Source organism: Brevibacterium permense (assembly GCF_013280495.1).
Classification (GTDB): Bacteria; Actinomycetota; Actinomycetes; order Actinomycetales; family Brevibacteriaceae; genus Brevibacterium; species Brevibacterium permense.
This window is the reverse complement of the sequence record NZ_JABSSX010000017.1, coordinates 1-52666: the sequence shown is the minus strand read 5'-3', so window position 1 is coordinate 52666 and position 52666 is coordinate 1. Positions and strand designations below refer to the sequence as shown.

Sequence of the window (52666 nt, the reverse complement as noted above, 5' to 3'; positions counted from 1 at the left end):
ACGATCCGGTGTATGAAGCGTCACGTGGCTCGTTCTGTGTATCGGATTCTCGAGGCCACGAAACCGATCGGCCAAGCCGCTTGACAGACATAGAAGGATCCTGACGGCGGCTCAGCAACCTCGCGCGAGGTTGCTGAGCCGCCGTCAGGTAGCAATTAGTCGTCGGTGAGGGTGAGGCTGAATCCGCCGGCGATGAGGGAGCCGATGTTGTAGATGAAGGCCGCCAGCGTCGACAGCGCCGTCATCAGCACGATGTTGATGACCGCGATGATGAAGCCGGCCGCAACGACTCGGCCGAAGCCGAAGATGCCGACGATCCGCTCGGCCGACTCTGCACCGGCGAGCTCGCTCATCGTCGATTCGAGGCCGCTCATCACACCGGTCGCCTGCAGCACGACCCACAGGACGATGAAGGCGACGATCGTGGCGATGCCGATCGCCACGGACATGAGGAACGACATCTTCATGACCGACCACGGGTCGACCGCGGAGACGGTGAGGCGGACGGTGCGGGGGCCCTTTTTCTTCTTGCCCTTCCCGCTGTCGACCATGTTCTTCACACCCATCTTCACGCTGCCGGAGCTCGCGCGGACGGTGTTCGCGGCATTTCCCATCACCGAGGTGGCGCCGCGATTGCCGCCGCCCGATCCCTGGGAGCCCGATCCCTGTGAACCGGAAGTCGGTGCGCCGGATCCCTGGGATCCGGTCTGAGCCCCCGATCCCTGAGAGCCGGTGTGTGCCGATGGCGTTGAGCCCGCCGAGGGTGCCCGGTTGGGCTTCGGCGAGGCCTTCGGAGCGGGAGGTGCGACGACGGTGGCGTTCTGGCTGTTCGGTCCCGAAGAGCCGCGACTGGAGCCGGATCCCTGTTTCGCGCCGGTTCCCGACCCGGAATTCGCGCTGGGGTTCGAACCTGAACCGCTTGCTGCAGCCGACTTGTCGTCGGACTTCGACGATCCGGCCGTCAGACGGGTCGAGCCGCTCGACGTGCGTATGATCTTGCCTGAGCCTGGCTGTTTGCTATCGCTCACTCTTCCACATCCTCGTTGCCGGTCTGAGGCTCTGCGACCTCACCTTCCGGGACTTCGGCATCGTCTTCGCTTTCGATCTCGTCTTCGACCTCGGCTTCGGGACCACGGGTCACTGCGATAATACGATCTTTCTTATCCGGTTTCGCGAACACCACACCCATGGTGTTGCGTCCCTTCGCCGGAACTTCATCGATGCTCGACCGAACGATCTTACCTCGCTCCATGACCACGAGGACCTCCTCACCGTCCTCGACGATGAGTCCGCCTACCAAGTCTCCGCGCTGTTCGGTGATCTTCGCAACCCGGATTCCCAGACCGCCGCGCCCCTGCAGGCGGTACTCGTCGACCGGGGTGCGCTTGGCGAACCCGGCTTCAGTGACGACGAAGACGTGGGTGTCCGGCCGAACGACGTCCATCGTGAGCAGCTCGTCGTCGTCCTTGAACTTCATACCGGTGACGCCACCGGTGACTCGGCCCAGGGGACGGATCGACTCGTCATCGGCGGCGAAGCGGATCGACATGCCCTTCCGCGAGATCAGCAGCAGGTGATCCTCGGCACCGACGATGCGGGCCGAGACCAGCTCATCGGGCTGACCCTTGTATTCGCGCAGGTTGATGGCGATGACACCGCCGGTGCGGTTGGAGTCGTACTCGCTCAGGCGGGTCTTCTTCACCACACCGGACCGGGTGGCGAGGATGAGGAAGTCGGCTACCTCGTAGTCCCGAATCGACAGCACCTGTGCGATCGTCTCACCCGGTTGGAGGGCGAGCAGGTTCGCCACGTGCTGGCCCTTGGCGTCCCGTGAGCCCTCGGGCAGCTCATAGGCCTTCGCCCGGTACACGCGACCGGTGTTCGTGAAGAACAGCAGCCAGTTGTGGGTCGAGGTGACGAAGAACTGTTCGACGACGTCGTCGCCGCGCAGTGCCGCGCCCTTGATGCCCTTGCCGCCGCGGTGCTGGGCCCGGTAGAGGTGAGTCTGGGTCCGCTTCGCGTAACCGCCGCGGGTGATCGTGACGACGACCTCTTCCTCGGGGATGAGGTCCTCCATGGACACATCACCGTCGAATCCGGCGAGGATCTTCGTCCGGCGATCGTCACCGTAGCGCTCGACGATCTCGTCGAGTTCCTCGGACACGATCTCACGCTGGCGAGCCGGGGTTGCCAGGATGTGGTTGTACTCGGCGATCTGCTGCTCGATCTTCTCGGCCTCTTCCTGGATCTTCAGTCGCTCCAGTGCGGCCAGTCGGCGCAGCTGCAGGTCGAGGATCGCATTGGCCTGAAGTTCATCGACCTCGAGCAGCTCCATCAGTCCGGTCCGTGCCTCGTCCGAGGACGGGGAGCGGCGGATCAGGGCGATGACCTCGTCGAGGGCGTCGAGGGCCTTGAGGTAGCCGCGCAGGATATGCGCGCGTTCCTCGGCCTTGCGCAGACGGAACTGCGTGCGACGGACGATGACTTCGATCTGGTGCTTGACCCACAGGCGCAGGAACGAGTCGATGCTCAGTGTGCGCGGCACGCTGTCGACGAGAGCCAGCATGTTCGCGGAGAAGTTCTCCTGCAGCGACGTGTGCTTGTACAGGTTGTTGAGCACGACCTTGGCCACGGCATCGCGCTTGAGCACGATGACCAGGCGCTGACCGGTGCGACCCGAGGACTCGTCGCGCAGATCGGCGATGCCGGCGACCTTGCCGTCCTTGACATAGGAGGCGATCTTCGCGGCCAGGGTGTCCGGGTTGACCATGTACGGCAGCTGGGTGACGACGAGGCAGGTGCGGCCCTGGATCTCTTCGACTTCGACGACAGCTCGCTGGGTGATCGATCCGCGACCGGTGCGATAGGTGTCTTCGATGCCCTTGCGGCCGAGGACCGTCGCGCCCATCGGGAAATCGGGTCCCTTGATGAGGCCGAGGAGGGCTTCGAGCGCCTCTTCCTTGCTCGCCTCCGGGTGGGACAGCAGCCACTGTGCGCCCTGGGCGACCTCTCGCAGGTTGTGCGGAGGAATGTTCGTGGCCATACCCACGGCGATGCCGGCCGAGCCGTTGACCAGCAGGTTCGGGAACCTGGAGGGCAGAACCATGGGTTCCTGGTTGCGGCCGTCGTAGTTGTCCTGGAAGTCGACGGTGCCTTCTTCGATGTCCCGGACCATCTCCATGGCCAGGGGCGCCATCTTGCACTCGGTATAACGCGGTGCGGCCGCTCCGTCGTCGCCCGGGGAGCCGAAGTTGCCCTGACCGGCCACGAGTGGGTAGCGCATCGTCCACGGCTGCACGAGGCGGACCATGGCGTCGTAGATCGCCGTGTCACCGTGCGGGTGGTACTGGCCCATCACGTCGCCGACGACGCGCGAGCACTTGGAGAAGTTGCGATCGGGGCGGTAGCCGCCGTCGAACATCGCGTAGAGCACGCGGCGATGGACGGGCTTGAGTCCGTCGCGGACGTCGGGCAGGGCACGGCCGACGATCACGCTCATCGCGTAATCGAGGTACGACCTCTGCATCTCGAGGTTGAGATCAACCTGTTCGATCCGGTTGATTTCTGTTCCGATATCGTTCTCGTCGGCCAATGTGGGCTCTTCCCTTGTGTTCGTACCGTGTCCGGCTGGATCTCAGCCGTGTACGGCGGCGATTTGTGCGTTCAAAGAATGGGTGCGGTGCATCCGGTCTCCCACCCTCACCGAGGCGGCTGCCCGGTGAGGACGGAAGATCAGATATCGAGGAAGCGGACGTCCTTCGCGTTCTCCTGGATGAAGCGGCGACGCGAATCCACGTCGTCGCCCATGAGGACGGTGAAGATCTCGTCGGCGACGATCGCATCGTCGAGCGACACCTGCTTGAGCAGCCGGTGGTCGGGATCCATCGTCGTCTCCCACAGCTCCTCGTAGTTCATCTCGCCCAGACCCTTGTAGCGCTGGATCGCGAGATCCTTGGGCAGACGCTTGCCGGCGGCCCGCCCGGTCTCGAGCAGTCCGTCGCGTTCCTTGTCGGTGTAGGCGAACTGGTGCGGGGCGTTCGACCACTTGATGCGGTAGAGCGGCGGGGTGGCGAGGTAGACGTAGCCGTGTTCGATGAGCGGCTTCATGTACCGGAAGATCAGCGTCAGCAGCAGGGTCGTGATGTGCTGACCGTCGACATCGGCGTCGGCCATGAGGACGATCTTGTGATAGCGGAGCTTCTCGAGATCGAACTCCTCACCGATGCCGGTGCCGAAGGCCGTGATCATCGCCTGGACTTCGTTGTTGCCCAATGCGCGGTCGAGTCGAGCCTTTTCGACGTTGAGGATCTTTCCGCGCAGCGGCAGGATCGCCTGAGTGTTCGGGTTGCGGCCCTGAGTCGCCGAGCCGCCGGCCGAGTCACCCTCGACGATGAAGACTTCAGAGATCGTCGGGTCCTTCGACTGGCAGTCCTTGAGCTTGCCGGGCATACCCGAAGACTCGAGCAGTCCCTTGCGGCGAGTGGCCTCTCGCGCCTTGCGAGCGGCCAAGCGGGCCTGGGAGGCCTGCAGCGCCTTGCGCACGACGTCCTTGGCCTGGGCCGGGTTCGACTCGAACCAGTGTCCGAGTTCGTCGCGGACCACGCGCTGGACGAAGCCCTTGACCTCGGAGTTGCCGAGCTTCGTCTTCGTCTGACCCTCGAACTGAGGATCGCCGAGCTTGACGGAGATGACGGCCGTGAGACCCTCGCGGATGTCATCGCCGGTGAGGTTCGGGTCCTTGTCGCGCAGCAGCTTCTGTTCCTTCGCATACGCATTGACCAGAGAGGTCAGAGCCGTGCGGAAGCCCTCTTCGTGGGTGCCGCCCTCATGGGTGTTGATGACGTTGGCGTAGGTGTGGACCGACTCGTTGTACGACGTCGTCCACTGCATCGCGATCTCGAGTGCGAGAGTCTGTTCGGCCTCTTCGGCTTCGAAGACGATGACATCGGGGTGGACGAGATCGGCCTTCTTCGTCGAGTTGAGGTACTCGACATAGTCGAGCAGACCGTTCGCGTATTCGTAGGTGACGGTGCGCGGCTTCCACTCGGTCGCCTCGTCCTCGTCGATCTGGACATCGTCATCATCGACTTCGTTGTGGCGCTCATCGGTGAGACTGATCTTCAGGCCCTTGTTGAGGAAGGCCATCTGCTGGAAGCGCGCACGGAGGTACTCGTAGGAGAAGTCCGTGGTCTCGAAGATCGAGCCGTCCGGCCAGAAGGTCACGGTCGTTCCGGTCGCATCGGTGGCTTCGCCGCGCTGCAGCTCACCGGTGGGCACACCCCGGACGAAGTCCATCGTCCACACATAGCCGTCGCGCCTGACCTCGACCTCGAGCCGTTCGGACAGTGCGTTGACGACGGTCGAACCCACACCGTGGAGACCGCCTGCCACGGCGTATCCGCCGCCGCCGAACTTACCGCCGGCGTGGAGGATCGTGAGGATCACCTCGACGGTCGGCTTGCCTTCCGTCGGGTGCATGGCCACCGGCATTCCACGGCCGTCATCGGCGACGCGAACGCCTCCGTCGGCGAGGATGGTGACCTCGATATGATCGCAGTAGCCGGCCATCGCCTCGTCGACCGAGTTGTCGACGATCTCCTGAACGAGGTGGTGGAGACCACGTTCCGAGGTCGAACCGATGTACATGCCGGGCCGCTTCCGGACTGCCTCGAGACCCTCGAGCACAGTGATGTCGCCGGCATCATAATGAGGCTGATCCTCGGTCGTCATATGACTCCTTGTTCGGATGGTCGCTATCAGCTCCCCATTCTACCGCGCCGCACGCTGAAATGCCCGTAAGCGGCCTGTGAAGGCGTATTTCCGGAATTTTCGTGCCGCAGATGTACCCCCGGACAGGTGAGGTAGCGGCTATGGCCGTTTAAGGCCCTCTGTGTTCTTCTCAGAAATCCAGTGATACTTCCCCGAATTTCGCCGAGGCGGCTGCCGATTTCACCCGAATGTGTCCCGGGGTCCGCGGCCGGCCACCGATCGTCGACCGCGTTTGAAGCTGCGTGCCTGCGGCCCCTTGATCTCGATCTCGGTGATCGTCGCCGAGCCCAGCCCTTCCTCGAGTCTGCGCAGGATCGTCGGTTTGAGCACCCGCAGCTGGGTCGCCCAGGTCGTCGAGTCAGCGGCGATGACGAGCAGGGGAGGAGAGAAGTCAACGGGAGTCGCGTGCTGGGCCACCTGAGGTCCGACGAGGTCGGGCCACCGGCCGAGCACCTTGCCGATGTCCAGTGAGGACGACCAGCCGCGGTCCGTGATGAGCGACCCGAGCACGGACGACACGGTCTTCGGGTCACGGCCGTCTCGACCCGACCCGGAGTAGACGGCTTCGCCGCGCAGGCGGGAACGGCGACGGCTGCGAACGAACTTCGCTTCGGTGACCTCCATCCGGCGGACTCGGTCGAGGGCTTCGAGTGCGGCGACGGGAGTGGAGTAGTCCCGGTCGATGCCGCTCATGCGGTGCCGCTCTGCAGGAGTCGGGACTGGTCGATCCGGATTCCTTCGAGACCATCGGGCAGATCGGAGTCGACGGCAGCGGTGATGAATACCTGTTCGGCCGATGTCACCCTGGAAGCCAGACGCTGCCGCCGACCGGTGTCGAGTTCGGCGAAGACGTCATCGAGGACGAGGATCGGCTGTTCGGCGGCGCTTCCGGCATCGGCGGAGAGCAGATCCCAACCTGCCAGCTGCATAGCCAGCGCCAGCGACCAGGTCTCTCCGTGAGAGGCGTAGCCCTTCGCCGGATGGGTTCCGATCATCAGGGACAGATCATCGCGACCGGGTCCGTGCAGGGTCAGTCCGCGCTCAATCTCAGTCGTCCGGCGACGATCGAGGGCCGCCAGCAGCAGCTCCTTGCAGTCGGCAGCGGATGCGGCCTGCGAGTAGTCGATGCGCGAATCGTAGGCGATGTGGGCGCCTTGCCGTTCCAGCCGGGCATCGGCTGCGATATAGGCGAAGTTCGTCTGCAGCGGTTCGACGATATCGGCGAGGATTCGCTGTCGCCCGTAGACGAGTTCGGCGGCGGAGTCCGCATAGGCCATGTTCCAGATGTCGAGGGTCGCCTCGAGGCCGGGATCGCGGTCCTCGCGGAGCCGTTTGAGCAGCGCATTGCGCTGTTTGAGTGCCCGTTCGAAGTCCGTGATGATCGAGGCGAAGCGCGGATTGCGCGCCACGACGAGCGTGTCGATCCACGACCGGCGTTCGGCCGGTTCACCGCGGACCAGGCTGAGGTCCTCGGGAGCGAAGACGACACAGGTCACGAGGCCGAGGATGTCCTTGAGTTTCACCGCATTGCGGTTGACCCGGGCCCGGTTGGCGCCTTTGGCCTGGATCGTCACCTCAACGGTGGCATGCCGCTGATCTCTGTTGACCAGTGCGGACACCGTCGCGGCCGGTCGGCCCTCGTGGACGAGCGGAGCGTCGAAGGCCACCCGGTGGGAGCGCTGATGGGCGAGATACCCGATCGCCTCGACGATATTGGTCTTCCCGGTCCCGTTGTCGGCCACGAATGTGGTGACTCCGGGTGAGAACTCGAGGTCGAGCTCCGGATACGACCGATAGTCACGCAGGGAGAGTCGGGATATCCACATTCAGATGCGGGTGGGCATGAGCAGATAGCGATAGGACTCGTCGGCAGGACCGTCGAGTTCCTTCTGCCCGGAGATGATGACCGGCTTCATCGGCTGCGTGAAGGAGAAGTTCACGTACGGGCTCTCGACAGCGGCGAGACCTTCGGCGATGTAGTGCGGGTTGAAGCCGACGGTGATCTCGTCGCCCTGGAGGGTGGCTTCGACGGCTTCGGAGGCCTGAGCGTCGTCACCGGTGCCGGCGTGGAGGGTGAGCATACCGTCGGTGACCTCGAAGCGCAGCGGGGTGTTGCGTTCTGCCACGAGCGAGACACGGCGAACGGCTTCGCGCAGCACGGCGGTTTCGACGATGGCGTGGATCGGAACCGAATCCGGGAACAGCGAGCGGACCTTCGGGTACTCGCCCTCGATGAGCAGCGAGGTGGTGACCCGACCCGCCGAGGTGAAGGAGATCAGGTCCTTGCCGGCATCGGTGCTCAGGCCGATCGTGACATCGCCGCCGAGGGACTTCGAGACATCGGAGAGCGTGCGTCCGCGCAACAGGGCCACAGCCGAGACATCGGGGCGTCCCGGGTTCCAGGTGAACTCGCGAACGGCCAGACGGTAGCGGTCGGTGGCGAGCATCGTGACCTTCTCGCCCTCGATCTCGACTCTCACGCTGGTGAGGATCGGCAATGTGTCGTCCTTCGAGGTCGCGATCGTGACCTGTGAGACGGCGTTCTGGAACTCGCCGGCCGAAACGGTGCCGGAGTCGTCGGGGATCTGCGGCAGCGCGGGGTATTCGGCCACAGGCATCGTCATGAGTGAGAAGCGCGAGGATCCGCAGGTCACGTCGACCTTCGCATCGATCTGTTCGAGGGTGACCTCTTGGTTCGGCAGAGCCTTGGAGATGTCGGCGAGCAGACGTCCAGAGACCAGGACCGTTCCTGCGGAGGCGACGTCGGCGACGATCTCGACGCGGGATGAGACTTCGTAGTCGAAGACGGCCAGACGCACTGTGCCGCCGGCTTCTGCGGTGATGAGAATACCGGTGAGGACCGGAGCGGAAGGACGGTTGGGCAGAGTCTTGGTCGCCCAGGCAACAGCGTCAGCGAGAACGTCGCGATTGACTTTGAACTTCAAGGGGGATGCTTCCGCGTTCACTTTACTCCTTCGGGGTGGCCACCCGACCTGCACTGGGCATCTGGCACGAGATTCCGGGTTGCGAGTCACAGGCTCGACACTGCTCGGAAAACTTTACACAGCCTATCCGATTTGTGCCCACCTCAGGAGTGCCGGCCGAAAAGGGATGCCAGGGGTGCTCAGTGAGTGAATCTCGCATTCGAGAATCAGCCGAGATCCTGTGTTCGAATATTCTGCAGGTCCATGACTCTCTCGACCTCGAGCGCGTGAGCTCGAAGCTCACTCACCGCAGCAGTCGGTGGCGGTCGCCCTCTTAAGAGTTGAATTCACTTGGTAGAAGTATCAGCACATGTGGAGACTGTGGACAAGTGCCGCTTAGCCCAGAGTAATCAAGGGTTCTGAGCCATTATGGGCTTGTGGATGCCATGTGCACCGTGACCGAGGCGTCGGTGGGCGCTTGGGTAAACACAAGCATGTAGTTCACATCTTTCCACCCGTGGAGCAGTTCTGTCCACCGCTCTTTCCCCAGGCTGTGAGCAATTGTCCCCAGGGTTATCCACAGATGTGTATGACGTCTTCTATAGGCGGTGCTGTTGTTTAATGCGGTTTGTGAGTTCGGTGACCTGAGTGTAAACGGCCCGTCGTTCAGCCATCTGAGTTCGAATCTTCTTGTTCGCGTGCATCACGGTGGTGTGATCGCGTCCACCGAACGCCTGTCCGATCTTCGGCAGGGACAGATCGGTGAGCTCGCGGCAGAGATACATGGCGATCTGCCTGGCCGTCGTCAGAGTCCTGGACCGGGAGGTTCCGCACAGGTCATCGAGGGTGAGGCTGAAGTAGGCAGCGGTCTGGCCCATGATGTCCGCGGCCGTGACCGCGGGGGTGTCATCGGGAGTGATGAAGTCCTTGAGGACGGTCTCGGCCAAGGAGACGTCGATCTGCTGATCATTGAGGTTGGCGAATGCCGTGACTCGGATGAGGGCGCCTTCGAGTTCGCGGATGTTCGAGGACACACGGGAGGCGATGTATTCGAGCACATCGTCGGGAACATCGAGCTGCTCGGCTGCGGCCTTGCGGCGCAGAATCGCGAACCGCGTCTCCATGTCCGGAGGCTGCACGTCCGTGAGCAGACCCCATTCGAATCGTGAGCGCAGCCGCTCTTCGAAGCCCTTGAGCATCTTCGGCGGCTGATCGGAGGTGATGACGACCTGTTTGGCCTCATTGTGCAGAGCGTTGAACGTATGGAAGAACTCTTCGACGGTCGCATCCTTGCCCTGCAGGAACTGGATGTCGTCGATCATGAGGATGTCGACCTCGCGGTAGCGGCGCTGGAAGGCGGGACGCAGAGCATTTGAGGTCTTCGACGAGCCGATCGTATTGATGAAGTCGTTGACGAACTCTTCGCTGGAGACGTACTTCACCCGGATCTCTGGGAACAGCTGAGTCGCGTAGTAGCCGATCGCATGGAGCAGGTGCGTCTTGCCCAATCCCGAGTCCCCATAGATGAACAGAGGATTGTAGGCCTTGGCGGGTGCCTCGGCGACAGCGAAGGCCGCTGCATGGGCGAATCTGTTGGAAGCGCCGATGACGAAGGTGTCGAAGGTGTACTTCGGGTTGAGCTGAGCGACGCCGGGAGCATCGACGGGCGGGCCCATCGGGGCGGCGGTCGCCTCGGCGATCTTCATCTCACGGTCAGTCATTCCGGAATCGTTCCGAGCCTGCGACTGCGAGGCGGGCGTCTGCGTTGCCGGAGGTACCGATGCCTGAGCCTGTGGGATCTGGGTATCCGAGGTCTGCTCGGCTGGCTGGCCCTGGTGCGGCTGGGCGAATTCGGGCGTCGAATGATCGGCGGGTGCCGGTCGGACCGGTTCGGTCGCCTCGGTGGGGGTGGGTTCCGGCGATTCCGTCGCCGAGGTGGAGGTGACCGGATCGATGGGAACCTGGGCCCCAGGGGTCGGCTCTCCGATGAGTTCTTCGAAGCGGATCGGCACGTCGAGTTCAGGATCGACGACGAATCCGAACGTCACTTCGAATCCGAGGACTTTTGAGAACTCCCTGGTCAGGGGGCCGAGCAGTCGGGTCTCGATGGTGCGGCGGGTGTGTTCGTCACGCACGGCGAGAAGGATGAGCGCATTGTCGACGAGGGCCTTCGGCAACGCGAGGGAGAGGAATCCCTTCTGATGCGACGTGAGGTCTGGGTCCTGTTCCAGGTTTGAGACCACCGTGTGCCAGCGGCTGATGAGCTCATTCTTGGAATTCGACACCGTCACATTTCCTCAGCTTTCAAAAAAATTCGTTCTGGCGTGATCCACACCTGTGCATGACTTCCACATAGTTTTCCACAGAATGTGGATCAGTGCCGACTCAGCCCAGTGAATCTCCACACTCGTGGATAAGCTTGTGGAAAACTACATGGGTGTGACTTGTGGATGAGCCTTGATGCCCTGAACGCGAACGGCGATGAATTTCGGGCGAGCGTGACGTGAAACATGCAGATCCCGTTTGACCGGTCCGATTGCGCCTCGCTAAGATGGAGTGTCCTGTGTACCGGGCTTCATCCGATTATCCTGATTATCTTTTGGCTCTTATGCACAGGAGTGCTCGGCGGTCGAGACTCGCACCGCCGTTTTTTGTGAGAACGCACCGGCGTTCACCCGCAACCTAGAAATCGGAGACTGAAGTGAGCAAGCGTACATTCCAGCCCAATAACCGTAAGCGCGCCAAGAAGCACGGCTTCCGTCTGCGTATGCGCACCCGCGCGGGCCGCTCGATCCTGGCCGCACGTCGTCGCAAGGGACGTTCCGACATTTCGGCCTGAGCATGCTTGACGCGGCACATCGGATCCGCAGCGGCGAAGACTTCAGACGAATCTTCAGAGCAGGGGTCCGGGTGCGCACAGAGCATCTCATGGCGCACGGCCTGAGAGACACCGATGATACCCACGCTGCACGCGTGGGTTTCATCGTATCCAAGGCCGTCGGGAATGCCGTGGTGCGCAACCGCACCAAACGCCGCCTGCGTGAGATCATGCGTGCGCGGCTCGGTGAGCTGAGGCCAGGAGATCTGTTCGTCATCCGGGCACTGCCGCATGCCGGACAGGCCGACTTCAGCGTTCTGTCCGCCGAGGTCGACGCGCTCCTGGTCAAGGCAGAGAAGAAGCTGGAACGTCGTGGACGCCGAGCATGATCTGAAGCATGTCTCCGAGGTGCCCCGCCGGCCGGCAGGTTTCTGGCCGACACTCGGCTGGATCGTTCTGATTGGACCGAGGATGCCGTTCGTCTGGTTCATCCGCGCCTATCGGATCGTGATCTCACCTCTCTACGGCCAAGTGTGTCGCTACTATCCCAGCTGCTCCATGTACGGCCTCGAGGCGTTCGAGATACACGGAGTTCTCAAGGGCGTGGTGTTGACTGGGTGGCGAATACTGCGTTGCAATCCGTGGTCGCACGGAGGTGTCGACCATGTGCCGGGCTCGGCGCGGGAGGCCAGGTCGAAGACCATCCACCGCGGTCAGGCACACACCTGAATGTATTGAACTTGCAGTCCGCGCACGAGCGTGAAGAAGCGGACTGCCTCGGGGCACACGTCGTGTCGCGCAGACCTGTGAACAATGGCAAAATGAACTTCGCGCAAGAATCGGTGTAACGAGGAGAACTGAATGGACTGGATGGACAAGCTGCTCTACCCGCTGCAGTGGGTAGTTGCTTGGATCCTCGCGATCTTCCACGAGATCTTCACCGCAATCGGTCTCCAAGCCGACAGCGGTTGGACTTGGGTGCTCTCGATCGCCGGACTGACCGTGGTCATCCGTGCTCTTCTTATCCCTCTCTTCGTCTACCAGATCAAGTCGCAGCGCAAGATGCAGCTGCTGCAGCCGGAGATCCAGCGCCTGCAGGCGAAGTACAAAGGCAAGAAGGATCAGTACTCCCGCCAGGCCATGGCCGAAGAGCAGATGGCGCTGTTCCGCGACAACAAGACGAGCCCGTGGGCATCATGTCTTCCGCTGCTCGTGCAGATGCCGATCTTCTTCTCGCTCTTCCGCGTCATCCACAATATGCCGAAGGTGGCTTCCGGTGACGTCGGAGCCATCGGCGGTTTCACACAGCAGCTGGCGATCCAGGCCGAGCAGTCCTCGATCTTCGGCATCAGCCTCTCGGCGGTCTTCACCGACCCGGGCTTTGCGGTCAAGCTCCTGACCGGTGTCCTCATCGTCATCATGGCCGCCACCATGTTCATCACGCAGAAGCAGATGATGGCGAAGAACATGTCGGAGTCGGCAATGGCCAACCCGATGATGCAGTCGCAGAAGATGCTGCTCTACGTGATGCCTCTCGTCTTCGGCATCGGCGGAATCTACTTCCCGCTCGGTGTCCTCATCTACTGGCTGGTCTCGAACACTTGGACGATGGCCCAGCAGCACATGGTCATCCGCAATATGCCCGCTCCCGGCTCGAAGGCCGAGAAGGAGATGCTTGAGCGCAAGGCTCGCAAGGGCAAAACTGTGAAGCAGGACGAGCTCAAGGGATCGACCGTCACCGAGGAGGCCCCGAAGAAGAGCGGCCAGCGGCAGCAGCCCGTGAGCAAGAACCGTAAGAAGAACAAGAAGCGCTGAGGACAGACATGACCGAAGAGAAGATCGACGAGACCTCCGAACAGACACCGGAAGAGACTCCGGAGGAGACCTCGCCGAAGCCGAGCCGTGCCGAACTCCTCGAAGAAGAGGGCGAGATCGCCGCGGACTACCTCGAAGAGCTGATGGATCTGGCCGATGTCGACGGCGATATCGATATCGATGTCGCCGACGGCCGTGCACAGCTGTCCATCGTCTGCGAGGACGACGAGGACTCCAACCTGGGCACCCTGGTCGGCCGTGAGGGCCGCACCCTCGGTGCGCTTCAGGAACTCAGCCGTCTGGCGGTGCAGACTCAGACCGGTCAGCGGTCGTGGCTGATGCTCGATATCGACGGATTCCGCAACAGCCGTCGAGAAGAGCTGATCAAGAAGGCCAAGCGCGCGATCGCCGAAGTCAAGGACGGCGGCGAGGAGTTCGCGTTCAAGCCGATGAACAGCTTCGAGCGCAAGATCATCCACGACCAGGCTGCCCGCGCCGGTCTGGTCTCGGAGTCCGAGGGTGAGGGCGACGGTCGTCATGTCGTCATGCGGCTCGCCGATGACTGATCAGCCCGAGCACGACACCGATCTCTCGAACGAGTCGACGGCAGCGGAGATCGAGACGCCTCCGGCCGGCACCGAAGAGTACTTCGGTGCGGCTTATCCTGCTGCGCAGCGGTATGCCGAACACCTGGCCACCACCGGAATAGAGTGGGGTCTCATCGGACCGCGCGAGGTCGATCGACTGTGGTCCCGGCACATCCTCAACTGCGCTGTGGTTGCCGAATACATCAATGAGAATGATGTCGTCGGTGATGTCGGCAGCGGCGCCGGTCTGCCGGGTATTCCGATCGCACTGATGCGCCCCGAGGCGAAGATCGTTCTCATCGAACCGATGGAGCGCCGCGTCGAATGGCTGAACATGGTCGTCGACGATCTTGGCCTGAAGAATGTGCGGATCGTGCGTGCACGCGTCGAGGAGCTCGTCGACGAGGAGATGTTCACGGTCATCACCGCACGCGCGGTCAAGGCGATGACGACCCTGATCGAATGGACCCGTGAGGTCATCAGCCCTGGGGGCCGGATCCTCGCCCTCAAGGGAGCTTCCGTCGAAGGCGAGTTGGTCAAGGCGAAGAAACTGATCAAGCGGTATCGACTGTCTCAACCTCAGATCCACGTCGTCGATGGCGGCGGCATCCTCGAGGTCCCGAGTCGTGTCGTCGAGATCGTCAAGAAATAGTACGAAGTAGAGTTGGTCTAGGCTGGATCAGAGCCTTGTGAAACCGATGGATGATGGAGTGCGCCCTATGCCGATCATGGATGAGTCGTCTCCCATTGGTGCCGCGATTGCACGGGACAACCGGCGTGCGGATCGACTGTCGCAGACAACCTTTCCACGGCCGGACTCAACCCGTATCTTTACGATCGCGAACCAGAAGGGTGGCGTTGGAAAGACCACGACGGCGGTGAACATCGCAGCTGCCCTGGCCAATCAGGGGCTCAACGTCCTGCTCATCGACATCGATCCGCAGGGAAACGCGAGCACAGCCCTGGGGATCGATCACTATTCCGAGGTCACGAGCATCTACGACGTCCTCATCGATGACGTTCCGATGCGCGAGGCTGTGGCGCAGTGTCCGGACTTCGACACTCTCAAGTGCGTGCCGGCCACCATCGATCTCGCCGGCGCGGAGATCGAACTCGTGTCCCTCGTCGCACGTGAACAGCGACTGCAGCGTGCCTTGGGCATCTACCTCAAGGAGGAGGAAGCAGCGGGAGATCGCGTCGACTACGTCATCATCGACTGCCCGCCCAGCCTTGGTCTGCTGACTGTGAACGCTTTCGTGGCCGCTCGCGAAGTCCTCATCCCGATCCAGTGCGAATACTATGCACTCGAAGGCCTCAGCCAGCTGCTGAAGAACATCCAGCTCATCCAGAAGCACCTCAATCCCGAATTGGCGATCACGACGATTCTGTTGACGATGTATGACGGACGGACGAACCTCAGTGCTCAGGTCGCTGAAGATGTGCGCACTCACTTCCCGGAGCAAGTCCTCGGTACTGCCATTCCGCGTTCGGTGAGGATCTCTGAGGCACCGAGCTACGGGCAGACCGTGATCTCATATGACCCACATTCCAGCGGCGCCCTGTCTTATCGGGAAGCCGCCGAAGAAATTGCGAATCGAGGAGTAAGTCGTGGTTGAACGCAAAAAGAGGGGCCTGGGGCGAGGCCTCGGAGCATTGATCCCCGACGCGAACTCCAATGATCGTCCGGTGGATGTGTTCTTCTCCGGAGGGAACTCGGAAGACGGCAAACGCGAGAGCGAGACGAAGACGTCACGTACTGCGCGCACGGACCCAGCTGCGTCTATGCAGTCGTCCCGACGACGCAAGCCGAAAGCATCGGGGACAGCACGATCGACGTCCACGACTCCCGAGGCAGATTACGAGACTGAGGCAGTTGCCTCGAAGACAGCGTCTTCGAAGACCGGATCGACAAAGGCCGGATCGACAGAATCGGGAACGACCAAGGCTGCCTCGACTACGTCGTCCAAGACCTCTGCGTCCAAGCCCGCGGGTTCGAAGTCGACCGCCTCCAAATCGACCGGGACGAAGACTGGGACCTCCAAGACGACGGGATCGAAGGCCTCGACGGCGAAGTCGAGCGCGTCGAAGGCAAGTGCATCGGAGGCAAGTGCATCGAAGGCAAGTGCATCGAAGGCAACCGGGAGCGGTTCCTCCAGAACTACTCCGGCCGCAAGATCAAAGCAGACTAAGGCTAAGGCAGGGTCTTCTGCTGGTTCATCCTCTGCATCCGCAGTTGAGAGCGCAGAGAAGGCGTCTGCAGCGCCGAAAAATACCGCTCGGAAGACAACGCCCGGCGCTTCGGTTTCTGACCCAGCAACGGGCTCAGGCGAAGTCGAGGCTACAGCGGCGAGCCCGTCTGCTGAGTCCAGTTCGGCTCGGCTGAACGGCAATGAGTCGGTCGACGTGAGCTCTGACCTCATCAATGAATCTCAGTCCTCAGAGTCCGCCGCAGCAGCGTCGGCCGAGGATGATGTTCGCGAAACGCATCCGGGCGTATACACGTCGTCTGGTCGGAGCCATGATGATAACGAGACAGATGAAGAGGTTCAGTCCGAGGGCATCGGAGCTTACGAAGAAACGCATACTACGTACGTAGTACACGAGGAGTCAGAAGACGCCGAAGGCGAGACTCGGCTGGCGGAGATCTCGGATTCAGATGCTTCGACAGCTGCTGAATCCAATGCGGGGAAGAGTGCTTCATCCTCGGCCGAAGAATCGGGAGGATCTGAGACCGTGGAGACCGCCGATGAGGGCGGTCTCGAGGATTATGAAGGCGTCGAATCGATTCCGGATACCGAGTTCGGTGAGATTGACGTCGATCTGATCGATGCGAACCCCAGGCAGCCGCGAACGGTCTTTGACGAAGATCTTCTGGCGGAACTGGTCCACAGCATCCGTGAGATCGGCGTCCTTCAGCCTGTCGTCGTCAGGCAGAAGCCGAGCGACCGCTCGCGCTTCGAGCTCATCATGGGTGAGAGGCGTCTTCGCGCGACGAAGGACGCTGGGCTGTCGACTATTCCGGCGATCATCCGGTATGTCGAAGACACTGACCTGTTGCGTGACGCGCTTCTTGAGAACCTGCATCGTGCAGAGCTCAATCCGCTTGAAGAGGCAGCGGCGTATGGCCAGCTGCTCGAAGACTTCGGGTGCACGCAGGAAGAGCTCTCCGAGCGTATTGGGCGTTCTCGGCCACAGATCTCCAACACTTTGCGTCTGTTGCGTCTGCCTCCTCTCGTGCAGAGGAGGGTTGCTGCCGGCGTAATTTCGGCTGGTCATGCCCGGGCGATTCTCGGCCTGCGTGATCCGGAGCATATGGAGGTGCTTGCGCAGCGGATCGTTGCAGAGGGACTGTCCGTCAGGGCATCGGAGGAAGCTGTCGTATTACTGAACCGAGGCGATTCCATCAATGTTTCACGTGCAACGACGAAGGTGGCCCCGGAGTTCCTCGAGGTCGCGGAACGTTTGGGCGATCGTCTCGACACCAAGGTGAACATCTCCGTTGGCAAACGCAAAGGCAAGCTGAGTGTGGAGTTTGCGAATCAAGAGGATCTCGACCGTATTCTCGGTCTCTTGGGAATCTCGAATGAGGACGCACTCTGAACAGAATGTAATAGGTGGAGATGGGCTTCGGGGTGATCCCCCGAAGCCCATCTTTTTGTCGCGGACTCTGCTTGAGACAGCGTGCTCGTATCCCTGGGCAAATCGCTGTCACGTCAATATCGACGTTCTTCGGTTAGATCTTCGCTGAACGGTGGCGGTCCCATCGTTTCACGTGAAACGGTCTAACTACTAGTTGCCGTTCGACTCCTTACTCGACAGTCGAGTTCGTTGGAACCATGCATCCCTGTCATGGACAACCACCTCGAAATATGAGGAAGATACGTAGTTTGAACGTCCGTACCGCAAGCTCTCCAGCCATTAGTTGTCGGCTGGTGAGATGATAATTTCCACCGTAAGTCTGCAGGCGCTACGCAAGCATCCTCTAGTTGGAGTGTATAGAGAAGCTGGAGGCGTCTTTATGGTGGTCACCTATCCGGGTTGCGTTGCCAAAGGCGCTGTTTCACGTGAAACGCGCGGCAGCTGTTGCTAAGGAATCGGGAGCGTGCGAACCGGAAGTCATATCATACCTCTACAGAATCTGATTAATCGGAAACGGGGCACGTTAGTGCTGATGTGCCTAGGTCATCCTCTGCTGCCATGCAGGAGAAGTTCATGTTTCACGTGAAACCGCAGTTGTCGCGTTGCGTAGACAGCAGTGGCGCCGCCCGCGATGCCTGAACAGGACTCCGAACAGGGCGGATATCCGCACGGTTCAATAGGCTCCCAATTGGTTAGCGACTTCGGACTATGAGTCGTCGACATTCCCTTCTTGAGAATGGGCCACGCTCACTTCAGACGCTTATGAAAGGTTTCTGGAACACCCCGTGGCCTCTGTGGGATCACCTCCTGAGGTTCGAGCTCCGTTAGTCGCCGCGGCACAGAGTGACGAAATCGCGTGTCCGCGCTGTGCCGGATAGCGCACCATGGAGAGGATCACACTGATTCGCGGTCGAATGTGATCCGGTGATTCTGCCGGGCTAGACGAACTTGAACAACGCGTGCGAGAGTGCCGTTTCACGTGAAACCGGTCTGTGTGGGATGGAACTGGTAACTTGGAGCCACATGTTCGGGCGTCATCGCGGACTCGAACCCACTTCTACGGCTCAAGACTGCTGTATGCAATCTAGAGGCGAATCAATGGCTGACTGCAGTTGGTCGCTGCCGTAGAGTCCATTAATAATCGTTAAAGGCATCCTTCCTCGGGGCACGACGTACGCTCCGTCGGATATGCGTATTTGGAATGACGAGCTGAAATCAGCGGGTCGGGACTCGGGCCGCAGTTCCAACGATATCGACGCATTCAGCGCACTTTGTCATGTGATAAATCGGGCCCGTGGCAAATGTTTCACGTGGAACCGTATTTCTACCGAGCGATGCCAGCCGTGTTGTCTGTTGATGGACATCATCTTTAAGAATCGGAACCGCGCCGCTATGACGGCGCTCGGGTGTTCCTTTCTTCACTGTTGCTGGGTCTTCAGTTCTCTTCATTTGTCGGGTCTGCCGTACTCTGTTGTAACGCTTTTGTGGTTGTAACGCCGTCGCGACTTGTCTGTGGGCTTGGGTTTCGATATGCCGCAAGAGAGCAAGGAACGCCTGTTTTGTCGGTTTCCGGTCCATGTTGAGTCCTACTTAGACTTAGCAGTGACCTTCCGTAGGGGTGAGCTGCCTTCGACGGCTTTCATTTAGAGATTCCGTTTCACGTGAAACTTCCCTGGCGAAGTCCGGATCGTCCCGGGCTAGTGCACCCGTTTGCCGGCAGAATGAATTTCGATTGCGAATTGAGCATACCTGCTTGGGCCAGGGAGTCCGGTTGCTTCAGTCGTCTGGTCAGAGCCGAGGACGCTCTGTCACCTTTCACGGAGGCGACAACTACCTACACTGGCGCTATCTCAGTATCGCTGTTCCACGTGAAACGACCCATTTCCCACGAGGGGGTGGCGGCAGTTCTATTGCTGCTTTGTAGTTGATCGAACAGCCAAGGGAGCTCTGCTGGGTTGAGTGTGTAGGAGAGAATTCTCAACCGCGGTTCGGTGTCGGCTAGACGTGCAGAACGCGCACATAATGGGTTGCGGCTTCTAGTCGAGCTGGTGGGTCGCGCATTCGCAAAGACGGCGTTGGCGCCGTGATTGGAGCTGGTGAAACCCTACTTGCCTTAGTAGCGAACGGACGGTACAGCTCAACGCCTTAAGTATGCGTTGGTGCCAGCGAGGAATCGTACGCGGTGTTGCTATGTTTATTGGCCTCGCGATTGCGAAGAATTCGTATGGTTTCACGTGAAACGAAGTGGCAGGACTGGATTTGTTCGTTGTCGGTGGTGGTGCGAGTATAACCTAGGCGGTGCGAATAGTCGGTGCGAAAGCACACGAGGGCGTGGTCGATGATTGTAAACAGAAGGTCGGCCTTAGAGTGCCTCGCTTGTCAGCGGAAGCCCAAATCGGGTGATGTGTCTGGTCGCAGTCCACGGGTGGCGTTTCACGTGAAACATATCGCGGCAGGACCTATGATGCAAGGTAACGAACTCGTGGTGCTAGGTCGCGAACCCGTCGTGCTTGGTCGACTGTGTAGGTCGACTGTACTTGTCTCGTCCGCTGTGCAGCGGCCGGGCTGATCGACCGGCGCTGTGGTAGGCGCCTATTTGGGGTTGTATCAACAAGTCTTCGGTGGTTGTAGGGATCGCCTCTTGTCTGTCGTCAGTCGTCTGGTGGAATGTTCCCAGAGGTTGAAGACCGAGGTGAGAAGAGCCGCGCTCCTATTCAAGGAACACGGCTCTGGAGGCAGCGAGGTTGAAGTTGGCTGACTAGTTCAGCGCTTTGATGGCATCGAGACTGAGACTGCCGGTCTGAGGATCCTTGTCCTCCACAATGTAGAGGCGCTGGAGTGCAGCGGCTATACCGTCGGCAATCGCATCTCGGACGTGCGGATCCTGGAGGTTCTCGAGATCGTCTTGGTTAGTGAGGTAACCGCTGACGACATGCACCTTCGGCGTCTTCAGTCGCTTGAGTGATGACCATGTGCGCGCATGCGTGCGGCAGTCCTGCATTCCGGTCCGTGCGACCAGTTCTCCTTGGATGAGCTCTGCGAGCTTCTGCCCCGTTGGCGAATTGAGGTCCGACTGACGTTCGTGACCGAAGTAGAAGGTTGCCAATCCGTTGGCATCCTTGGATTTGCTCACATCCGCGGTGACGGTGATGACCGCAGACGCGCCGAGGGTATCCGCGCGATTGACTTCGACGGCATCGCCTTCGAGGAGGAGGGCTCCTGCACCGATGGCTTCCAAGCGACCAACAAGGCGACTTGCTATATCCAGAGTGATCTGACGCTCGAGGGCAGACTGCTCATCCGTCATAGGCAATGTCTGGAAATCTACAACTGTAGTTGCGGCCTCGATGACGAAAGTGCGGCCGACGAGGGACGTACCCGAAGCCGCTACGCGTGCACGCTCCTGAAGCGCGAAGAGATTGCCGGTGTCCTGGTTGCGGTCGATCGCGTTGAGACCGCGCAAGGTCTGGGGCCCCGTCACACCGTCGACCTTTGTACCCAAACTCATCTGCAGTTCCTTGACCGCTGCCTCTGTCAGAGATGCGTACTCGGAATCGATACGACCCGGATAGAAGCCCAGGCCGGCGAGTTTAGTCTGGAGGTCGACGACATCATCGCCTGACAGCACTCTGACGGGGTCGAATCGGAGCACACGGTCGCCCAACTGATATCGAGCCTGCTCCAGCGCAGAAAACGTCTCAGGGCCCAACACACCGTCGCAGAGGATCCCGCGGTCCTGCTGGAACTGGCGGACACCCAACTCAAAGTCTCGGTCGAAGTCCGCGGTCTCGGTATCTCCGACATGGAGCCCTAAACGGGCCATCTGAGCTTTGATATTGGGCAGCATCTCGGAAATGTCGCCGCGCGAGTAGCGCGGTAAGTTCGTGTTCGTCAATGCGGTGCCAATCGTCGGTGATGCGTTTCCAGGGTCAGTGTTCAGCGGCGCTCAGAAATGCCTAAGGCGCCCGTTGATATTACAACAGGCGCCTTAGAACTCGATCAGATGAAGTCGGAGAGCTCATCCTCGAGGGCGGGCTTCGGACGCGCGCCGATGATGGTCTTGGCGACTTCGCCGTCCTTGAAGACGTAGAGCGCCGGAATCGAGGTGATTCCATAGGTGCTTGCGGTCTCGAGGTTCTCGTCGGTGTTGACCTTGACCACGTTGAGCTTGTCTCCGTGCTCTTCGGCGATCTGGTCGACGATGGGGCTGACCATACGGCAGGGGCCGCACCAAGGAGCCCAGAAATCGACGAGTACGGGCTTGTCGGACTTCAGGACGTTCTCTTCGAACGTCGCATCGGTGACTTCTGTCGACATGAGTAACCTTCCTTCACAACGAATGTCTCTATCAGAACAGTGGAGCTGGATCTTTCATTCCCGGGCCTGTTCGCTCGGCCCGATGTGCTGTCAAGAGCAGCGATATGGCCGGACGTTTCGGGATCAGGAAGTGACTGGGGCTTCGGCCACTGCTGTTTCCGCCAGGGCGGGCTTAGAAGCAGCCTCGAGATCACCGAGGTAATGTTCGGCGTCCAGCGCGGCCGAGCAGCCCGAGCCGGCAGCAGTGATGGCCTGACGGTAGACCGAGTCGATGACGTCGCCGGCCGCGAAGACGCCCTCGATCGACGTCTTCGAGGTGCGACCGTCGACGCTGAGGTACCCGTCGGCGCGCATCTCGAGTTGATCGGCGAACAGGCTGGTCCGCGGGTCGGAGCCGATGGCCACGAACATGCCGGTCACGGGCAGTTCCGAAGTCTCCCCTGTTACGATGTTGCGGATGGTCAGCCCGGTGAGGGAATCCTCGCCGTGAATTTCGGCAACTTCGGAGTCGAGGAGGAACTCGAGCTTCTCATCGGCGTTCGCGCGGTCCTGCATGGCCTGCGAGGCACGCAACTCTTGCCGGCGGTGGACCAGCGTGACTTTGGACGCGAAACGGGTGAGGAAGGTGGCCTCCTCGAGTGCGGAGTCGCCGCCGCCGATGACAGCGATGTGCTGATCACGGAAGAAGAATCCGTCGCAGGTGGCGCACCAGCTGACTCCGTGCCCGGAGAGCTTCTTTTCGTTGGGCAGTCCGAGCTCGCGGTATGCCGAGCCGGTTGCCAGGATCACGGCCTTGGCTGTGTAACGAGATCCCAGAGCGGTCTCGATCTCGTGAGCACCCGGGTTGAGTTTGAGGGTCGCGACATCGTCGTAGATGACCTCGGCACCGAACTTCTCAGCCTGCTCTCGCATGCTCTCCATGAGTTCGGGCCCCTGTACACCGGCGGGGAATCCGGGGAAGTTCTCGACGTCGGTGGTGTTCATCAGTTCGCCGCCTGCGGTCACCGATCCTGCGATGACGACCGGGGAGAGGTTCGCACGGGCCGCGTAGACAGCTGCGGTGTAGCCGGCCGGCCCCGATCCAATGATCACCAGTTGAGTATCAGTCATGTGAAAAGTTCCCTGCTTCTATCTGCTGTGCTCAGCGCGCCGCGGAGTGCCGAGCGGAATGACGTTCGCACCTATAACGGTACGGTGCCGCGGACTATTCCGCACCCGCATGCCGTCCGGCATCAGGGTACGAGGAACTGCTGGTCGGTTCAGAAGAACTTCACAGAGCTGATCGTGGCCTTATAGCCGCCATCGGTCTGCGGCAGTTCGGTGACCCAGAGGATGAGCTTGTCCGTCTCGACCTCTTCATCGAACTCCACGGTGACGGCGCCGTCGGCATCGAAGACGCCTTCGCCGATGACCTTCGCGTCCTCAGGGTCTTCACCGTCACGGATCTCGAACTTGCCTCCGGAGTTCCCCGATGCCACCTTCACCTTGCTCATGGTGGTCTCGTCCTCGAACTCGAAGAGCAGGCCGACACCGGATTTGAGGTTGCCGAAGCTCGCCGAGTTGTACCGGTCGGTGTTCCACGAGCCTTCGGTCTTGGGAATGACATTCTCGGTTTCACTGTCGTGTTCCGATCCGTCGCCCTCGGGGTCGAGGGATTCGACCGTCTTGATCTTCGGAGGATCGGCTTTCGGAGTACTCTTCTCTTCCTTCTTCGTCGGCTGCTCGCTCGCTGCGGACGTCTCGGAGACCGGAGTGGACTCCTCGTCTCCCGAGTTGAAGCCGATGATGACGATGCCGAGCACGATGGCGGCAACGACCGCGAGGCCGAGAACCAGCCACAGGAAGGGCTTACGAGTCGCCGCTGGATCCCGCTCGTCGGGACCTGTTCCACCCGAACCGCTGCCTGCACCGCCGGAAGCAGCGCTGCCGCCAGCACCTCCGGCGCCGGCAACTCCTGCGGCACCCGCTGCCCCGGCGGCCTTGTTTCGGTTCTTCGCAGACGCAGCCTGCGCTACATCGGTCGAATCGCTGTGCTGTTGGCGAGGTTTCCCGGCCTTGCACTCGGCCGGGCGCACAGACGAGGAGCTCCCAGCTGCCTCGGCGCGAGACTCGCCACCGGTGTTCCGATCGTCGCCGGCCCTGGGCTCGTCCACATAGTCCGGCGACAGCCGGCGCATCTCCTTCGGCGGTGCGGCAGCGTTGGCTTCCTGCTGACGGGCGGCCGAACTCGCCTCGAAGGCGGCAAGCCGCCTGCGCGCCTCGTCCTCCTTGGCCTTCGCGATCCGCCGTTCGCGTTCATACTCGCGTCGCTGATGCTCTCGCTGCTGTTCGTTGGTTTCGAACATGCCGCCGAGGAACCAGGAACCGTCGTCCTCGTCCTCGCCGTCCATGATCACGCGCGTGTCGTTCTCATCGCCTTCGTCGTCGTTCTCGGGGACGATCTCAAGTGCCTGAGTGTCAGGATCCGAATCGTCTTCCCGACTCATGATCGGGGTCGTGAGGTTCTCGTCGTATTCGTGCTCCGCGTACTCCGAATACTCCGAATACGTCTGCTCCGGCTGCCATTCTTCCCAGTCCTGAGCGGCGCTGTCGAGTTGTTCCTTCGCAATCGGGAAGCTCGAGGCCTCGCGCATCTGCATCCGGTCGGCATACCGGCCCGTGGTGCTTCCTACCACTCCGGCGGCCAGTCCCCGCGTTCCCGGACGAGTGATTCCGATGCGCACCAAGGCGGCCTGCACCTGATCTTCGCTGGCGCTGGTCGAACCGCCGGGACCGGGCCCGATGGTCTTCGAGCGTGGAGCGGGCAGGCTGGTGGCCTCATCGAAGCTGCGCGGCGACTGATCGAACAGATTCTCGTTCTCCGCCACCGGAGCACGATTGACGTAGCGCAGCAGTTCCGGGTCCCACTTGTCGATATAGCCGAGAACCTCGGCGACCGAACCCGGACCGGGATCCGAACCCGTGATGATTCCACTGACGAAGTCATCGAGCTTGTCGGGGACGTCGGGGTTGAGCGCCTGTGCTCGGGCGATCCGAGCGTTCTCCTTCTCCGCAGGAGGAATGCCGTCGAATGCCTCTTCACCGGGCCAGTATCCGGTCAGAGCCGTGTAGAAGAGCTGGACGAGCGCGAGGGCGTCTCGACGTGAGGCCTTGGTCGGCGTGTAGTCCTCCTGCTCGACGAGCCCGGTGTCCAGCGCCAGTGCCGCATCGATTCCGATGCCGGCGATGACCACCGCACCCTTCGAGGTCAGACCGACCAGACTCGGACGCAGGAACATATGGAACAGTCCCCGCCTGGCCGAGGTCACGAGCGCCGAGCCGACCTCGCCGATGAGTGCGCAGGCGGCGTCGACGGGCAGCGGCGAACGCGGCAGGATCTGGTTGAACGGAGTCACCGCGATGCGCTTGATGACGATGTAGTCCAGCCCGTTGGAATGACCGACGTCGAGGGTCGGGGCGATGCGCGGGTCACCGAGGATCGATACACGACGGGCGGCTTCGAGGACGTCGTTGGAACCGTCGGCATCGGCGACGAGGATGAGCACAGGTTCGTCGAGGATCGCATCGAGTCCAGTGCAGACGGCACCGACCTCGGGCTTTTCGGGAAGCCATCGGCGGTCGACGGTCGATACGACATAGCGACCGGCCACCACCATGCCGGGTTCGATATCGATCAGGGCGACCACCTCCGGTGGGGATAGACGGGGCTCAGGCTGTTTTCCTTAGTTTTCCAGCTACCACGCCAATAATCGAATACAACTCTCTGACTCTGAGCAAATAACAAGCTCCGATGAAGAACAGGAGCATCACGGTGCCGACGGCAGCCGTGGTGATGAATGCCTGCCAGCGTCCTGCCAAGGCGAAGTCCGGGACGAAGTAGAGCAGACCGAACCCAGCGCCCGCGGCGACGATCGCCGCGAGGAGGAACTTCATGTGCGAGGTGAGGATTCCGCGCAGGTCGATGGCGCCGAGGCGCTTCTTCAGGACCGCAAACGAGATGATCATCGCCATCAGATAGCCGAGGCTCATGACGAGACCGATGATCGCCACCGTCACCGACTTCGGGAAGATCGATACCGCGAGCACCGCCAGGGACTGGAAGATGATCTGCGGCAGCTGGATGAGGAACGGGGTCTTCGCATCGCCGTAGGCGTAGAACACCCGCTGCGCGAGATAGTTCGCGCTGAAGGGAACGAGGCCGAAGACCATCGTGATGATGACCAGACCGATGGCCATGGCCTGTTCGCGACCAGGACCGGCAATGATCATCGCCACCGGTGAGGCGAGGACGACGAGGGCGGCGAGGGCGAATGTGTTGACCATCCCGACCATGCGCACACCCATCGAGAAGTCGCCGACGACAGCCTCGGTGTCCTCCTCGGCCGCGTTCTTTGCCAGAGAGGTGAACAGCGCAGTGGCCAAAGACACCGCGATGAGCGAATGCGGGAGCATGAACACAAGGTAGGCGTTCGTATAAGCGGCGTTCGAGGCGTTGCCGTCACCGGGGATCGACGCCCCCGAAGCGACGCGGGAGATGATGAGGAAGCCGATCTGGCCGATGAGCATGGCTGCGAACGTCCAGAACGCGACCTTGCCGGCTGAGCCGAGACCGACTCCCCGGAATCCGAACGTCGGCTTGTACTTGAAGCCGATGCGCTTGAGCGGCCAGATGAGGATGAGCGCCTGAGCCGCGACGCCGAGGGTCGCCGTTCCGGCGATGAGGGCGATCTTGTCCGGGGTCCAGGTGTCGAGCCCGTGCGGAGACGCATTGTTCGTGCCGAAGACGAGGATGAAGACGGCAAGTCCTGCGATCGCGACGACGTTGTTGAGCACCGGTGCCCACATATAAGGACCAAACGATGATTTCGCGTTGAGCACCTGGCCCAGCAGCGTGTAGAGGCCGTAGAAGAACAGCTGCGGCAGGCACCAGAAGGCGAAAGCCGTGGCCAGCGCCATCTGCTCCTCGCTCCACCCCGAAGAGTAGAGCCAGACGAGCAGCGGGGCAGCAGCGGTGGCGATGATGCTCACACCGACAAGGAGCAGGAACGACAGCGTCAGCAGCCGGTTCGTGAAGTCGGCACCGCCGTCTTCCCGTTTGGAGGCACGCACGATCTGCGGGACGAGTACGGCATTGACCACGCCGCCGGCCAGCAGCATGTAGAGGGTGTTCGGCACCTTGTTGGCAATATCGAAGGCATCGGCCTGGACCGCCGTGACTCCGATCGCCATGGCCAGCATCGAGGCTTTGACGAAACCGAGCACACGCGAGGTCATGGTGCCGGCGGTCATGATCGCCGAGGACCGGGCCAGGGATGAGAAGCTGGACACGCTCTACCTCTTTTCGGGGTCGTCGGTCTTGGCGCGGGCCATCGCATCGGCCAGCTGCTGTTCGGGGATCTTCGGTCGCCCCCGAGAAATGGTCTTGATCAAGCCGATCACGAACACGACGGCCAGGGCCAATCCGATCACCGCGGTGCCGATGTTCTCCCAATCGGCGCGGACCCGAACCAGGAGTGATTCCTGCTTGGGTAGGACCACCTCGTCGGCGGTGACCATCTCGATCGTTGTCGGCACATCGGCGTTGGCGAGGCCCTCGACGGGCACGTCCACACGCATCGTCTCCGCGGCCGGCACCTTGACGGTCTCCGTCTCCTGCGCCCGCAGCTGCGGAGTGTTCGGCTTCATCCGGATCCGCAGCGTCGCCTCGGCGGGGGAATCATTGACGATCGTGACCGGAATCGTCGTCTTCTCGCCGGTGACGAGGAGGACGGACGATCCCTTGCGCAGGTGCAGGCTGTCCATGAGATTCTCGCTCTGCTCGCGGGCCTGACCGGCGCAGATGTTCGCGTTCCGGCCCAGGGTCCACGCCGCCGAGGTGCAGGTGAGGAGTTCGCGGTCGAGCCGGATATCGGCGCTGTCACGGTCACTGAAGACGCTGTTGAAGTCCGCTTGGTTCGCTCGGATCTCGGCCAGCGACTCCACAGCCCTCTTGCGGATGTGCGGAGCGTCGGCATCCGTCCGCAGCAGCCCGCGCGCCTCGGAACCGGAATCGAGGATCTTGTCGACCCCGGTGGGAGCGATCCACGGTGCCGAGCTCAGTTCCTCGACGGTCTGTTCCCAATTCGCCGAGGCGGCCGCGCGTGGGAGCGGAACGAACAGGCTGCGAGAGCGGTAGGGAGCCTCGGATTGGATCACCGCGGACTCCGCGACGAGCTCGGACAGTGCCCCGGCCGGGTTGTCCTCGGCGATCGCCTCGGCGCTCATGTCAGTGAGCTTCGTATCCGAGATGAGAGTGTCGATCGTCGACTCCCCGTCGTCGGTGATGGTCGTCTGCGAATGCGCATCATCGTGGATGCCGGTGATCGAGGGCTGCTGACCATCGCTGATGATCGCGGTGGAATTGCCGGACTTCTTCAGCGCCCGCAGCCCGTTCTTCGTCGCACTTCCGGCCACCGGCCAAGCTATGTCCGTGCGGGCATCGGGGAAGACGTCCTTGACGATCTCGCGCTGCTTCTGAGCGAAGGAGCTCAGTCGGTCGATCTTCGTCCCGCGCAGGGCACTGAGATCGGGATCGCCATAGGGCAGAGCGACGACCGTGTGCTTCTGTGCCGCTTCCACGAAGTCCTGATACCAGGAATCGAGGCGTTTGCGCTGCTTCTCCGCGGCTTCGAGTTCGGCACCGGTGGAATCGGCGTCATCGTTCTCCGGTGCTCCGACCGGTGGTGACTGAGTCTCCTCGCCGTTTTCCCCGTCGGGCTCTTCGGTTTCCTCCGGCGCGTCGGCGGGAGGCGGTTCGGCAATCGCTGCTTCGAAGGAAGCGATGATTCGCGGGTCGATCGCCACAGCGAGCTCTTTGTGTTCCAGCATCTTCGCGATCGTGTCGAGCGAACCGCCTTCGGCGATGGCCGCATCGAGCCGGTCGGAAGGGATGAGTCCGCCCTCGGAGTGGCCGGGCAGGGTGACGGGAGCGAGCAGGCTGATCTTCGTCTGATCGAACTCCGGCTCCGGGTACCACGTGGTGAAGCCGAGCGCTGAGGCCCGCAGACCGGTGTCGTCGCCGAGCTGAACCGCCAGACCGCGCGGGCCCCAGGAACTCACGGGTGAGGACTTGCTCAGGTCGAGGTCATCGGCGGGGATGTGGAAGGTGAATTCCGCGGAGGTACCGGGACCGATGGTGTCGTCGAACGAGGTGTCGAGGGTGATTCCCGAGCTGTCATCGGAACCTGAGTCCTTGTCCTTCTTCGCCTTCTTCCTCGCTTCGGTTCCGTCATGTTCGAGATCAGCGACGGTGCGGTGCTGTGCCTGTCCCTGCTTCCAGGAGGTCAGGCGGGATTCGGAATCGAGCTTGCGAGTCGACATCTGCAGGCTCAGGCTCGGCTTCTCGACCGCCTTCTTCGTCGTGTTCGAGATCGTTCCCCGCACGGTCAGCGTGCCTTTGTCATCGATCCACGGAGTCACCTCGTCGAGGGTGATCGAGACCTCGTCCTTCTTCGCATCGGTGTCCGCGTCGGTATTCGCATCGGTGCTGGCAGCGGCCGGAGCGGCATTCAGCAGCGGGTATGCGAAAGCCGGCCCTGCGAGCAGCAGGAGCGTGCTCAGCAGGGCGGTGAGGAATCGCAGTCGGCGGATGGGAATGGGTTTCACTGCTCCAGTCGGGACACCATCGGTCGGGCGGCGGCGACGATTCGGCGCTCATTGGCGAACGAGAGTCGCGAACGCAGGTCATTGAAGGGCACCCACGCCGCATCGATCGCTTCTTGGTCAGGATCATTATCCACGGTCAGAGTCCCCGACTGTGCACGCAGCAGGAAATGGTGGACGAGTTTGTGGATCCGGATTCCGGTCACGGTGAACCAGTAGTCGACGGTTCCCAGCGGGCAGATGATCTGCCCCGCGATCCCGGTCTCCTCTTCGACCTCACGGCGGGCCGCCTCGGCGGGGGTCTCCGTTCCTTCGAGATGCCCCTTTGGAAGGCACCATTCGATCCGGCCGGCGCGATTGATGCGCGCGATGACGGCCACGGCCAGCAACGGGTGAGAGAAGTCGACAACGATGCCACCGGCGGAGATCTCCTCCACTGTGGTGCGGCGGGACGTGCGGGGTCCCGGCTTGGGCATCGGTGTGGTCATTCTCCTACCTTAGTAGGCGAAGCTTGGAAGTTTCGTGTCATCTGCTCCCGGTAGGCTTATGGAGACCGGAACTCACGCCTGGACGCGGGAGACGAGTTCCCATGGGCAAGAGCAGAGATCTGAAGAATTGAAGGAGCTCGGTGGATCCGCAGACCGCGCACAACCGACTGCACGACAAGCTCGACGAACTCGAGCACATCCTCGGCCCGCTGGGTCAGAGGTTCTCCTCAGCCGGTTTCGAACTCGCCCTCGTCGGCGGTTCCGTCCGTGACGCGCTGCTCGGTCGCCCCATGCCCGACCTCGACTTCACCACCGACGCCCACCCCGACGACATCCTCGGGCTGATCTCCGACTGGGTCGACACACACTGGGACATCGGACGCGAATTCGGCACCATCGGAGCCGTGAAGTCCGGCGTCCAGATCGAGATCACGACCTATCGTGCCGAAGCCTATGAAGAGGACTCGCGCAAACCTGTCGTCGCGTTCGGCACGGACCTCGACGCCGACCTCGTCCGCCGCGACTTCACGATCGGGGCGATGGCGATCCGACTGCCCTCGAAGACGTTCGTCGACCCGCATCGGGGGTTCGACGACCTCATCGCCGGTCGCATCCGCACCCCCGGGGCTGCCGCGGACTCGTTCTCCGATGATCCCCTGCGGATGATGCGCGCGGCCCGGTTCACCTCCCAGCTCGGGCTCGACCCCGTGCCTGAGGTGGAAGAGGCGATGACGGCGATGGCCGATCGGATCGAGATCATCTCCGCCGAACGCGTCCAGGTCGAACTCGTCAAGCTCATTACCGGCATCGATCCGGTCGCCGGAATCGACCTGCTCGTGCGCACCGGCATCGCCGATCATGTCCTCCCCGAGGTGTCCGGACTGCAGCTCGAGACCGACGAGCATCATCGGCACAAGGACGTCTACCAGCATTCGCTGACCGTGCTGCGTCAGGCCGTCGAACTCGAGAGCCGTTATGCCGCGGCTCAAGAGAAGGCCGGAATGGCCGACGATGACCCGCAGCGCATCCGAGTGCCGGACTTCGTCGTGCGCTTTGCCGCGCTCATGCACGATGTCGGCAAACCCGCCACGCGGCGCTTCCAGCCCGGCGGTGCCGTGACGTTCTACCACCACGATGCGGTGGGGGCGAAGCTCACGGCCAAGCGGATGAAGGCGCTGCGCTTCGACAAGGACACGACGAAGGCGGTCGGCCGCCTCGTCGAACTGCATCTGCGCTTCTACGGCTACGGCGATGCCGGGTGGACGGATTCGGCAGTGCGCCGCTATGTCACCGACGCGGGACGGCTGCTCTCGCGGCTGCACATTCTCACCCGTGCGGACGTGACCACCCGGAACAAGCGGAAGGCCGATCGGCTCGCGTTCGCCTATGACGACCTGGAAGAGCGCATCGAGGCCCTGGCGAAACAGGAGGAGCTCGATTCGATCCGCCCGGACCTCGACGGCAAGCAGATCATGGCGATCCTCGATATCGAACCATCACCGCTGGTGGGCAAGGCGTACAAGCATCTGCTCGAGCTGCGGATGGAGCACGGACCGCTCGGACCCGAACGCGCCGAGGCGGAGCTGCGCTCCTGGTGGGAATCCCACGGTCAGTGACCGACCCCCGCCTGCTCACCGGCTGATCAGTGCTGATACCTTCGTAATCGTTTAGATTTGTGTGTGACGTCACATGATGTGACGGTGGCGAAAGGTGAGGAGACCACAATGACAGTGACCGAGGAGTTCCGCGCTGCCCGAGACAAGCTGATCGAGCTCCGCAGCGACTACGAGGCCGCCCGCGACCAGTTCGAATGGCCGCGTCCCACGCATTTCAACTTCGCACTCGACTGGTTCGACAAGATCGCCGAGAACAACGACAAGCCGGCTCTGTGGATCGTCGAACAGGACGGAACTGAGGGCAAGTGGAGCTTCGCGGAGCTCTCCGCGCGGTCGAACCAGGTGGCGAATCACTTCCGCCGTGCCGGAATCAAGCGCGGCGACCATGTCATGGTCATGCTCAACAACCAGGTCGAGCTGTGGGAGACGATGCTCGCGGGCATCAAGCTCGGTGCCGTGCTCATGCCCGCCACCACGCAGCTGGGACCCATCGACCTCACCGACCGTGCCGAGCGCGGTCAGGCCGAGTTCGTCGTCGCCGGCGCCGAGGATGCCGCGAAGTTCGATGACGTCGATGTCGAAGTCGTCCGCATCGTCGTCGGCGGCGAGCCCACCCGCCAGCAGGACTACAGCTACTCCGATGCCGATGATGAGAGCACCGAGTTCGACCCTCAGGGCAGCTCGCGCGCCGATGATCTGATGCTCCTCTACTTCACCTCGGGCACCACCTCGAAGGCGAAGATGGTCGCCCACACCCATGTCTCCTACCCGGTCGGTCATCTCTCGACGATGTATTGGATGGGACTGACGCCCGGCGACGTCCACCTCAATGTCGCATCGCCCGGCTGGGCCAAGCACGCTTGGTCGAACATCTTCACCCCGTGGATCGCCGAAGCCTGCGTCTTCCTCTACAACTACTCGCGCTTCGACGCCAACGCCCTCATGGAGACCATGGACCGCGCGGGAGTGACGAGCTTCTGCGCGCCGCCGACCGTGTGGCGCATGCTCATCCAGGCCGACCTCGGCCACCTGAAGCATCCCCCGACGAAGGCTCTGGGCGCCGGTGAGCCCCTCAATCCCGAGATCATCGACCGTGTTCACAGCGAATGGGGTGTGCTCATCCGCGACGGCTTCGGTCAGACCGAGTCGACCCTGCAGATCGGCAATTCGCCCGATCAGGAGCTCAAATACGGTTCGATGGGCAAGGCCCTCCCAGGATTCGACGTCGTGCTCATCGACCCGGCGACCGGTGAGGAAGGCGACGAGGGCGAGATCTGCCTGCGCCTCGATCCTCGTCCCGTGGGCCTGACCACCGGATACTGGAACAACCCGGAGAAGACCGCAGAGGCCTTCGAAGGCGGCGTCTACCACACCGGCGATGTGGCCTCCCGTGACGAGGACGGCTACATCACCTACGTCGGTCGCGCCGATGACGTGTTCAAGGCCAGCGACTACCGGCTCTCCCCCTTCGAACTCGAAAGCGTGCTCATCGAACACGAGGCCGTCGCCGAGGCGGCCGTCGTGCCGTCGCCGGACCCGGTGCGACTGGCTGTGCCCAAGGCGTATGTCGTCGTGTCGAGCAAGTTCGAGGCCGATGCCGAGACGGCGCGGTCGATCCTCGCCTACTGTCGTGAGAACCTGGCTCCGTACAAGCGCATCCGCCGACTTGAGTTCGCCGAGTTGCCGAAGACGATCTCCGGAAAGATCCGTCGCGTCGAACTGCGCGCCCGCGAAGACCAGCTGCATCCGTTCAGCGGCGAACCCGCTGTCGAGGGCAACGAGTACGCCGACACGGACTTCGACCTCAAGAGCTGAGCGGCGCAGCGACTCTCGTTCAAGCGGCCCAGCGCTTTGCCGCAGGTGTACGGGCTGAAAAGTGCTGGGCCGCTTGAACGAGGCGTCGCGGCTGGCGGCACCGGTGGAAAAGTGCGGGCACGCTTGAACGAGAAGGTACGCGCGCATGGTCGAGGTGCCCTGGCTGGCGACGCCGAGCACTGATCTGCGGGCGCACTATTGAATGTGAGCAAACACGCACCCGTCATGGTTGATTCTTCCGCAGTGAATTAAAATGCCTGGTGAGATGCCGAATGCGGGGTTACTCAGAGAACGGTTCGGTAACCTGGCGTGTCTGCACGGCGTCAGGCTCAGCACTTTTTCATCCTCTACTAATGAATGCGTGCGAGACTGATTGGCGTCTTTGACCTTTTTCGGACCTCGTCGCCACGCATTGCGGCAGGCTGACTGACCTGGAGGACCTTGGGTGGCTAAGGGACAACACACAGCCAAGAACATCGGCAGGAATACGAAGAACCTGCTCAACTACCCGCGAGCGGGTGTGAGCGGATGGACCCGTTTCCTGCCGAGCATCCGTGTACTCGTCGTCGGCGGGCTCAGCCTCGTCATCGCCCTGTGCGTGGCGTTCGCCATCGGCTATGCCGCAACGGACATCCCCGAGCCGAACCTCGAGGCCACCGGTCAGACCTCGACAATCTACTACAGCGACGGCAAGACGCCGATCGGTCAGTACAAGGTCGAGGACCGCAAGTCAGTGGAGATCGATGAAATCTCCGAACCCATGCAGAAGGCGGCGATCGCCGCCGAGGACACCTCGTTCTACGAGAACCGCGGCATCTCGATCAAGGGTCTCTCCCGCGCTGTCGTCGGCGTGGCCACCAATAAGTACGCGGGTGGCGGTTCGACGATCACTCAGCAGTACGTGAAGAACTTCTACCTCACGAACGAGCACTCACTTGATCGCAAGGTCAAGGAGATGTTCATCTCGCTCAAGATCGACCAGCAGCAGTCGAAGGACGAGATCCTCGCGAACTACCTCAACACGATCTACCTCGGCCGTCGTTCCTACGGCATCGAAGTGGCATCTCAGAACTATTTCGACAAGCCGGCCTCGGAACTCAATGTCAGCGAGTCCGCTCTGCTGGCTGCGATGATCCAGCGCCCGGGTGCCGCCGATCCTTCGGACAATCCCGAGGCCTATCAGGACCGCTTCGACTACGTGGTCAAGAACATGGTCGACGAAGGCTTCATCACCGAGGAGCAGGCCGCCAAGGTCGAGATGCCCGAAGTGAGGAAGCAGAACAAGGAATCCTCGCTGTCCGGGCAGAAGGGCTACATGTGGGACTTCGTCCGTCGTGAAGCCCTGCGCAAGCTCGATATCGACGAAGCCCAGCTCGACCGCGGTGGCTACAACATCGTCACCACCTTCGACAAGGATCGGATGAAGGCGGCCGAGCAGGCGATTAAGACCCTCCCGCAGGATCAGCCCGAAGGCATGCAGGCCGGACTCGTCTCGATCGACCCCGACAACGGCGGAATCGAAGCCTTCTACGGCGGCAAGAACTACCTCGATCAGGCCTTCAACGCCTCGACGCAGAGTCATGTGCAGGCCGGATCGACATTCAAGCCCTTCGCTCTCGTCGCGGGTCTGGAGAACGGTGTTCGGCTGACCGACTCGTATCCGGGTGCCAGCCCGACGACGCTGAACAATGACGGCACGCCGTGGACGGTCAACAACTTCGGCGGCTCGAGTTACGGGCCCGTCAGCCTGCTCAAGGCGACGCAGTCTTCGATCAACACCGCCTACGCGGCACTCAATGTGCAGATCGGCACCGACAAGACGATCGACGCCGCCACCCGAGCGGGAGTCAGCCCGGCTTGCACCGAGCGGGAAATAAAGGCAGGCGACACCGGCGGATGCACTCTCGACATGAGTGCTGCGAACCCGTCCACCGTGCTCGGTACCCCTAGCGTCAAACCCCTTGATATGGCCTCAGCGTATGCGACGTTCGCAGCGAACGGCGTCCATCACGAGACTCACTCGATCAAGACGATCCACCAGGGAGCCGAGGACAAGGAAGTGTTCAAGGCCGAGACCAAGGGCAAGCGCGTCTTCGACAAGGCAGTTGGTGCCGAGACCTCGTACGCCCTGAGCCAGGTCGTTCAGGGCGGTTCGGGCAGCTACGCCCAGAACCTCGGTCGTCCTGCCGCCGGCAAGACCGGTACGACGAACGAGAACAAGGCCGCATGGTTCTCCGGTTACACACCGAACCTCGCCACCTCGGTCGTGCTCTATCGCGAGGTCGACGGAAAGTCCGTGTCTATCGGCTCCTTCGGCGGTCGCGGTGAGGTCACCGGTGGTTCGTTCCCCGTTCAGGTGTGGACCGACTACATGCAGAAGGCCCTCCAGGGTGAGAAGGTCGAACAGTTCCCGGCCCGAGGCGAACTGCCCGATAAGCCGAAGCCGAAGAACTCCAACCCGGCCCCGGCCCCGAAGCCCGAGCCGAAGGCGCCAGCCGGCAGCAACGACGGCAGCGACGGGGACGAAGAGGAAGAGCCGAAGGCTCCGATCGAGACTCCGAAGGACGACGGAGACAAGAACAAGGACTCCGACGGAGACGAGAAGGGCAAGGAAGAAGGCTCGAAGGACGGATCGGACGATTCGAAGGACTCCGAAGGTTCGGCGGACGGATCGAACGACGATCCGCCGAAGGACGATCCGCCGAAGGACGATCCGCCGAAGGACGATCCGCCGAAGGACGATCCCCCTAAGGATGATGGGGCGGAAGGGGGCCTCCCCGTCAAGCCACCGAAGTCGCCTGGTGACAACGGCTAGTAACCTCGAGTCATGCCCTCGAAGTCCAGCACCCGGATCGCCGAGCCTCTGCTCGGCGGTCCGGTCGGCATTCACCTCGGTGCCGCCGGTCGCCGGTTCCGCAGCGCGCAGGCCTCTGCGCTGGCTGCGATCCTCGGCGTCACCACCTTCATCGCTCTGGCTCTGCAGGGCCCGTGTCTGAGCTCGGGATACGAACAGCCGGCCGCCTCGGCGAGGATGTGCGCAGGGCCGCTGTCCACAGCTTTCCTCGGTGACACCAACCCCGAGGTACTTGGGCGCGCACACGGCGGAGCGGCGGCCCTGGCTCCGCTGGAAGCTCGCCTGGTCGACCTGTTCCAGCTGTTCACCAACGACGTCTCCCTCTTCATGGTCGTCGTGCTCCTGCTCAACACCGCAGGGATCGCGGCTCTCGGCGCCGGACTCCTCGTCCTCGCCCGCTTCCGGGGGTGGCTGGTCGCGGTCTTCGCCTCCCCGCTCATCCTCTTCACCCTCGGCTCCACTCTCGACCCGATCGCCCTCGCACTGGCGGTGTGGTCGATGGTCATCTTCTTCGGAACCCCACCGCTGCGCCCGCGCGGGTGGTTGGCCGGTTTGCTGCTGGGCATCGCGACGTTCATCAACCCACTCGCCCTTCTCGTGCTCCTCGCCCTGACCGTGACTGGCCCGAACCCGGCTCGCGGACTGGGGCCGCGCAATCCGCGAATGATGCTCGCTGCGGCCACGGTCACCTCGGCGGTGCTCCTCGTCGTCGACCTCAGCGCGATCGACCGGATCATCCACTGGTACTCCGATGCCGTCGACGGCGGATCCTTCGCCTCGATCCTGCTCATGGCCGAACTCGGCGACGTCTCCGTCTGGGCCCCGCTGTGGATCATCGTCAGCGCCGGAGTGGTCCTCGCCGTGACCGTCTCCCTCTACATGGTCCGCCGCACGGGTCTCGACCCGGCCGTAGCTGCATGCCTGCTCATCGGCGGCTGCCTGCTGCTGGCGCCGGGACTCATGCCCTGGGACAGCCTGTGGCTTCTGCCCTTCATCGCCCTGTCTGTCCGCCGCTGGTGGGTGCTCATCGTCTGGACCCTCGCCGAGGCGGTCTTCGCCGTCGCCGTCCAACTCGGTGATGTGTCGGGATTCGAAGTCGATGAGGGACTCGACTCCACCTTCGTCGCCCTGTTCACCCTGCTGCGGCTGCTCGCTCTCGTCCTCGTCGTGATCATGGCCGGTGAGAACCTCTACCGGCGCGGTATCCGCGGTCGCACGGCTGCGTCGGCGCCGCCTCGGCGAAAAGAGATCGACGATCCTGGGGACGCATTGGAACATCAGGCTGCAGGACGTAAGGAAGAGCACGAATCCGGACATGACAGTCACCGCACCAGTCGATTAGACTAGTGAGGTCTGTTCCCATTTCGCGACGATCACGAGACGGGGAGCGGGCGTGCATATACCCTCCTGCCATGGACCGACCATGGCCGCAAAGACCAGAGGAGGTGGGTGACATATGCGTAAGTACGAGCTCATGCTCATTCTTGATAACGACCTCGAAGAGCGGACGCTGGCTGACACCGTGAACAACCTGATCAAGGTTGTCCCGGCTGAGAACGGCACCGTCGACAACGTGGATATCTGGGGACGTCGTCGCTTCGCGTACGAGATCCAGAAGAAGTCCGAAGGCTACTACGTCGTGGTTGATTTCCACGCCGAGCCTGCAACGACCAAGGAACTCGATCGTCAGCTCGGACTCAACGAGTCCGTTCTGCGTACGAAGATCCTCCGCCCGGACGCCAAGTAAGGCATCTTAAGCTACCTCGCTTCTAGGAGATTCAATGGCAGGCGAAACAGTCATCACGGTCGTCGGGAACCTCACCAGCGATCCCGAACTGCGCTTCACACCGAACGGTGCGGCAGTCGCAAACTTCACCGTGGCCTCGACGCCGCGTATCTTCGACCGTCAGGCCAACGAGTTCAAGGACGGAGAGACTCTCTTCCTCCGCTGCTCGGTGTGGCGTGAAATGGGAGAGAACGTCGCCGAATCTCTGCAGCGCGGTACTCGGGTCATCGTTCAGGGCCGGCTGAAGTCCCGGTCCTTCGAGACCAAGGAAGGCGAGAAGCGCACGGTCATGGAGCTGGACGTCGACGAAGTCGGCCCCAGCCTGCGGCGCGCCACCGCACAGGTCTCGAAGAACAATCCCAGCGGCGGAGGAAACTTCGGCGGTGGCGGCGGCAACTTCGGCGGAGGCAACCAGGGCGGAGGCGGCCAGCAGGGCGGCTTCGGCAACCAGCAGTCCTCCGGTTGGGGCAACAATCCTCAGCAGGGCGGCCAGCAGGGTGGCCAGCGCCAGGGCTACAGCCAGGGCGGCAACAACGCACCCGCCAATGACCCGTGGGCATCATCGAACCCGCAGAGCGGCAACGGCGGCTGGGGCAATCCCGGCGCCGATGAACCCCCGTTCTGATCCACGTCTTCACGACATTTCGAGACATTCGTTAACAGGAGATACTCATGGCAAAGCCAGAGATCCGGAAGCCTATCAAGAAGAAGGCTAATCCGCTCAAGAAGGGCGAAGCGGCGAACATCCACTACAAGGACACCGCTACGCTCCGTAAGTTCATTTCCGACCGCGGCAAGATCCGTGCACGTCGCGTCACCGGTGTGACCGTGCAGGAACAGCGCGTCATCGCAAAGGCCGTCAAGAACGCCCGCGAGATGGCACTTCTGCCCTACTCGAGCTCAGCTCGCTGATCGGAGGGAAAGAATAATGCCTAACCGCAAAGTGATTCTGAACCAGGAAGTCGACGGCCTCGGTGCCGCCGGCGACGTCGTCGAGGTTCGTGCCGGATACGCACGCAACCTGCTTCTGCCTCGTGGCTGGGCCTCGGCCTGGTCCGCCGGCGCTGAGAAGCACATTGAGTCTCTGCGCAAGGCCCGTCAGGCCAAGCAGATCGCCGATCACGACGAAGCCATCAAGGTCAAGGGCGAACTCGAGTCGACCACGGCTCGCATCGACATGAAGGCCGGCAAGAACGGTCGCCTCTTCGGCGCCGTCACCCCTGCCCTCGTGGCCGAGGCCCTGCAGACCGCGACTGGACGCGAGTTCGATCGCCGTCAGGTCGCCCTGACCGGTCACGTCAAGACCCCCGGCAGCTACAACGCTGTCGTGCGCGTCGGCGACGAGATCACCGCGAAGATCAAGTTCGAGGTCATCGGCAAGGCCTGATCGAAGGTCTTGTCCGGACGTCCCAGTCCGGATGATTCGGACGTGGTGAAGGCCTGAGCGGCCCCACCACACCACCGCCGAGGCGGCACCTGAGTTCAGGTGCCGCCTCGGTGTTATTCATGGGGTTGGGATTCGACTGTCGGAGCTGTGAGGGTGCGGCCGGCGGTGGCTCGCTGCTGATACCTGCTCACGGTGGGCACTGACTCACGGTAGGCACTGAGCTGCAGACGGCGTTGGGGCCTGCGGTCTGCACTGGAGGGCAGTCGAGCATCCATCCGTGTTCGCGGCAAGACGACGTGTCGCACCTAGAACCTCGCGACAGCTGCAAAACATCCCGTTCCACCTGTGCGCTGTGCGGCTGCCGGCGACAGATGCATTTGCAGTCGTAGGTTGTGCCGCTTGCGGTGACGGATGCTCGAGGGTCGCAGATGGAGGACACGACGCTTGCGGTGCGCAACGTCGCTGGCGGTGTGGGATGCTGTGATGCCGCCCGGACGCTGCGGGACGATGGAAAGGGATGGGTCAGGTGAAGAGCTTCTGACCGATCATCGTGTCGCCGGTGCCGATGCCGGGCGGGATGGCGAACAGCGCCGATGCCTGATGCTGCAGGTACTCGGTGAGCAGGTCCTTCTGTGCCATGGTCTTGAGGATCGGATAGAAGTTCGTCCGCGGGTCCCGCACATAGGCGATGAAGAACAACCCCGCATCGAGGCGGCCGAGCGAATCATTGCCATCGGTGAAGTTGTATCCCCGTCGCAACATCTTCGCCCCCTTGTGGTGCTCGGGAGCGACGATGGAGATATGCGACCGAGCATCGATCGCCGGAGTGCCCTCGGCGTTCTTCGCTGAGAAGTCGATCGGGGTGAACTCTTGGTCCGTGGCAGGTTCGGCCACGGATTGCGGGGCGCCATAGCGTTTGTCGCGGCCGATGATGTCTTCCTGCTCGGCCAAGGACACTCGGTCCCAGATCTCCAAATACATGTGGATCTTGCGGGCCATGAAGTACGTTCCGCCGGCCAGCCAGCCATCGGAAGCCGGATCATCACCGGACTGCACCCACAGGTGCTTGTCGAGTTCGCCGTCGGCGTCCTCGCTTTTGATGTTGTTCGTCCCGTCTTTGAACCCGAACAGGTTGCGCGGCGTTTCCTGCTCTGTCGATGTCGAGGAAGTCCGGCCGTATCCGATCTGCCCCCACTTGAGCTTCGCAGTGCCGAACGCGATGCGGGTGAGGTTGCGGATCGCATGGACGGCGACCTGCGGATCGTTCGCACATGCCTGGACGAGCAGATCCCCGTTGCTTTCGGAGGCATGGATGGCTTCGTTTGCGAACTTCGGGACGCCGTCCTTGAGCACCTGCGGCATCTTGTTCGTCAGACCGAAACGGTCCTTGCCCGCTTCATCGACGAACAAAGTGGCACCGAAGCCGAAGGTGATCGTCAGCCCGCTGGCCGGATAACCCCACACCTCACCGGAGTCCTTCGGCGGCAGTTCGGCATTCGCGTCCGGAGCGCCACCGACGAGGTCACCAGCACTCATCTGTTCCGCCGCGACCGTCCAGTCCTCGAGGAGGCCGATGAGTGCCTGACGGTCCGAGGTCGTGACATCGAAGGCCACCGTGTACATATTGTCCTGAGCGGGAGTGAGGATGCCCTGCTGCTTCTCGGCCCGGAATGGATACCTGAGATGGACGGCGGACTGCTTCTTCTCCTGCGCCCCGCGCACTGCATAGCCGGCCGCACCTCCGCCGACACCGGCGATGCCGAGCGCCCCTGCGGCCCCGCCCAGGGCGAAGAGCCGCCGCCTGGGAATACCGCGGACCTTACCCTCGGCTGATGCCGATTCCGCGTCAGAGGCAGCCGCCTCGGTGGGGTCGTCATTGCTCATTCACATACTCCAACAGACTTCAGCGCAGGATGGTGCCGCTGACTTGGGACAGCGGTTCACTCAGGGCGTTGACGGCATCGGAGAGCTCCTGCTGGGCCTCGGTGTAGTCGGTGTCCTGCGGGGCTTCGCCGGCGTCCTTCTGCACTGCCGCGACCTTCGAGTAGTCCTCGTAGAGGATGTTGCCGTCATCGTCCTTGCCGGTCTGGTACTTCTTCAGCACCGTCTTCACACCGTCGAGGTTCGTCGTGATCTTCTCGGCGAGGTCCGGATCCTGCGCCTCGACGAGCTTCTCGACATTGCCGTAAGCCACCTCGGCGCCTTCGACATTCGCGTGGAAGTCATAGAGGTCGGTGTGCGAGAAGGTCTCCTCCTCACCGCCGATCTTCGACAGTGCGACCTCTTCGAGCAGCGCGGATGCACCCGTGGCGACATCGGAGAGTTGGAGTTCGAACGCTCCGCTGGCACCGTCGACCTTGCCGTAGACGAGGTCGTAGAGGGTCTTCGTGTCCTCGTTGAGTTTGTCCGCGACCTTCTTACGGTCGGCTTCGGACTCGAATTTGTAGCCTTCGGACTCGTCCGTGAACAGATCGGCTTCGATCCGGTGCCAGCCCGTCCAGTCGGCTAGGACCTCGGGGTCGTTGGGCTTCTTCCCTGCATCAGCCGAGAGGTCCTGGACTCGGCCGTCGAGCGCACCGTCGAGGTCTCCGGCTTCCTTGATGCCGAAGGATTCGGCGGTCGGTTCGATGCGTTCATAGTGCTGACGCGCCAGCGGATAGAGCGCCTTCGCCTTCTCGGTATCACCCGAGGTGTAGGCGTCGGTGAAGTCCTTCGTCGCGTCGACGAGCTGACCGACCTGGTCCTTGACGTAGCCGGTGTAGTTCGTGATCGCCTTGTCCTCGGCGGCCTGGGTGTCGCTGTCGACCGAGATGTCTTCGCCCTTCGTCACCGCGAATTCCGCCAGGCCGACGAAGTCGCCGACCATGTTCGGCTTGCACGCCGTGTAGTACGTGCCTTCGTCGAGTGCCGTGGTCACCGTGGTCGTCGTGCCCGGGCCGATATTCTCTTTCTCGGACTCGATCTGGAGCTTGTTCTCGGCGAGGATCTCGAACTCGTTCGGCTTCGTGCCCTTGTTCGTCACCGAGAAGCTCACCTTGCCCGAAGGCAGAGTGGCGGGGCTGACCTCGCAGGTGTCATCGGTGATCTTCACCGTGACAGTGTCGCCGCCTGAGGCAGCATCGTCCTTCTTGTTCTGGGGATTGTCGGTGCAGGCTGCCAGCGACAGGGCGAGCAGAGTGACCGTGGGCAGAGCGATGAGAGCGGAGTGGTGTTTCATGGATGTCCTTGCAGATGAGACTGGTGAATGAGGATGGTGCTCTGGTGCGGCCGGGCCGCACCAGGGGCGGTGCGGAAGATCAGGGATGGGGCATCGTCGCCGATGATCTCGGCTCGACCGTCGCCGAGGTGGGGGTTGCCTCGGCGAGGGTGTTCCCTTCCGTCGGGGCGGGGGTCGTCCCGCCCTTTTTGCGGGGTGACTTCCCGTGGACCTGGCGGAAGAAGATGATGGCCACGGGAACGATGTAGACGATCCAGCCGATGGTCTGGAGCACCGTAGGTTGGACGTTGACCTGGAAGATCGCCTGTCCGAGGACGTAGAGCCAGTAGATCGGCGACGTGGGTTCCGGCAGCAGGTGGCTGACGTCCCACGCATGGTTCATGATTCCGGGAAGGACCCCAGCCTCCTGCAGATCGCTGATGCCGTACGCGAAGATTCCTGCGGCGACGAGGATAAGGAAGTATCCGGTGACGGAGAAGAACAGCTTCATGTTGATCTTGCGCGAACCGCGGTAGATGAGCCAGCCGAGGATGAGCGAGAGCAGCAGCCCGGTGACGACGCCGGCGGTGGTGGCGACAATGTTGTTCTCCACCGAGGAGCGGACCGTGGCCCAGATGAACAGCGCGGATTCCGCGCCTTCCCTGCCGACGGCGAGCACGGCGAGCCAGACGAGACCCCAGCCGGACGAGCGCTTGTCCAACGAGGCGGCCATCGACGATTCGAGTTCACCTTTGAGCGCGCGTGCGTGCTTGCCCATCCAGAAGATCATTCCGGTCACCAGGGCAACGGTGATGATGGAGAGCACGCCGCCGATTATCTCCTGCGCCTGATAGGTCAGGGTCTTCGGCCCCCAGGTAAGCAGGGCGCCGATGCCGAAGGGAATGAGCGCGGCGATACCGACGCCGAGCCAGAGTTTGGGCAAGACGTCTCGGCGACCGGTCTTGACCAGGTAGCCCACGAGGATGCCGATGACCAAGGTGGCCTCGAGACCTTCGCGCAACGCGATGAGGAGGTTCGCGACGAACATCTGACTCACTCTCGTCAGTTCGTCGAGGCGGGTGTTCGGGCCGTCTCGAAACAGGATGAACGAATTTAGCCTAACCTAAGGTCGGCTGATTCAGTGTACATCCAGTTTCGTGGTGCTGCGGACCGAGAAATAGCCCGACTTTCAGCGGCGGCAGGGGTGATTGTCGGATTCGACAGGTGGATCGCAATCAGGATCAGAGGGCGAGAGGATCTTCGGCGGGGTAGGTGAGGTTCCCATCGTCGCCAAGTCGTGCACCCTCGCTGAGCTTCGCCGCATCGACATGTCCCGCACCGAGGATGTGTGAGACCGCGTGGCCGCGGGCAAGCAGGTGGTCGGCGATGATTCTGCGGTGGCAGCGCCACCACACGGCCTCTGAGCACATGAGGACGCAGCGTTGGGTCGTCGACCATTCGATGAGGGTGTCGAGGTCGGTGTGGAACTCTTCGGAGAGGCAGTGGTCGGCGTAATTGTGGAAGCTGCGGTTCTGCCACCAGGCATTCGTCTCAAACGGCACGGTACGGCTCACGGGGCGACGTCCGGTCAGTCCCTCGAGACGGCGCAGGTCGATCCCTGCCTCGGCGAGGTCGCTCTCAAGGGTGTCGGCGTTGAACCAGGGGTTCTTCGTCGAACCAGGCAGCTTGCGGACGTCGACGACCACCTCGCTGCCGGTACCCGCGAGCAGTTCGATGAACTCATTCAGTTCACGATTCGAATGCCCGACTGTCAGCACACGCGGCAGAGCGGCGTCCGCAGGGCCGGCCGACGCGGCGGGGGATTTCGCCGTGTCCAGTCCCGTCATTCGTCGTCGATGAGGTGCAGAGCGCTGCCTTTGTGGGCGGCGATGTGATCGGTCTTGTCGCTCTTGACCTCGTACTGCGGGTCCTCTGCCGAGGCGCGGCGACGGTGTCCCTTGTAGTCGAAGTCGGCAGTGTGGACCTTCGTGATATGACCGGAGACCTGCCCTGCCTCGGAGTTCCAGCCCACGTGGTCACCGACCGAGAATTCGGTTGCCATGATTCCTCCCTGCCTGAGTCTGTGATCCTATGTGCAGCCTACGCCCCTGAATCCGCGTCCTCAGCTCTCGGAGAGGTCGGCGATGAGGGCGTCGATGAAGGATTCGCAGGCGGCAATCTGGTCGAGTTCGATGAACTCGTCGGGAGCGTGAGCCTGAGCGATGTCTCCGGGACCGCAGACGACGGTCGGGATTCCGGCTTCGGAGAACAGCCCCGCCTCGGTGCCGTAGGTGACCTTGTCATCGGTGGCGATAGCGCCCCAGTTCGCGGCGAGCGAGACGATGTCCGCATCGGCCGGAGTCTCGCAGCCGGGAGCTTCGGCTTCGATCGTGAAGTCGACACCGGCGGTCTCGTTCTCGGCGGCCATGGCTCGACCGAGGCGTTCGGCTTCGGCGCGGAAGCGTTCGATGAGGGACTCGCGGTGCACGGAACCGAGCGAACGGAACTCGAACTGGACGGTCGCCTCGGCGGGGATGGTGTTCACGGCGATGCCGCCGTTGAACGTGTTCGCCGTGACCGAGGTGAAGGGCACGACATAGGCCTCGTCGAAGGGCCCTTCGGTGCGGAATTCGGCTGCGACGGCGTGAACGAAGGCGACGAATTCGGAGGCATAGGCGATGGCATTGACGCCCTCGGGGGTGAGCGAGGAATGGGCGGCGACGCCATGGAAGTCGACGCGGAAGACGTTCATCGATTTGTGGCCGCGGATGGCCCGCATGCTCGAGGGTTCGCCGACGATGCAGCCGCGGGGCGCCAGGCCCTCCTCGGTGATGGCCTCGACGAGGGAGATGGCGCCCACGCAGCCGATCTCCTCGTCATAGGAGAAGGCGAGGTGGATGGGTTCGCGGAGTTTTGCGGATTTGAGCGCTTCGAGGCGGGAGAGGATGACGCCGATGAAGGACTTCATGTCGGCGCTGCCGCGGGCAAAGTACTTGCCGTCGCGGATCTCGGGGGTGAACGGGTCGGAGGACCAGTCCTGGCCGTCGACGGGGACGACGTCGGTATGCCCGGACAGGACGATGCCTCCACTGGTCGTGCCGTCGGCTGCGGGAATGGTCGCGAGCAGGTTCGCCTTCGTGCCCTCCGGGTTCGGGATCCGGCGTGATTCGATGCCGGCGGCCTGGAGGCGGGCTTCGACGTGGTCGATGAGCGGGAGGTTCGTGTCCCGGCTCGTCGTGTCGAAGGTGATGAGACTCGTGATCTCGGTGATGGTGGCCTCGGCGGGTGTCGTTGACACGACTGCTCCTGACTCTCGGATGCGGGTGGTCTCGGTTCGGTCAGATCGCTGCGTCTGCAAGAGGGCCGCGGTGGTCCCAGCGGGGACGTCGGACGTCTCCGCGGAGTGGCGGTCCAAGAGAGGACGTGGTCCCCGTGCAGGACAGCGGTGACCATACGCCTTCACTCTACGGGCCGGACTCGTGCCGTGTGGGACCGGCCCAGTAAGTGGGCACTGCTCAGCATAGTGCGCGCAGCTTTTGAACCATGAGTGTCCATATTCAAGTCCCAGCGAGGACGAGAAGTGCCTCATTCCGCGCATCGAGCCCGTCGTCGGGGATTTCGGCGGACATCTCCTCGCGCATGACCGCTCTCTTCACCGGGTCCATCGTCAGCTGAGCCGAATAGGTGAAGACCATCGACAGCCACTCATGCCTCGAATAATGGAGGTCTTCGACGAAAGTGGTCTCATTCGGGGCGAAACCGGCATCCCGCAGTTGCGTGAGCGCCGGATGTTCGACGGGTTCGACCGTCAGTGCGGGTTCAGTCGTACCGCTGCCCGCCCTCGCCTCTTGGCTCGCTTCGGTGCCCCAGCTCGCTCTCGAACCGAGACTCGCGGTTTTGCCGTCGGAATGAAAGCGAGCGATGACCGCATCGAGCCGGGTCTTCAGCTCACTGATGGGTTCGATATCGTTCCAGGCCAGAGCCAGAATTCCACCGGGGCGGAGCACCGTGCGAACTTTCGGCAGAGCAACCAGAGGATCGACCCAGTGGAAGGACTGACCGAAGCTGACGAGATCGAAGGTCCGGCCCTGCGGGTCCCAGTCCTCGAACGTCGAAACGTCCACATCGAGACCTTTGGACCGAGCGATCGCAGCCATCGCGGGATCTGGTTCGACGGCGAGGATCTCGGCGCCTGCTGACCGGAGCTGGGACGCAAGAATGCCGGTACCGGAACCGACATCGAGGATGCGCGGAGCACCCAAGGTCCGATCGCCGGTGGACGGTGGTGAGGCATCCGTTCGAGAGCCGGTGCCAACTGCGGCCGCTTCCATGATCGCTGTGATGAGCGCGGCAGGGTACTTCGGTCGGAATTCATCGTAGTCCCGGGCGACCCCGCCGAAGGATTCTGCCCGTTCACGATTCTCGAAGTATTCCATCTACGAAGCCTAACGATTCGCGGTCGGGCACGGCCGCCTCGGCGACTGTCACGATGGCGCATCTCTCATGAGTCGTGGCATCTCCACCCGGCGCACCGGGGAGATACGAGAGCGACGGGGCGGATAGCCGGCAGCGCGGGGAAGTAAGAGCAACGGTGAGGGACGCTCGCGGGCGATAGGGTGTCCCGAGCGGTGGGGCACTCCGCGGAATTCCCAGGTGCGAACCCGCCTGCGGATGCGTGCAGAGAGGTCGGGTTTCGCTAAAGTCGTGGAGCAGGGGGTAACGATGTCGATCGAGAAGACACCATCCGTACCGCGTTTCGGCGCCGGCAGCGGAAACGGTGGGCCGGCCGAACTCACGCCGGAGGATCAAGAGCGCGCTCGCGGGCTGAAGAAGATGCGCACGCTCGCGCTCTCGCTGCTCATCCTCGCCACGCTCATCTTCCTCTCCACCCACCTCTTCACCGACAACACCGGCGTCTGGGGGTTCGTCTCCCGCGCCTCGGAGGCCGCGATGATCGGCGCGATCGCCGACTGGTTCGCCGTCACCGCGCTCTTCCGCCACCCACTCGGGCTGCCGATTCCGCACACCGCGATCATCCCGCGCAAGAAGGACACCCTCGGAGCGAGTCTGTCGGCCTTCGTCGCCGCGAACTTCCTCCACGCCGAGGCGGTGTCGACGAAGATCCGATCCGCCGAGATCTCCCATCGAGCGGGGAAATGGCTGGCCAAGCCCGCCAACCGAGATATCGTCGTCGACCGTGCTGCAGGAGGGCTCGAATATGTGCTCGCGCGTATCGATGACGACTCCATCAAGGCGCTGACCAGGAACGTGATCATTCCTCGTCTCGTGGCCACCCGAAAGACACCGGTGCTCGCGCAGCTGCTGCGTCAGATCGTGCTCGACGGGGCTCACCACAGACTCGTCGACCTCATCGTCGCGGAGGCCTACAGCTGGCTGGGTGACAATCCGCAGGTCATCGATGAGATCGTCCACAACCGGGCACCGTCCTGGGTCCCCGATTTCGTCAACGAACAGCTGGCCAACCGCCTGCAGCGCGAAGTGCTCGGCTGGGTCGCCGACGTCCGCGACAACGAATACCACAAGGCTCGACAGGCGCTGGACGCGTGGCTCGTCGACCTCTCCGACGACCTCGAATCCGACTCATCCCTGTCCCAGCGGGCCGAAGAGATCTTCAACGACCTGCTCAGCCAGGAGGGAGTCGTCGACTCCGTCCTCGAGATCTGGAGTTCGCTCAAACAGCTGCTGCGCGAGGCCATCATCGACGAAGGCGGCGAAGTCCGCGCCCGCATCTGGCAGCTCATCGGCGAATTCGCCGACCGACTGCAGGCGGACTCGGAATTCTCCCGGCGCATCGACGACCGGATCGCCACCACCGCCGGTGATCTGGCCGAGAGTTTCGGCCCCGAGATCGCCAGCGTCATCTCCGACACCATCGAGCGCTGGGACGCGAAGGAAGCCGCCGAGCGCATCGAGCTCTACGTCGGGCGCGACCTCCAGTACATCCGCATCAACGGCACCGTCATCGGCGCGCTGGTCGGCCTCGTGATCCACACCGTCATCGTGTTGCTGCCTGGGTGAGATCGGCAGACCCGCACCGAGGTTGCCCGGTCCTCTGCGGCGGAGACGATCCAGACGTCGAAGGAGTAGACCTGGTCGGTTGGTCGGGCGGGACCACGGGGCAGCCAGCCCGGATCTCGCATGTCGATGAGGTGGTGTCGGAAGACTGTCAAGCACGGTGCCCTGAACTCGGTTTTCCGTCAACGGAGGTTGGGAAATCCGGCACCGGCTGACGGGCTGACTGCATAGTGCCAAGGCCCGTTGGGTGAAAACATGGAGGCATGACTGCTTCACAGCATCCTGCCGCAGCGCAGCAGCCCGTCCTTCAGCACCCCGCCATCATCACCGCCGGAAACGTCACCAAGCACTTCAACCAGACGTATGCTCTCGCCGGAGTCGACCTCACGATCGGCCTCGGCGAATCCCTGGCCATCATGGGGCCCTCCGGTTCCGGCAAGACGACTCTCCTGCATTGCCTGACCGGCATCATCAGTCCCGACAGCGGCCGCATCCGACTCTCCCCGACCGACCGCAGCGCCGCCGCCGAGACCACCTCCCTCAAGGAATCCGGCCGCACCGCTCTGCGCCGCGAGGTCTTCGGCTTCGTCTTCCAACAGGGACTGCTCCTGCCCGAACTCACCGCCATCGACAACGTCGCGCTCGCCGCCATGCTCGCAGGCATGAACCGCTCGGACGCCACCCAGCACGCCCGGGCCTGGCTCGACCGTCTCGGTCTGAGCGAGCACGGACACAAACGGATCGGACAGCTCTCCGGAGGTCAGGCGCAGAGAGTGGCGATCGCCCGCGCCCAGGTCACCCAGCCCGTCGTCACCTTCGCCGACGAACCGACCGGCGCCCTCGACTCGCGCACCTCGAACGAGGTTCTCACCGAGCTGCTGGGCTCGACGGTCGGCCGCGGATCCACTCTCGTCGTCGTCACCCACGATGAGAACGTCGCCGCCCGCTGCTCCCGTGTCGTCAGACTCGCCGACGGTCGCATCGTCGCCGACTCGGCAATGCAGGAAGCCGCCCAGTGATGAATATCCTTCCCCTCCTCCTGTCCGAACGGTCCCTGACCTCGACGACGTCGCGCCTCGTCGGAATCGCCTTCTTCTCCTGCTCGACGATCTTCCTCACCGTGGCCGCCGGCGCCTGGGCATTCATCGACCGCCCCGAGGTCTCCGGATACGCCGAGGTGGCCGAGTTGTACCAGCTCCTTGCCGTCCTCGCCACGGTCCTCCTCATCGTGCCCGCGACCAGCCTCGGGGTCGCCTCGGCGAAATTGAGCGCCCGCCGTCAGGACGAACGACTCTCGACCCTGTCCCTGCTCGGGACGCAACGCGGCACGATCCGCCTCATCGCCGTCGCAGAACCCTTCATCCCCGCCTGGCTGGGCATCCTTGCCGGAATCGGCGGCTACCTGCTGGTCGCCTGGCCGCTGAGCTTCATCACGTTCGTCGGCGAACCCCTGGGCTACCAGGCACTGCTCATGCCGGTCTGGCTGCTCGCCGCAGTCGTCGCCGGCCTCCTTGCCGTCTGTCTGATCGCCTCGCTCATCGGCCTGCGCAAGATCACCGTCTCCCCGCTGGGTGTGCGCACCCGGTCGCTGCCCCGGAGATTCCCCCTTGCCCGCATCATCACGGTCATCGTGCTCATCCTCATCGTGGCCGCAGCGATATTCGTCTCCACCCAGATGGAGATGCCGATGGCGGTGACGATCATGTACAGCATCTCCACGATCGGCATCACCCTCCTGCTCATCAGCGTCCTCGGCGTCCTGTGCATCCGCATCCACGCCGGCATCGCCGGCAGAATCGCCCGCGGTCCCGCCTCGGTGATGGCGGCGGGAATGATCGCCGATGCCCCCGGACAGTACTGGCGCCGGGTCGCCGGGCTGGCGATGATCACCTTCATCGCCGTCGTCGGCGGGGCGGGTACGGCGATGATGCGCAGCGGTCAGGAGGACTTCTCCGCCGAGGACCGCGCGGTCATGGGTCCGTACCTCCACCTCGGCGACGATATCTTCACCGGACTCATCCTCACCCTGGTCATCGCCTTCGTCCTCGTCATCGTCTCGGCCACGATCAACCAGGCCGCTGACATACTGGACCGGGCTCAGACATACCGCGAGCTCCACGCCGCCGGAATGACCCAGCAGATGATGCACCGGGTGACCGTCAACGCAGTGATGTCGCCGATCCTGTTGGTCACCGTCGTCTCCCTGTTCCTCGGCGGAATCCTCGCCTGGCTCATGGCTTCGGTGAGCGACCTCGGCGATCCGTTCACCATCGGAACCGTCGCCGCCGTCCTCGTGGCCGGGGTTGCGATGGTGTGGCTGGGGCTGCAGGTCACCCGCCCGCTCGTCCGGCGGGTCACCGAGATCGATCCCCACAACCGCACCCTCGCCGAGGCGGCACCCGAGAACCGGGCCACCGCCGAGGCGACCATGGCCTGAGAGGAGACCCGATGTCCACGTCCTTCGCAGCAGTTCCCCTCGTCCTCGGACGGAGATCGCTGACCTCGGCGAGCTCCGTGCTCGTGGCCGCCGCATTCTTCGCGTGTGCCACGCTGTTCCTCACCGTGGCGGCCGGGACCTGGATGTTCTTCCAGACCCCGCCGATAGCAAGAACTTCCGCACGACACGCCCGAGCTGCGTCTGGCAGAGCGGTTTACGTGCGTAATTTCAGCCGCGATGGGACGATTTAGGCACGGCAGAAGTTGTGGTTAAGGTGCCGCGGTTGGGAAGGAAGACCTAATGAACTGGACTGATCCCCCCGAAGTCATCGTCCCCTTGAGTGGATGGGCCTACTTCGGTTACACCATGCTCGGGCTGTTCGCTCTAATCGTTTTTGTCGCCGCATCTCTACTGCTCGCAAATGGAGAAGGTGCCGCCGGTTGGATTCTCGCCGGCGGCGGCACGTTACTCTACGCCCCGGCCGCGTTCGCATATCTGAGAACGGTGGAGATCGCCCTCGATATGCCCAACATGGCGATCTGGGCGGGATTGCTCGCGGCCGGCGCTGCAACGTCGTTCGCGCTGCATAAGTTGCGCGGTGGATATTTCGAAGTGAGTTCGCTACTGCCCTTCGCCGGCGCGACCGCGGCCACGGTCGGAGCTGCGGGACTCGATAAGGCCAACGAGCAGCTCGCGCACATCCCGATGGCCTGGGCCACGGTCGTCGGCTTGTTGCTTATCGGTGGTTTCCTCGTGGCCCGCATGGGCGGTGTTCTCCGATGAGCACCTAAGTCAGTTGCATCACACGCCGACATCGAATCACATGGATGAAATTTTTGCCTGTGGATAAGGGTGGAAAAGGATTGTATTCGAACAACGCTTGCTTTAGTCTTAAACACAGAACTCCTGGTCAGAGAACCGGCGCGTCTTACGCGTAGCCTGTGGACGAATGTGGATAAAACCACAACATGTTGTGGATGACTGAAGCTGAACCTACTATATGTAGTTTTCATCTGTAGAATGGTGCCTGAGAGTTCATACCGCGTACGTGAATCTCCGGGCACAAACAAATACCCCTGCTGCGAACAGGGGTAGTGTCTGCCAATGTGTGGCTACAAGGAGGTCAATTCCTTGGGATGTTTACACTCTGAGGATAGGCGCCGGCGCCGGCGAAAGTCAATGCGCCGCGCCAGCCTCCCGAGGTCGCCCTGACCCGAGGAGGCATCGTGGAGCCAAAGCGGAACCGCGAACCGAACTGGGCGTTCTGGGGATTCTGCCTTAACTGCATTCGTGCAGTCTGGGAGATCGCCCGTTCGTTCTTCGGCTGAGTAGTCGGACAGCGGGGCAGCGTCTTCGGATGCTGCCCCGCTGTTGTTTCCGCCGACCACTATGTCAAGGAGGTATATGAGCTCAACAAATCGGCTCTTCGCAGTTAGGGGTGTAATCGGGGTCTGAATCCTCCGGCCTCGAGCAGGCTCCGGGCGATGTAGTGGGTCAGGTTCCGGAACCCCAGCGCTGAACCACGCAAGTGTTCCAACCGG

Annotated in this window: 44 protein-coding genes; 21 read left to right on the top strand and 23 right to left on the bottom strand. The window is 62.5% G+C overall.

Features of this window, described 5'->3' with window-relative positions; all coding sequences use genetic code 11:
- Positions 1-155: 155 nt before the first annotated feature.
- From HK353_RS17500 to dnaA, 7 genes are all read right to left on the bottom strand, one after another.
- On the bottom strand, positions 156-1028 hold the full coding sequence (locus HK353_RS17500; protein ID WP_342589964.1) for a DUF3566 domain-containing protein: 873 nt from the start codon (positions 1026-1028) through the stop codon (positions 156-158).
- Positions 1025-3592, bottom strand: a complete 2568-nt coding sequence (gene gyrA, locus HK353_RS15600; protein ID WP_173157633.1) for a DNA gyrase subunit A — start codon at positions 3590-3592, stop codon at positions 1025-1027. Before gyrA ends, HK353_RS17500 begins: the two co-directional genes overlap by 4 nt.
- Before the next feature lie 140 nt (positions 3593-3732).
- Positions 3733-5730, bottom strand: coding sequence for a DNA topoisomerase (ATP-hydrolyzing) subunit B (gene gyrB / locus HK353_RS15595; protein ID WP_173157631.1), 1998 nt, complete (start codon positions 5728-5730; stop codon positions 3733-3735).
- A 219-nt stretch (positions 5731-5949) separates the two neighbouring features.
- Complete coding sequence (locus HK353_RS15590; RefSeq protein ID WP_173157629.1) at positions 5950-6462, bottom strand: DciA family protein; 513 nt, start codon at positions 6460-6462, stop codon at positions 5950-5952.
- On the bottom strand, positions 6459-7595 hold the full coding sequence (gene recF, locus HK353_RS15585; protein ID WP_173157627.1) for a DNA replication/repair protein RecF: 1137 nt from the start codon (positions 7593-7595) through the stop codon (positions 6459-6461). Before recF ends, HK353_RS15590 begins: the two co-directional genes overlap by 4 nt.
- Positions 7596-8735 (bottom strand): DNA polymerase III subunit beta, encoded by a 1140-nt coding sequence (gene dnaN / locus HK353_RS15580; RefSeq protein ID WP_172173149.1) that lies wholly within the window; start codon positions 8733-8735, stop codon positions 7596-7598. It lies immediately after the preceding gene.
- Between the two features lie 557 nt (positions 8736-9292).
- Positions 9293-10978 (bottom strand): chromosomal replication initiator protein DnaA, encoded by a 1686-nt coding sequence (gene dnaA / locus HK353_RS15575; protein WP_173157624.1) that lies wholly within the window; start codon positions 10976-10978, stop codon positions 9293-9295.
- Positions 10979-11394: 416 nt separating this feature from the next.
- On the opposite strand from dnaA, the gene rpmH reads away from it, so the two are divergent.
- The 7 genes from rpmH (at position 11395) to HK353_RS15540 (ending at position 15529) form a co-directional block, all read left to right on the top strand.
- Positions 11395-11532, top strand: a complete 138-nt coding sequence (gene rpmH / locus HK353_RS15570; protein ID WP_039211706.1) for a 50S ribosomal protein L34 — start codon at positions 11395-11397, stop codon at positions 11530-11532.
- A gap of 2 nt (positions 11533-11534) precedes the next feature.
- Positions 11535-11900 (top strand): ribonuclease P protein component, encoded by a 366-nt coding sequence (gene rnpA / locus HK353_RS15565; RefSeq protein ID WP_173157622.1) that lies wholly within the window; start codon positions 11535-11537, stop codon positions 11898-11900.
- On the top strand, positions 11884-12240 hold the full coding sequence (yidD, locus tag HK353_RS16865) for a membrane protein insertion efficiency factor YidD (protein ID WP_248283866.1): 357 nt from the start codon (positions 11884-11886) through the stop codon (positions 12238-12240). Before rnpA ends, yidD begins: the two co-directional genes overlap by 17 nt.
- 132 nt (positions 12241-12372) lie before the next feature.
- Positions 12373-13326, top strand: a complete 954-nt coding sequence (yidC, locus tag HK353_RS15555) for a membrane protein insertase YidC (protein WP_101546514.1) — start codon at positions 12373-12375, stop codon at positions 13324-13326.
- Positions 13327-13334: 8 nt separating this feature from the next.
- Complete coding sequence (locus HK353_RS15550; RefSeq protein WP_173157618.1) at positions 13335-13892, top strand: Jag family protein; 558 nt, start codon at positions 13335-13337, stop codon at positions 13890-13892.
- Positions 13885-14565 (top strand): 16S rRNA (guanine(527)-N(7))-methyltransferase RsmG, encoded by a 681-nt coding sequence (gene rsmG, locus HK353_RS15545; RefSeq protein WP_173157615.1) that lies wholly within the window; start codon positions 13885-13887, stop codon positions 14563-14565. The genes HK353_RS15550 and rsmG overlap by 8 nt, the downstream gene beginning before the upstream one ends.
- A 67-nt stretch (positions 14566-14632) precedes the next feature.
- Positions 14633-15529 (top strand): ParA family protein, encoded by an 897-nt coding sequence (locus tag HK353_RS15540; protein ID WP_245396080.1) that lies wholly within the window; start codon positions 14633-14635, stop codon positions 15527-15529.
- Between the two features lie 240 nt (positions 15530-15769).
- Here HK353_RS15540 and HK353_RS17230 read toward each other — a convergent pair whose 3' ends face one another.
- A complete protein-coding gene (locus HK353_RS17230) occupies positions 15770-16333 on the bottom strand; it encodes a hypothetical protein (RefSeq protein WP_245396079.1) in 564 nt (187 codons plus the stop codon).
- Positions 16334-16646: 313 nt separating this feature from the next.
- Between HK353_RS17230 and HK353_RS17225 the strand changes: the two genes are divergently transcribed.
- Positions 16647-17513: a ParB/RepB/Spo0J family partition protein gene (locus HK353_RS17225; protein ID WP_425350568.1), complete on the top strand. Its 867-nt coding sequence runs from the start codon at positions 16647-16649 to the stop codon at positions 17511-17513.
- A gap of 1254 nt (positions 17514-18767) precedes the next feature.
- Here HK353_RS17225 and HK353_RS15530 read toward each other — a convergent pair.
- The 8 genes from HK353_RS15530 to HK353_RS15495 all read right to left on the bottom strand — a co-directional run bounded on the left by HK353_RS15530 (position 18768) and on the right by HK353_RS15495 (position 29998).
- Complete coding sequence (locus tag HK353_RS15530; RefSeq protein ID WP_173157612.1) at positions 18768-19130, bottom strand: hypothetical protein; 363 nt, start codon at positions 19128-19130, stop codon at positions 18768-18770.
- Positions 19131-20310: 1180 nt separating this feature from the next.
- On the bottom strand, positions 20311-21447 hold the full coding sequence (locus HK353_RS15525; protein WP_245396078.1) for an N-acetylmuramoyl-L-alanine amidase: 1137 nt from the start codon (positions 21445-21447) through the stop codon (positions 20311-20313).
- A gap of 104 nt (positions 21448-21551) precedes the next feature.
- Positions 21552-21869, bottom strand: coding sequence for a thioredoxin (trxA, locus tag HK353_RS15520; RefSeq protein WP_039211718.1), 318 nt, complete (start codon positions 21867-21869; stop codon positions 21552-21554).
- Between the two features lie 123 nt (positions 21870-21992).
- Complete coding sequence (gene trxB, locus HK353_RS15515; RefSeq protein ID WP_173157609.1) at positions 21993-22979, bottom strand: thioredoxin-disulfide reductase; 987 nt, start codon at positions 22977-22979, stop codon at positions 21993-21995.
- A gap of 149 nt (positions 22980-23128) precedes the next feature.
- Complete coding sequence (locus HK353_RS15510; protein ID WP_173157607.1) at positions 23129-25555, bottom strand: protein kinase family protein; 2427 nt, start codon at positions 25553-25555, stop codon at positions 23129-23131.
- Between the two features lie 22 nt (positions 25556-25577).
- On the bottom strand, positions 25578-27197 hold the full coding sequence (gene murJ, locus HK353_RS15505) for a murein biosynthesis integral membrane protein MurJ (protein ID WP_173157605.1): 1620 nt from the start codon (positions 27195-27197) through the stop codon (positions 25578-25580).
- Positions 27198-27200: 3 nt separating this feature from the next.
- A complete protein-coding gene (locus HK353_RS15500) occupies positions 27201-29513 on the bottom strand; it encodes a DUF6049 family protein (RefSeq protein ID WP_342589963.1) in 2313 nt (770 codons plus the stop codon).
- Positions 29510-29998, bottom strand: coding sequence for an NUDIX domain-containing protein (locus tag HK353_RS15495; protein WP_135808011.1), 489 nt, complete (start codon positions 29996-29998; stop codon positions 29510-29512). The genes HK353_RS15500 and HK353_RS15495 overlap by 4 nt, the downstream gene beginning before the upstream one ends.
- A gap of 140 nt (positions 29999-30138) precedes the next feature.
- Between HK353_RS15495 and HK353_RS15490 the strand changes: the two genes are divergently transcribed.
- The 8 genes from HK353_RS15490 to rplI all read left to right on the top strand — a co-directional run bounded on the left by HK353_RS15490 (position 30139) and on the right by rplI (position 39456).
- Entirely contained in the window at positions 30139-31614 is a 1476-nt protein-coding gene (locus HK353_RS15490) for a CCA tRNA nucleotidyltransferase (RefSeq protein WP_173157603.1), read from the top strand.
- A 108-nt stretch (positions 31615-31722) separates the two neighbouring features.
- Positions 31723-33429 carry an AMP-binding protein gene (locus HK353_RS15485; protein ID WP_173157601.1) on the top strand — a complete coding sequence of 569 codons (1707 nt, stop codon included), beginning with the start codon at positions 31723-31725 and terminating at the stop codon, positions 33427-33429.
- A gap of 445 nt (positions 33430-33874) precedes the next feature.
- A complete protein-coding gene (locus tag HK353_RS15480; RefSeq protein ID WP_342589962.1) occupies positions 33875-36244 on the top strand; it encodes a transglycosylase domain-containing protein in 2370 nt (789 codons plus the stop codon).
- A 12-nt stretch (positions 36245-36256) separates the two neighbouring features.
- Positions 36257-37630: a hypothetical protein gene (locus tag HK353_RS15475; RefSeq protein WP_173157598.1), complete on the top strand. Its 1374-nt coding sequence runs from the start codon at positions 36257-36259 to the stop codon at positions 37628-37630.
- Positions 37631-37739: 109 nt separating this feature from the next.
- Positions 37740-38030 carry a 30S ribosomal protein S6 gene (rpsF, locus tag HK353_RS15470; RefSeq protein WP_025779601.1) on the top strand — a complete coding sequence of 97 codons (291 nt, stop codon included), beginning with the start codon at positions 37740-37742 and terminating at the stop codon, positions 38028-38030.
- Positions 38031-38064: 34 nt separating this feature from the next.
- Complete coding sequence (locus HK353_RS15465; RefSeq protein ID WP_173157596.1) at positions 38065-38694, top strand: single-stranded DNA-binding protein; 630 nt, start codon at positions 38065-38067, stop codon at positions 38692-38694.
- 47 nt (positions 38695-38741) lie between these two features.
- Entirely contained in the window at positions 38742-38981 is a 240-nt protein-coding gene (gene rpsR / locus HK353_RS15460) for a 30S ribosomal protein S18 (protein WP_025779604.1), read from the top strand.
- A gap of 31 nt (positions 38982-39012) precedes the next feature.
- Positions 39013-39456 (top strand): 50S ribosomal protein L9, encoded by a 444-nt coding sequence (gene rplI, locus HK353_RS15455; protein WP_244195274.1) that lies wholly within the window; start codon positions 39013-39015, stop codon positions 39454-39456.
- Between the two features lie 522 nt (positions 39457-39978).
- On the opposite strand, the gene HK353_RS15450 is transcribed toward rplI, so the two are convergent.
- From HK353_RS15450 to HK353_RS15420, 7 genes are all read right to left on the bottom strand, one after another.
- Positions 39979-41340, bottom strand: coding sequence for a Dyp-type peroxidase (locus tag HK353_RS15450; RefSeq protein ID WP_173157594.1), 1362 nt, complete (start codon positions 41338-41340; stop codon positions 39979-39981).
- Positions 41341-41359: 19 nt separating this feature from the next.
- The gene (efeO, locus tag HK353_RS15445; RefSeq protein ID WP_173157592.1) at positions 41360-42673 is read right to left on the bottom strand and encodes an iron uptake system protein EfeO; all 1314 of its coding nucleotides are present in this window, start codon (positions 42671-42673) and stop codon (positions 41360-41362) included.
- 79 nt (positions 42674-42752) lie between these two features.
- Positions 42753-43700, bottom strand: a complete 948-nt coding sequence (gene efeU, locus HK353_RS15440) for an iron uptake transporter permease EfeU (RefSeq protein WP_173157590.1) — start codon at positions 43698-43700, stop codon at positions 42753-42755.
- A gap of 193 nt (positions 43701-43893) precedes the next feature.
- Positions 43894-44499 carry a DUF488 domain-containing protein gene (locus HK353_RS15435; RefSeq protein ID WP_173157587.1) on the bottom strand — a complete coding sequence of 202 codons (606 nt, stop codon included), beginning with the start codon at positions 44497-44499 and terminating at the stop codon, positions 43894-43896.
- Positions 44496-44714, bottom strand: a complete 219-nt coding sequence (locus tag HK353_RS15430) for a hypervirulence associated TUDOR domain-containing protein (RefSeq protein WP_101546501.1) — start codon at positions 44712-44714, stop codon at positions 44496-44498. The genes HK353_RS15435 and HK353_RS15430 overlap by 4 nt, the downstream gene beginning before the upstream one ends.
- A 60-nt stretch (positions 44715-44774) precedes the next feature.
- Positions 44775-45950, bottom strand: a complete 1176-nt coding sequence (argE, locus tag HK353_RS15425) for an acetylornithine deacetylase (protein ID WP_342589961.1) — start codon at positions 45948-45950, stop codon at positions 44775-44777.
- Positions 45951-46209: 259 nt separating this feature from the next.
- A complete protein-coding gene (locus HK353_RS15420) occupies positions 46210-47088 on the bottom strand; it encodes a class I SAM-dependent methyltransferase (protein ID WP_173157582.1) in 879 nt (292 codons plus the stop codon).
- Positions 47089-47374: 286 nt separating this feature from the next.
- Here HK353_RS15420 and HK353_RS15415 point away from each other — a divergent pair, with 286 nt between their 5' ends.
- The 5 genes from HK353_RS15415 to HK353_RS15395 all read left to right on the top strand — a co-directional run bounded on the left by HK353_RS15415 (position 47375) and on the right by HK353_RS15395 (position 51908).
- Positions 47375-48691 carry a DUF445 domain-containing protein gene (locus HK353_RS15415; protein WP_173157580.1) on the top strand — a complete coding sequence of 439 codons (1317 nt, stop codon included), beginning with the start codon at positions 47375-47377 and terminating at the stop codon, positions 48689-48691.
- A 260-nt stretch (positions 48692-48951) separates the two neighbouring features.
- Positions 48952-49707: an ABC transporter ATP-binding protein gene (locus HK353_RS15410; RefSeq protein ID WP_173157578.1), complete on the top strand. Its 756-nt coding sequence runs from the start codon at positions 48952-48954 to the stop codon at positions 49705-49707.
- On the top strand, positions 49707-51125 hold the full coding sequence (locus tag HK353_RS15405) for an FtsX-like permease family protein (RefSeq protein ID WP_173157576.1): 1419 nt from the start codon (positions 49707-49709) through the stop codon (positions 51123-51125). The genes HK353_RS15410 and HK353_RS15405 overlap by 1 nt, the downstream gene beginning before the upstream one ends.
- 11 nt (positions 51126-51136) lie before the next feature.
- Positions 51137-51376, top strand: a complete 240-nt coding sequence (locus HK353_RS17220) for a hypothetical protein (protein WP_245396077.1) — start codon at positions 51137-51139, stop codon at positions 51374-51376.
- 49 nt (positions 51377-51425) lie between these two features.
- The gene (locus HK353_RS15395; protein ID WP_173157574.1) at positions 51426-51908 is read left to right on the top strand and encodes a hypothetical protein; all 483 of its coding nucleotides are present in this window, start codon (positions 51426-51428) and stop codon (positions 51906-51908) included.
- Positions 51909-52666: the final 758 nt, after the last annotated feature.

Excerpts from the sequence above, each read along its gene's own strand:
- gyrB (WP_173157631.1), bottom strand. The coding sequence starts at position 5,730 with ATGACGACCGAGGATCAGCCTCATTATGATGCCGGCGACATCACTGTG.
- HK353_RS15590 (WP_173157629.1), bottom strand. The coding sequence starts at position 6,462 with ATGAGCGGCATCGACCGGGACTACTCCACTCCCGTCGCCGCACTCGAA.
- recF (WP_173157627.1), bottom strand. The coding sequence starts at position 7,595 with ATGTGGATATCCCGACTCTCCCTGCGTGACTATCGGTCGTATCCGGAG.
- rnpA (WP_173157622.1), top strand. The coding sequence starts at position 11,535 with ATGCTTGACGCGGCACATCGGATCCGCAGCGGCGAAGACTTCAGACGA.
- yidC (WP_101546514.1), top strand. The coding sequence starts at position 12,373 with ATGGACTGGATGGACAAGCTGCTCTACCCGCTGCAGTGGGTAGTTGCT.
- HK353_RS15550 (WP_173157618.1), top strand. The coding sequence starts at position 13,335 with ATGACCGAAGAGAAGATCGACGAGACCTCCGAACAGACACCGGAAGAG.
- rsmG (WP_173157615.1), top strand. The coding sequence starts at position 13,885 with ATGACTGATCAGCCCGAGCACGACACCGATCTCTCGAACGAGTCGACG.
- HK353_RS15540 (WP_245396080.1), top strand. The coding sequence starts at position 14,633 with ATGCCGATCATGGATGAGTCGTCTCCCATTGGTGCCGCGATTGCACGG.
- HK353_RS17230 (WP_245396079.1), bottom strand. The coding sequence starts at position 16,333 with ATGAGGTCAGAGCTCACGTCGACCGACTCATTGCCGTTCAGCCGAGCC.
- HK353_RS15530 (WP_173157612.1), bottom strand. The coding sequence starts at position 19,130 with ATGGACCGGAAACCGACAAAACAGGCGTTCCTTGCTCTCTTGCGGCAT.
- trxA (WP_039211718.1), bottom strand. The coding sequence starts at position 21,869 with ATGTCGACAGAAGTCACCGATGCGACGTTCGAAGAGAACGTCCTGAAG.
- trxB (WP_173157609.1), bottom strand. The coding sequence starts at position 22,979 with ATGACTGATACTCAACTGGTGATCATTGGATCGGGGCCGGCCGGCTAC.
- HK353_RS15495 (WP_135808011.1), bottom strand. The coding sequence starts at position 29,998 with ATGACCACACCGATGCCCAAGCCGGGACCCCGCACGTCCCGCCGCACC.
- HK353_RS15485 (WP_173157601.1), top strand. The coding sequence starts at position 31,723 with ATGACAGTGACCGAGGAGTTCCGCGCTGCCCGAGACAAGCTGATCGAG.
- HK353_RS15475 (WP_173157598.1), top strand. The coding sequence starts at position 36,257 with ATGCCCTCGAAGTCCAGCACCCGGATCGCCGAGCCTCTGCTCGGCGGT.
- rpsF (WP_025779601.1), top strand. The coding sequence starts at position 37,740 with ATGCGTAAGTACGAGCTCATGCTCATTCTTGATAACGACCTCGAAGAG.
- HK353_RS15465 (WP_173157596.1), top strand. The coding sequence starts at position 38,065 with ATGGCAGGCGAAACAGTCATCACGGTCGTCGGGAACCTCACCAGCGAT.
- rpsR (WP_025779604.1), top strand. The coding sequence starts at position 38,742 with ATGGCAAAGCCAGAGATCCGGAAGCCTATCAAGAAGAAGGCTAATCCG.
- HK353_RS15450 (WP_173157594.1), bottom strand. The coding sequence starts at position 41,340 with ATGAGCAATGACGACCCCACCGAGGCGGCTGCCTCTGACGCGGAATCG.
- efeO (WP_173157592.1), bottom strand. The coding sequence starts at position 42,673 with ATGAAACACCACTCCGCTCTCATCGCTCTGCCCACGGTCACTCTGCTC.
- efeU (WP_173157590.1), bottom strand. The coding sequence starts at position 43,700 with ATGTTCGTCGCGAACCTCCTCATCGCGTTGCGCGAAGGTCTCGAGGCC.
- HK353_RS15435 (WP_173157587.1), bottom strand. The coding sequence starts at position 44,499 with ATGACGGGACTGGACACGGCGAAATCCCCCGCCGCGTCGGCCGGCCCT.
- HK353_RS15430 (WP_101546501.1), bottom strand. The coding sequence starts at position 44,714 with ATGGCAACCGAATTCTCGGTCGGTGACCACGTGGGCTGGAACTCCGAG.
- HK353_RS15420 (WP_173157582.1), bottom strand. The coding sequence starts at position 47,088 with ATGGAATACTTCGAGAATCGTGAACGGGCAGAATCCTTCGGCGGGGTC.
- HK353_RS15415 (WP_173157580.1), top strand. The coding sequence starts at position 47,375 with ATGTCGATCGAGAAGACACCATCCGTACCGCGTTTCGGCGCCGGCAGC.
- HK353_RS15410 (WP_173157578.1), top strand. The coding sequence starts at position 48,952 with ATGACTGCTTCACAGCATCCTGCCGCAGCGCAGCAGCCCGTCCTTCAG.
- HK353_RS15405 (WP_173157576.1), top strand. The coding sequence starts at position 49,707 with ATGAATATCCTTCCCCTCCTCCTGTCCGAACGGTCCCTGACCTCGACG.
- HK353_RS17220 (WP_245396077.1), top strand. The coding sequence starts at position 51,137 with ATGTCCACGTCCTTCGCAGCAGTTCCCCTCGTCCTCGGACGGAGATCG.
- HK353_RS15395 (WP_173157574.1), top strand. The coding sequence starts at position 51,426 with ATGAACTGGACTGATCCCCCCGAAGTCATCGTCCCCTTGAGTGGATGG.